Source organism: Alcaligenes sp. 1735tsa3, assembly GCF_024134565.1.
Lineage (GTDB): Bacteria > Pseudomonadota > Gammaproteobacteria > Burkholderiales > Burkholderiaceae_B > Alcaligenes > Alcaligenes phenolicus.
The window spans coordinates 3723682-3781352 of sequence record NZ_CP099862.1; the positions used below are offsets into that span (position 1 = coordinate 3723682).

Genomic DNA, 57671 nt, shown 5'->3' on the forward strand with positions numbered 1-57671 from the left:
GACAAAAAATACCGAACATCGTTTCATCACTGACACTTACAAAATAATGCGCACCTTCATAATATTCGTAGTAATGAACATCGCTACCATTCCTCTTCTCTACAGTGGCGACCAATAAATATTTACCTGGCGAAAGGTAGTTCTTTAAAGAAAAATCAACACGACGTTCAGAATATTTCCGGCTATCCTCAACAACCTGCTTAGAAACTGCTACTACAATATCATTACCCTTCAAATCTTTTATAGAAAAAGCGATCGTTAAGTTATCGTTCGATATTTCCTCGTTCAACTTGTATCTTATTGATATTTTTATATACATGCCCCAAGTAATAAGATCTGCTTTATTCCCCTGTATATCCTGCACAGCAGCGTATTTGATAGTCCCGGTATGAGAACCCCAATGCGAGGAAGGCCTGGTGTCCAACGACTCTATAAGGTCTACTTGCACTGGCTCAGTCGACGATTGATCTGAACTGACCTGTAATCCGTCACTATCTTTGAACATATACTCCATATATCGGCTTGTGATTGGAAACACGTCACCTACATCGATTTCTTTTCCACGGTCCAACCACAATACACGGTCGCATAGAGTCCGAATACTAGAGATATCATGACTTACGAAAATGATAGTAGCACCTGACTCTTTAATATCATTGATACGGCGCATACACTTGGCTACAAACCGCGCGTCCCCCACAGCAAGAGCTTCATCCACAATGAGTATTTCTGGTTCAACGTGAATAGCAACTGAAAATGCCAACCGTGCATACATCCCACTAGAATAAGTTTTAACTGGCTGATCTATAAACCCTTCTAACTCAGAAAACTGGATAATCTCATCTATTTTTTTCTCTATCTTATTTTTTGGATAGCCCAATATAGCGGCATTAAGAAATATATTCTCTCGCCCTGTAAATTCAGGGTTAAAACCAGCCCCTAATTCTAGAAGTGCCGCGATACGCCCACGGACTTGAATATGCCCTGTTGTCGGCATTACAGTTCCGCAGATCATTTGCAGCAACGTAGACTTTCCGCTCCCATTCCTGCCCACAATACCAAAGGTTTCCCCGCGGCGAACTGTCAAATTCATCTTATGCAGAGCAATAAATTCTCTGTAGTATTTTTTATTCTTACTAAAATACTGCCTTAACCTGTCGGAAGGTTTTTCATATATTTTATATATCTTGGAAACGCCTTCCACTACAATAAGATCAGAGCACATCCGCAAAACCCTTTTTCATTTTTTTAAAGAAAATAAATGAAAAAAATGCAAATAAGGAAGAAAAAACAAAAGAGAGGAGAATAAATAAACCTCCAGGAACCCTACCCCAGTAAACGATATCCCTAAAAGCCTCTATAAAATAAGCCAAAGGATTTATATAAATAAAATTCCTAAAATCAGCAGGAAGAGCCTCAACAGGATAAAATATAGGGGATAAAAACATCATAACGGTTGTTAATATCCCAACAAACTGATTAATATCCCTCAGATACACACCAAGCGCCGAAAGAAACCAAACGCATCCAAGAACAAAAAAACACAAAGGGATCAAGTAAACTGGCATAAGAACAATCGTCCATTTTGGCAATCCATAAAAAACAGAATAAACCAAAACCCAGACTAGAAAGCTAATAAAAAAATTAAAAAGGGCGGCACCAACAGTAACAACACCTAAAACCTCAACAGGAAAAACGACTTTTTTGACATAATTTACATTGCTGAGAACTACAGTAGGCGCACGATTGATACATTCCGAGAAAAAATTAAAAACGATTAATCCGGAAAAAAGTATTAGCGCAAACTCTAATTTCCCACCATCAGAATGCCCCCAGCGCGCTTGAAAAATAACGCTAAAAACAAATGTATAAACGACTAACAACACCATAGGAACCAACAAGGACCAAAGAAGCCCAAGTACAGATCCTTTATATTTTGTTTGAATATCTCTATATATCAATATTCTTATTAGATATCGATTTTCAATCAAATCGGAAATTATCATATATTTAAAAATCAAATATTACTGATTAGTTTCTTAAAAACCGTCTTGCCGAAAAAGGACTTTTAACGACTCACATTAACCGTAAAATCATTTTCAGGAAACAGAGACTCCATGCTTTTCGCTCTAGCTATCCAATCATTTTCATCGGCCAACTGACGCATACGCATCTTATAGTGCTCATCATCTTTCACGGCAAATGCGCGTTCAATTTGCACAACAAACTCGGATAACGAGCCGGCCGAAAATACTTCTTCGTAGCACGTGCACTCATCCATCGCAGAACTAACCACCACAGGAATTTCTAACGCAAAATACTCAAACAACTTCAAAGGAGATGTTGTTTTAGCTATTTCACCTGGAGCAAACGGTATTGTTGCTATATCGAAATGCTGTGCATAAGCTGGCAACACAGCATATTCTATTGGCCCAAGCCACAATACATTATCTAAATCCGGCAGCCTTAAGCTCCCTCCAAAGTAATCTGGCCCTATATAAACGAACCCATAATCAGGAAGCTTCTCAGCCAGCTCAGCAATGACCTCGTACCATAACCAAGGGGCTAACGCACCGAAGTAGCCAATAACCCTGTCATATTGCCCCAAAAAACTGGAGTACTTTTCTGGTAAAACCACATCGCCCCAATCTTGACGATAGTGGCGGGTGTCCACCCCATTAGCGACAAACCTAACCTTTGGCTCCCCGACTTCTGCAACCGACTCCTGGACCAGAGCCTTTGACGAGGCAACGATATAATCAGCATCGCCTCCAAACGCCAGATTTTTTAGCTGATTAAGAACCTCGACATTGTCACCGGAAATTGCAGGGTCAATATGGTCAATGTATTCATAGATAACAACATTACCCTCCAGCATGTGCGGGCCGTACTCCCTCAACACTCCATAAGCGGTGCTGTAAAAGGAGCGCAGAACCCCTTTCAGATGACGGGATTCTCTGGCATGCACCAACCAGACGTTGTCGCCCAAACACCGCGCGCCTGTCACGTCATCACAGGCCCAACAGTGGGTTTCATACAGGACCAGATAACCAAGACGGCCAAACGCTTTAGCCATATGCTGCGGACGCTGATACAAGGGGACATTCCAATCGATAACCGCGGACTGAACAAAAACACCTTTGTACTGATCTCGAAACGCCAAGATATTTGCTTCAAACTGCGACCAGCTCAAATCGTTTTTACCATCGCGGCGCCCCTCATTACTACGACGGACCTGCTGCCCAAGAACTCTGCGCTTTAAAGGCAATAGCTTCTGTTGTACTCGCCAAGGCAACCTGCGATATACAGCCCCTAAAAAAGGTTTCAATTTACTCAGCATATTTCCCCGATCCATTGTCTCTTACAGAGTTAGACGTCATTTAAACGCGCTTACACAGATAATCGACAATGCGCTTACAGGCCGCACCGTCCCCATAAGGATTATGGGCATAGCTCATAGCCTTATAAGCAGCAGAATCATTCAGCAAAACTGCCAGCTCATGGCAGATCACCTCAGAGCACGTACCTACCAACTTCACAGTACCGGCGCTCACCGCTTCAGGTCTTTCGGTGGTATCCCGCATAACAAGTACAGGCTTGCCTAACGCAGGGGCCTCCTCCTGAATCCCCCCAGAATCTGTCAAGATGACACTTGAACGACTCATTAGATAGACAAACGGTAGGTAGTCCTGCGGCTCCAACAGGTACACATTAGAAATTTTGCTCAACACGCGCGCGACTGGCTCTTGCACGTTCGGGTTCATATGGACTGGATACACGAAGTCCACTTGGGGAAACTCCTTTGCGCTGCGACATATACTTTGACAAATGCGCTCAAACCCGTCCCCAAAACTCTCACGCCTATGGCCAGTTATCAAAACCATCCGGCGTTTTTCATTCAGAAAATTAAAGCGTTCTGACATCTCTTTAGCTAAAGAGGGCTCAGTCTCGATTTTCTGTACTACTGACAACAAGGCGTCAATAACAGTGTTGCCTGTCACTACGATCTCTTCTGCTCCCACTCCCTCTCGCAACAAGTTCTGGCGAGCCTGAGCTGTAGGGGCAAAATGAATACAGGCCAACACGCCGGTCAAGCGCCTGTTTCCTTCCTCTGGCCACGGTGAATAAATGTTGCTCGTACGCAATCCTGCCTCAACATGACCGACTGGGATCTGATGATAGTAGGCAGCTAAAGTACTGGCGAAGGTTGTAGCTGTATCACCATGAACTAGTACCAAATCAGGTCTGAACTGCTCAAACACCCCTTTTAAACCCTGTAGAATCGCCCCTGTCACATCGTTCAAATTCTGGCCAGGCCTCATGACATTCAGATCAAAATCTGGCTGAAGATCAAAGAGAGACAGCACTTGGTCCAACATCTGGCGGTGCTGGGCAGTGACACAAACTTTAGTATCAAACTCCGTTCGTGTGGCTAGCTCTCGCACCAGAGGAGCCATTTTTATAGCCTCTGGTCGAGTACCAAAAACTGTTAAAACCCTCATTAAACACCTTTTCTTGAACAAACCAATGTGAGCAGTGCCGGATCGCCAATCAGCGCATCACGGGTGCAGTCAGACAGCTTACACGCTTAATAAGCCAATCGTACGACTGGCCGAGACAAGACGTATCTATTACTTGTCATATGGTGCAGTTAAGAAACAGAACCTGCATATAACCCAAACTAAGTTCCAGCTCCATACCTTCATGCAAATAATGATTTAGTCAACCGTCTTATCTAACACTCCGACAATAAAACTCAGAGCTCTGCATATTTATAAAATTAATGGACTTGTAAGTATGTCACCGCCTTTATGTCATCTAAAAAGGAGCATGTTGACAGACGCAATCAACTCTTAACGTTTTTAAAGCTAGATAAAATATCAGTACGAGCAACTCGCCCACTAACAGACCTTAACCTTAGATGCCCTTACCCCATCTAATTTCCCCATGAGCAATACTCACGCGACTTTAGTCAGCATTGTTATGCCAGCGTTTAATGCTGCTGACACATTACCAACCGCAGTAGCATCGGTGCAGCAGCAGGACCACCCGTCCTGGGAGCTATTTATTATTGATGATGGCTCAAATGACAATACTCCCGCCCTGATTCTGGAGTATGCAGCTAAAGACCCTCGCATCAAGTTCATTCAGCAACCATTTAATCAAGGAGTTGCGGCCGCACGTAATGCAGGCATCAAAGCTGCTCAAGGAAGATACCTGGCCTTTCTCGACTCCGATGACCTCTGGTTTCCTCACAAGCTGAGTAAGCAGTTAAAAACTATGCAGGAACACCAGGCCACGGTCTCGATGACAGCCTATTATCGTTTCCAGCAGCTCCCGCAGTGGCAAAGCACGAGCACTCCCCCACTCAGGGTGGATTACAAAAACTTGCTTAAAGGAAATGCTATTGGCAACCTGACCGGGATGTATGACTGCCAGGAATTAGGCAAGGTCTATCAAAAAGCAGTTCGTCATGAAGACTATTTAATGTGGCTGGAAATCGTACGTAGAGCAGGGATGGCCTATGGCTTACAAGAAGTCCTGGCCGCTTATCGTGTGAGCGCAGCTAGCTTGTCCGCCAACAAGCTCAAGTCCTTACAGTGGACATGGCAAATCTATAGACGTCATCTGAAACTGCCCGTTGTACAATCCAGCTATCTAATGTTTCACTACATCGTGAAAGCAATTCTGAAGCGGGCTTAGCTAACCATGGAAACTGTCGTTCAGTCTGCACCTTGGGTCGACTTCATCCTGGTTAACTACAATGGTGGCAAGAAGATTGTTGATACCATCAACAGCATCAAGCAATTCAGCACCAGACATGCCTACACCATTACCATTGTCGACAATGGCTCTACAGACCAAAGTTGTAGTCTGATTGCCCAGCAGTATCCTGACACCCAAATCATTCAGACACATGCCAATCTGGGCTTTGGTCGGGCTTGCAACATAGGGGTTGCCCATACCCAAGCCCCGAACATCCTCCTGATTAATCCCGACGCCAAACTGCAAACCGATGTTCTAAGTATTTTCGAACAATTTCTGAACATATATCCGGACTCTCCCAGGCCGATTCTAGGTGGTTCAGCATTGGGGATCAAAGGGCAACCTGATTTTGCCTTCGAACGCTTCCCGAACTGTTTTACGTTGTTGTTAAAGTCTGTAGGGCTAGGGCGTCTGCTTCGCAGTAGACAGCCGCTAACGACTCCCACACAGGTTGACCATGTGTCCGGTAGCCTGCTGTTTATCAGCCGCGAACAATATATGGCCCTGGAAGGCTTTGACGAACAGTTCTTTCTGTACTTTGAAGAGACAGATCTACAGTTCCGCGCCCGTGAAATGGGAATCCCATCTTTCCATATCCCTGCCGCTCAGTACTTCCACGAAGCTGGGGGTACCTTCACAGACAAGTCTTTCCGTGGCCAATGCTACAGCGCGGGCATGAAAGTCTATTTGAAGAAGCGCTACGGTGCAGCAGGCAAGTTGATTTTTACAGTTTACGATGTACTAGACAGGCTGACCCGCCCCGCACGGCACGTGGTCAAATGCCTGCTGCGCGAGCATAAATCTAACGCGCCCCAAAGCCAGTAAGCATCGTTTTTACTGTCAAAAATACAATATAAACATCAAGCATTACCGAACAATGCTTGATGTAATAGAAGTCGTGCTCGATCTTGACGCGAGTGTCGTCAGCGTTAGCCACATACCCTTGGCGCACCTGGGCCCAACCCGTGATACCGGGTTTCACGACATGGCGGTAGCTATAAAACGGGATTTTTTCATCAAACTCCCGCACGAAAGAGGGCTGCTCGGGCCTAGGGCCAATCAAACTCATTTCCCCTCGCAGCACGTTGTAAAACTGGGGTAACTCATCAATCCGTAATTTACGAATAATTCTGCCAACCCGAGTAATGCGGGGGTCATCCTCCCCTGCAAACTGTTCAACCTCACATTCCTGGTCAAAGCGCATGCTGCGCAGCTTATAAATAGTGAACTCGCGGTTTCCCAAGCCTATCCGCTGCTGGCAATAAATGACTTTACCTGGGCTTTCCAAACGGATGGCCACCATCGCTACCAGGCACACAGGGATCACAACCACGGCACTGGCAATGACCATTGAATAGTCAAAAATCAACTTCAAAATCTCGTAGCCCCTAGAGGGCAGCAAGGAACCGATCGTGTTCTCCGACATACGATCAATTTTGACGCGCCCGGTCAAAGACTCAAACACTTGTCGAGAGTTGTACACCGCGACCCGATCCAGCGCACAGCGTGTCAGAAAGCGCTCAGCATCAGGCTGTATACAAGAAAAATCCGCTACAACTCCATCGTAACGATACCCGGCAAGATCAAGGCTGCTCAGCATGCGACCATCCAAGCCTGGTAGATCCAGCAGGGTCTCGGCCTCCCCTCCGGGCACAATGGCCAGCTTCAGTACTCGGTAGCGAGTGGTTAATAGGCTTTCCAGCAAAAACCAGATCAAAGCCAGAAAACTGCTGCTCAACAGCAGCGCCCGTGAGGCGTCATAACGAAACACAAAACTGGTAATGTAGATGACAGCGTAAGTCACCCCCACCGTAGGGATAATCAGCCACGCGCTGCGGGCTCCAGGATAGCCTTGCTGGCTCTTGTCAATCAGCAGCTTGCAACTGACAAATGCGACTATGGCCAGAATCAGTGCTGTACGTTGACCATCATCCAGGCTCCATAACCGGTCCCATCCCCACAACAGCAAAACCGGGGCTAGCACCACGACAACAAACCCAATCAACCACGAGCTTGGCCCGGATAGTAGGAGTATCTCGTGCAAACGCTTAAACCGCCTGATTTTAATTTGATTCATCGAAGCACTAATAACCTAAAATAGCCCATTTACGCGCCAATTATACGTCGCTCCCGAGTAACGCTAGATAGCCCAAGCAGATTTACTTGATGGGTCTGACGGGTAAATACCGCAACCTTCGTGTGATCTGCTCACGCGCTTTTGCCCAAGCAAACTTTTTGCATCTTTTTTCTCATGTCCGAGCCCGTATCCAAGTCTACTTTCTCATTCAATGCGGCCGCTCATTTAGGCGTAAGTCTGTTCTTTATTAGTCTGCTTTCCACTCGTAATATCTATTCGGTGGGTGTCGCCATTTTGCTGTTGGCAACCGTTTCAGGGTATCTGGTGTGTTCTCAAACTCGTCGGTCCATGCAAAGCCAGAGCATCAGCCGGGGCTTGTATACGATACTGACACTAACCTTTGCCTACGGTCTGCTGATCTGGTTCTTGCACCAGAACCCTGGTAATCAGCTGGATCTGCTAAGCCGCTACCTGCTGCTTGTCCCCATTCTGTACATGCTCAGCTCAATTCGCATGCATAGCAACGTGATCTGGGTTTGTTTTGCTTTAGGCACGCTGTCCGCTTTGTGGATCATCCCAGCCCAATACGGTGGCTCTTTACACGACGGTCGCATCTACGGTTATACCGGCGCCATCCAGTTTGGCAATATTGCGTTAAGCCTTGCTTGCTTCTGCCTGACAGCCATACTGAGCCAGCTCAGCCAGCAGCATCGCTCTACAACGGTTCTTCTTCTATCTGTGCTGGGCTGTCTGGCGGGTTTTCTCCTATCGCTTCTATCAGGCAGCCGTGGCGGCTGGATTGCCCTTCCTGTCGTGTTTCTGATACTTGCCTACGCCTATTTACCCAAGCAACACTTTCGGCGAGGTGTAATGATCCTCTCCTTGGCCGCGCTCCTGAGCGCCAGTATCCTGTGGCAAACTGATACCATCCAGTCGCGGGTTGCTCTGGCGCAGCACGATATTGAACAATTTGAAGCAGGCAACGCCAACACCTCCATTGGCGCCCGCTTTGCCATCTGGCAAGCGAACTGGACCCTGATAAAGGAGCAGCCGTTTTCTGGTTGGTCCTACGCTCAACACCAACAGGCCCTCGAGGACCTGGTTAAAGACGGACAGGCAGATCCCGTAGTTTTGAAGTTGGCCAACTCACATAACAATTACATTGAGACCTGGGTAGACTGGGGCTTGGCAGGTCTGCTCTTGCAATGTTCACTTTTGCTTTACTGCTTTTATGGCTTTATTCGCCGGGTTCATTCCTCAGACACGCTCACTCGCGCGTACGCTACCTGCGGAAGTATTGTTGTTGCCGTATACATACTGGCCAACCTGACCCAGAACATGATGGAACGCAATAACACGCTCCTGTTTTTCCTGATTAGTGTAGCGATATTCTGGAGCCAGATTTACCCCAACCAAGCCAAGCGTCATTCTGCGACCTAGCTCATGTCTGCCAAGAAATTACTCGGTAATTCGTTCTGGAATCTGAGCTCCTATATGGTGCTCATGTTCGCGTTCCTGCCCTCCATGGGCTTGATGGCACGACTGCTGGGCCTGGAGCCTTTTGGCATTTACACACTACTCTTTGCCTTGGTCGGCTATGCCAGCCTGTTTGACCTGGGGATCAGCCGTGCCTTGATCAGAGCCATTGCCATGGCCAGCCAGTCCCCTCGGCAAATCCAGTCAATTCTAGGTACAGCAAGTTTACTGATCTTGCTCAGCAGCAGTGTTGCCGCTGCGCTGGTTTATCTGCTCAGCCCCTTTTTGGTGCAGTGGCTCAATATCAGCATGGAGTTACGCCCAGACAGCCTGTTCGCCTTTCGTCTCCTGGCACTAACTCTGCCTTTACTGCTGATGCAAGCAGTGTGGTTGTCCTACCTGGAGGGACTATCGGACTTCAAACGGGTCAACATACAACGAACCATCAGCGGCTTGCTGCTCGCTGTCTTGCCCTTGCTGACCATTCTTTATCAGGCCAGTCTCAGCTATGCCGTTCTCGGGCTGTTTGCCGGACGTTTACTCAGTTGCCTGCTCGCCTACTTCTGGGCTCTGCCTGCCCATGTCCGTCAAGGAATGTGGCGCTGGGACAAACAACAAGCGCAGGCCTTATTACGCTTTGGGGGCTGGCTGACAGTCAGCAATTTGATCAGCCCTTTAATGGTGTATTTTGATCGCTTCTTGCTATCTAACCTGAATGGGGCAAGCACAGTCAGTTTTTACACAGCACCATCAGAAGCTATTACTCGCTTACTAAACATTCCAGGGGCAGTTGTCCGAGTGATTTTCCCCTTACTCAGCGCACAAAAAGATGCACGCCAGGAAACCCGTCTGTCTTACCTGTTGCTACTGGCAGTATGCGGACTGATCAGCTTGATAGGCATTGTGGGAGCCAAGTGGATTATCTTGCTCTGGCTTGGTGAAACCTATGTAGAGCAGTCCGTACCGATTCTACAAGTTCTGTTGCTGGGTTTCTTTTTCAACGCCATTGCCCAGATTCCTTACACCGTGATCCAAGCCCAGGGATACGCCCACATTACCGCCTATGTACACTTGGCTGAGATCCTGCCCTATATCGCTTTGCTATACGTACTGATTTCTCAGTTCGGGCTGCTAGGCGCCGCAATTGCCTGGACCAGCCGGGTTATCGTAGACTGCCTTGCCCTATTAATACTGGCTAAACGCTATCGCTAAGCCATTCGGAACGCTACTTAATCGTCATGCATATTCTCGTTACCGGTGGCGCCGGCTTCATCGGTTCAGCCTTGATCCGTCATCTTATCCAGGAGACAGAGCACTTCGTCCTGAATGTGGACAAATTGACGTATGCAGGCAATCTGGAGTCGCTGGCTTCGGTCCAGGAACACCCTCGATATCAATTTGCGCAAAACGATATCCAGGATGGGCCAGCCATACAGGCTCTGCTGGAAAAATTCCAACCTGATGCCATCATGCACCTGGCGGCCGAGTCGCATGTGGATCGATCTCTAGATGGCCCGGCAGCGTTCATTCAGACCAATATTGTAGGCACCTGCACCTTGCTGGAGTGTGCGCGCCATTATTGGAACTCACTGCCAGCGCCCAAAAAATCCAATTTCCGCTTCCATCACATATCGACGGACGAAGTGTATGGCGATCTGCATAACACCACGGAGCTCTTTGTAGAAACCACGCCCTATGCGCCCAGCTCACCGTACTCAGCCAGCAAGGCCAGTTCAGACCACCTGGTACGAGCCTGGCAACGTAGCTATGGCCTGCCCACCTTGCTCAGCAACTGCTCCAATAACTACGGCCCCTACCATTTCCCTGAAAAACTTATTCCTCACATGATCTTGAATGCCCTCAAAGGGCAAGCGCTACCTGTGTATGGCGAGGGCAAGCAAATCCGTGACTGGCTGTATGTGGAAGATCACGTACGAGCTTTGCTGACGGTCCTGAAAAAAGGCCAGGTAGGTCAAACCTACAATATTGGTGGCCATAACGAGCAGCAGAATATCCATGTCGTTCAAGAGATCTGCGCACTGCTCGAAGAGCTGGCTCCGGTAAAACCCGCTGGTATCCAGCGTTACACAGACCTGATCACCTACGTGCAGGACAGACCTGGCCACGATCAGCGCTACGCTATTGATGCTAGCAAGATTGAACGGGAATTGGGCTGGAGACCCCAGGAAACCTTCGAGACGGGCTTGCGCAAAACTGTACAGTGGTATTTAGAAAACTCGGGCTGGTGGGAGCGTATCCTTAACGGTCAATATCAGCTACATCGCTTAGGCAAGACAGAATAATGAAAGGCATCATCCTCGCCGGTGGATCCGGTACCCGCTTGCACCCTATTACCTTGGGGGTATCCAAGCAACTACTGCCTATCTACGATAAGCCCATGATTTATTACCCCTTGTCAGTACTGATGCTGGCCGGGATACGTGAAATTCTGATCATTTCCACCCCTGCCGATCTACCCAGCTTTCGTGCTCTGCTGGGTGATGGCAGCAACTTTGGCATTCAGTTGAGCTATGCCGAGCAAGCCTCCCCAGATGGGTTAGCACAGGCTTTTCTGATCGGGGCCGATTTCATTGGCTCCGACCGGGTCAGCCTGATCCTGGGGGACAATATTTTTTATGGCTATGGTTTTAGCCAGATGCTGAAAGAGGCGGCACAACGCGAACAAGGAGCCACTATTTTTGGCTATCAAGTCAGCGATCCAGAACGCTTTGGCGTGGTGGAGTTCGATGCCCAGGGCAAAGCTGTCTCGATCGAAGAGAAACCCCAGCAGCCCAAATCCAATTTTGCCGTAACTGGCCTGTACTTCTACGACAATCACGTCGTAGATATCGCCCGCCAGGTACGCCCTTCTGCTCGTGGTGAGCTGGAAATTACCGACGTAAACAATGCCTACCTACAGCAAAGTAATTTACATGTCAGCCTGTTAGGCCGAGGCTTTGCATGGCTGGACACCGGCACTCACGAAAGTCTGCAAGAAGCCGGCAGCTTTGTACGCACGATTGAGCATCGCCAAGGACTGAAAATCGCCTGTCTGGAAGAAATTGGCTTTAAGCAAGGATGGCTTGAACGTAGCGCCTTGGAACGGCAAGCACAGGCTTTGGCAAAAACAGAATACGGCCAATATTTGCACAAGCTTCTCCAAGACCCAATTCTGCCTGGAAAAGCCCCTTAACTTTTACGCAAGGCCTGCACTTTTTGCAGGTATTGCCCAGCATAATGCTGGTCAAAATAGTCTGCATATTGGGCCTGCCATACTCCCCGTGCGCGTGCTGCCGCTTGTTGAACCTGCTGCATGTCCAGGTCTTTTAACCAGGCTTCAATCGCCTGCTGACCTTCCTCTACGGCCCAACCTGTTTGATGCTCAAGTACCTTCGTAGCAGTCGGAATGCCGGCTGTCGTCAACATGGCGCGCCCGAGCATCAAGTGCTCGTAATATTTGTTAGGCGCAGCAAATAAATGATTGGGAACTGTCTTGTAATACATCCCCACCACAATCTGGCATGACTGCATCAGCTGAAGCCCTTGAACCGAACTTTGTGCCCCATAGTAATGAATATGAGGATGTTTCTGTGCGGAGTGCGTAAACAAATCCGCCAACGGGCCGTATCCCGCCACGTGCAGCTCACAAGCGGGGGACTGCTCACACGCAGCCAGTAGGTCTTCCAGGCCACGATTCTTTGCTTCGAGCACTCCAAAATAAGCAATCTTCACAGGTTGCTCATCAGAGACCGGCACATAGTTCTGAATCTCGGATTTCTGTGGGACATTCTCCAGCACCATTAAAGAGGGGGTTGCGGGATCAATGCCTTGCTGCGCTATACGGCATGGATCAGCCAAAATTCCCACATCAGCCGTCTTCAGCAGATAGTTTTCGAGCTTGTCTACCCATCTGCCTAAAGCGCCCGGAAAATAGCGTAAGGAACTGTACTTGTCATAGACATCAAAAATCCAAGGCTTCCTACATAGCACCGCGTACACCTTCACAGCCATCGCGGTATCCAGATCGATAGCATGGACCAAATCGATCTTGCGATTATTTTTTAACAACCAGCGCAAGACAAATGCATTCCAGAAGGCAATACCAATCAGGCTACGCCACCCGGCACCCAGTGCGGCTGGACGCGTGTAATAGGTGTCGTTGCTGGTCCTCTGTGCAGGAACCGTTCCTCGCTCCCAGCCGACAAAATGGTAAGGGATCTGCGCCTCGTCCAAAACCTTGAGGTACTTGGCCAGCTTGCCATCCACATGGCGCAGGTACGAGCGTATAAAAACAACCATTCGCGCTTAATCCAGTGTTTTACTCAAGCCATCCACGATAGCTAAAAAAGGGTCAAATAGATACAATTTCAGGCTTGCTGTCGTGCCAGCCTTATACTGCATCAAGAGCTTTAGCAGGTTTGTAAATACCGCAGCTTGCGTCGCTTTTCCCGCCCGACACAGCCCCCCATACCCCAAACCAAATATTTGTAATGACCATTTATCCCACCCGCCTGCCTGGTGTTCTGATTATTGAACCAGCTGTTTTTGGTGATGAGCGTGGTTTCTTCAAGGAAACTTTTCACCAGCAACGCTATCAGGAACTGGCTGGGATCAATCTACCATTTGTGCAAGACAACTTTTCTCGCTCCGAGAAAGGGGTCTTGCGTGGTCTGCATTTTCAAAAAACTCGGCCTCAAGGAAAGCTGGTCAGTGTCAGCCGGGGAGCAGTATACGATGTAGCTGTAGATATACGGCCAGACTCACCCACTTTGGGCCAATATGTAGGCATTGAGCTCAGCGAATCCAACCATAAGCAGTTGTGGATTCCTCCAGGTTATGCCCATGGTTTTTGTGTTCTGTCTGACTTTGCCGACTTCAGCTACAAGTGCACCGACTTTTACTTTCCTGAAGATGAAGGTGGCTTGGCATGGAATTGCCCTGAAGTAGCGATTGCCTGGCCAATCCAGAACCCCCAGTTGTCCAAGAAGGATAAAAACTACCCTGTGCTGAGCCAGCTCATCGCACAAAGCAAAGCCTGAATCCATGTCACTCCCATCCTTCCTGATTACTGGAGCCCACGGTCAATTAGGCCAGTCTTTTGCCTGGCTCGATAAAAGTACAAAGATTGACGCCAGCCTAATCCTGCTTGGCCGTGCCGATCTGGATATCACACAAGCAAAGTCCATTACCCAGGCTCTGGATCAGTATCGTCCTGATATCGTGATCAATGCTGCAGCCTATACGGCAGTCGACAAAGCCGAGTCAGAACCTCAGGCTGCACGGCTAATCAACTGCACAGCCCCTGGCCTGCTCGCACTGGCATGTGCAGAGCGAGGCATAAGCATGTTGCAGGTCTCGACAGACTATGTCTTTGACGGCTCATCGACACAGCCTTACCCCGAGGACGCCCCTACCAATCCACTTAGCATTTACGGGCAAAGCAAGCAGGAGGGAGAACAGGCAGTCCTGACCGCCCTACCCTCTGCCATCATTCTGCGCACAAGCTGGGTGTTCAGCCAATTTGGCACTAACTTTCTGAAAACCATGCTTCGCTTGGGACAGGAACGCTCTGAGTTACGCATTGTGGCTGATCAGATTGGTGGCCCAAGCTACGCACCGCATATTGCCCAAGTGCTATTGGCGCTGGCAGAAAAACTATTTGAGTCCAAGCAGAACCCAGACAAGCATCGGCCGCCTTCAGGCATCTACCATTTCGCAGGGCAACCTAATGTCAGCTGGTATGAGTTTGCCCAGGAGATCTTCAGCCAGGCGGTCAAACTGGGATTATTGGCTCAAGCCCCCAGCCTGACACCTATCCCCACCAGCCACTACCCCACACCTGCAAAGCGACCAGCACAATCGCGCCTACTGCAAACCAGGCTTGATTCTTTATTAGGCCCGCAAAATAAGGAGCGAGACTGGCGTCAGGGTGTAGAGAAAAGCCTGCTATCGCTTAAAAGCACTCGCTAAGGCTGATCCTCCTCACGCTTGGGGAGCACTCCTGAGCCATTCAACTCACATTAATACGGCATCGGCCCACTCTTCTGCACAAGCTATGGCCGCTAGCACGATGCCCCGCCCCTTCTGCCCCCTTCTTTCTACTTCTAGCAGGATTATCGCCCTTACCCTGAAGTAGCCGTCACACGCAACAGCCGTGTTCCCCCCCTGCATTTCCTTGAAAAGCCAAACGCAAAAAAGCCACCCCTAAGGGTGGCTTTTTCACGGATGCTACCGACTTGAGCTTAGTGCTTGCGCGCGTTGCTCAAGCGACGTGCTGCGGCAGCTTGAGCGGCCAGCATGGCCAGCTCGGCTTCCACAACAGCGATATCGGCCTTGTCCTTGGTGTTACGCAGGGCTTCTTCCGCATGCTTGCGGGCTTCCAGCGCCTTTGCTTCATCCAGGTCTTGTGCGCGAATCGCGGTATCCGACAATACAGTGACTTTCCCAGGCTGAACCTCGAGTATGCCGCCAGCGACAAAGATATGCTCTTCGCTGCCATCGTCCATAACGATCTTCAGCGTGCCGGGACGAATCCGCGAGATCAGTGGAGTGTGACCGGGCAAAATACCCAGCTCCCCAGCCTCGCCGGGCAGTGCCACGAACTTTGCTTCACCAGCAAAGATCGATTCTTCAGCACTAACCACGTCAACATGAAGCTTAGCCATGAGTAATCCTTATTACTGAATAGTCTTGGCTTTTTCGAAAGCCTCGTCGATCGAACCGACCATGTAGAACGCCTGTTCTGGCAGTGCATCACACTCGCCGTCGACGATCATCTTGAAGCCGCGCAGGGTTTCAGCCAGTGGAACGTACTTACCAGGCGAGCCGGTAAACACTTCTGCCACGTGGAAAGGCTGAGACAGGAAGCGCTGGATCTTACGAGCGCGGGCAACAGCCTGCTTGTCTTCTGGAGACAGCTCGTCCATACCCAGAATCGCGATAATGTCACGCAATTCCTTGTAGCGCTGCAGCGTTTGCTGAACACCGCGAGCCACTGCGTAGTGCTCTTCGCCCACAATTTGTGGATCCAGCTGACGGCTGGTGGAGTCCAGAGGGTCCACAGCGGGGTAAATACCCAGAGCAGCAATGTCACGCGACAACACAACGGTGGAGTCCAAGTGCAAGAAGGTCGTAGCAGGCGATGGGTCAGTCAAGTCATCGGCTGGAACGTAAACGGCCTGGATGGACGTAATCGAACCGGTCTTGGTGGAGGTAATGCGCTCTTGCAGCTTACCCATTTCCTCGGCCAGCGTAGGCTGGTAACCCACTGCGGAAGGCATACGACCCAGCAAAGCGGACACTTCGGTACCGGCCAGCGTGTAGCGGTAGATGTTGTCCACAAAGAACAGGATGTCACGGCCTTCGTCACGGAACTTCTCGGCCATGGTCAGGCCGGACAGTGCCACACGCAGACGGTTGCCTGGAGGTTCGTTCATCTGACCGAACACCATGGCCACTTTGGACTCGCTCAGGTTGTCCATCTGGATAACGCCAGCATCGGCCATTTCGTGGTAGAAGTCGTTACCTTCACGGGTACGCTCACCCACACCGGCAAACACGGACAGACCGCTGTGTGCCTTGGCGATGTTGTTGATCAGCTCCAGCATGTTCACGGTCTTGCCCACACCGGCACCACCGAACAGACCAACCTTACCACCCTTGGCGAACGGGCAAACCAGGTCAATCACTTTAATACCGGTTTCCAGCAGCTCTACGGAAGGCGACAGTTCGTCGAAAGTAGGAGCGGCTTGGTGAATGGCGCGACGCTCGTCGGACTGGATAGGACCGACTTCGTCGATCGGGCGACCCAGAACGTCCATAATGCGGCCCAGAGTACCAACACCGACTGGCACGGAGATAGGAGCGCCCGAACCGGCCACTTCCATACCGCGGCGCAGGCCGTCGCTGGAACCCATGGCGATGGTGCGAACTACACCGTCACCCAATTGTTGCTGTACTTCAAAAGTCAGGCCTTTTTCTGCGAAAGCCGAACTTTCGTCAACGAGCGTCAATGCTTCGTAGACTTTAGGGATGCTGTCGCGGGGGAACTGAATATCCACCACGGCGCCGATGCACTGAACGATGGTACCGTTGCTCATGTTGAGTCCTTGCAATATAACTTTGATGGTGTGCCTTGCCGTGATTACACAGCAGCGGCACCCCCCACGATTTCAGAGATTTCTTTCGTAATCGCTGCCTGGCGGGTCTTGTTATAGACCAGCTGAAGATCACCGATAACGGTCTTGGCGTTGTCCGAAGCGGCTTTCATGGCCACCATACGGGCAGACTGCTCAGAGGCCATGTTCTCGGCAACGGCCTGATACACCAGACCCTCTACGTAACGCAGCAGCAAGTCGTCAATAACCGACTTGGCATCGGGTTCGTAGATGTAATCCCAACCGTATTCGGAAGAGTTAGCGCTTTCTTGAGCGACTACCTGATCACCAGCCTGGAAAGGATCTTTCAGACCGGAAGGCAGAGGCAGCAAGCGAATAAATGTTGGGTCCTGCTTCATCGTATTGACAAAGCGGCTGGTCGCCAGATAAACAGCATCAATGCGGCCTTCCACGAAGTCGTCGATCTGCACCTTGATAGCGCCAATCAGACGTTCCAGGTTAGGCGCGTCGCCCAAGCCCACTTCCTGAGAAACCAGATTGGCACCAACACGCGCCAATGTTCCAGCAGCTTTACCACCCAGAGCCGTTGTCTGAACCTTAATACCCTTGTCTTCAAACTCGCGAACACGCGCAAGTACCAGACGCAGAATATTGGTGTTCAGGCCGCCACACAGACCTTTGTCCGTGCTGACAACCACGATACCTACCGATTTGACTTCGGCAGGCTCAACCATGTAGGGGTGAGTGTAGTCGGGGTGCGCCTGCATCAGATGCGAAGCAATCTCGCGCACCTTGTCTGCATAGGGACGACCAGCACGCATCCGCTCTTGCGCTTTGCGCATCTTGGATGCCGCCACCATCTCCATGGCTTTGGTGATCTTGGACGTGTTTTGCACGCTCTTGATCTTAGTACGAATTTCCTTGATTCCGGCCATCACACTTTCCTGTAAGGGCATTATCGGGAGCCAGACTAGGCTGTCGACTCCCGCTAATCATGACGCCGGGGTTTCCGGCGCCTGCCAACAATGATTAGAAAGCGCCGTGCTTTTTGAAGTCCTGGATGGCTGTAACCAACTCAGCCTCGTCTTCTTTAACCAGTTCCTTCTTGCTTTCGATACGCTCAACCAGGGCAGCGAACTTGCTGCGCAGGTGATCTTTCAGGCCTTTCTCGAAAGGCAGAACCTGAGCGACTTCCAGATCGTCGAAGTAACCGTTGTTCACAGCGTACAGGCTCACGGCCAGTTCCCACACAGCCAGAGGCTGGTACTGGGGCTGCTTGAGCAGTTCGACCACGCGCTTACCACGTTCCAGCTGGCGACGGGTTGCGTCATCCAGGTCGGAAGCGAACTGAGCAAACGCAGCCAATTCACGGTACTGAGCCAAGTCGGTACGAATACCGCCGGACAGTTTCTTGATGACCTTGGTTTGAGCAGCGCCACCCACGCGGGACACCGAAATACCGGCGTTAATAGCGGGACGAACACCAGCGTTGAACAGGTCGGACTCCAGGAAGATCTGACCGTCAGTAATCGAAATCACGTTGGTTGGAACGAAAGCGGAAACGTCACCGGCTTGCGTTTCAATGATAGGCAGTGCGGTCAACGAACCGGTCTTGCCCTTCACTTCACCGTTAGTGAATTTTTCTACGTACTCGGCGTTCACACGAGCAGCGCGCTCGAGCAGACGGGAGTGCAGGTAGAACACGTCACCGGGGTAGGCTTCACGGCCTGGTGGGCGACGCAGCAACAGGGATACTTGACGGTAGGCCCAAGCTTGCTTGGTCAAGTCGTCATAAATGATCAGGGCGTCTTCGCCACGATCACGGAAGTATTCACCCATGGTGCAACCGGAGTAAGGAGCCAGGTATTGCATGGCAGCGGACTCGGAAGCCGAGGCGGCCACAACAATCGTGTACTCCAGAGCACCGTGCTCTTCGAGCTTGCGCACCACGTTGTTGATCGTGGAGGCTTTTTGGCCCACGGCAACGTAGATACATTTAACGCCATTGCCCTTTTGAGCAATGATGGTGTCCACAGCCACGGCAGTTTTACCGGTCTGACGGTCACCAATGATCAGTTCGCGCTGACCACGGCCGATTGGCACCATGGAGTCCACGGCTTTCGTGCCGGTCTGCATGGGCTGGGACACGGACTCACGGGCGATAACGCCAGGAGCCACTTTCTCGATGACGTCAGTCATCTTGGCGTTGATCGGGCCCTTGCCGTCGATAGGCATACCCAGAGTATCAACCACACGACCCAGCAGTTCGGGGCCAACGGGTACTTCCAGAATGCGGCCAGTTGTTTTAACTGCGTCGCCTTCGGAAACACCGGTGTATTCACCCAGAATCACGGCGCCGACAGAGTCGCGCTCGAGGTTAAGGGCCAGACCGAACGTGTTGTTCGGAAATTCGAGCATTTCGCCCTGCATCACATCGGACAAACCGTGGATGCGCGTAATACCGTCGGTCACGGATACGACCGTGCCTTGTGTACGAACGTCAGTCGACGCACCCAGGCCTTCGATGCGGCTCTTGAGCAGTTCGCTGATCTCGGACGGATTAAGTTGCATGTTCAGACTCCTGAAATCCTGTTTACTGACTCGCGCTATGCGGTCAGCGTATCGCGCATGCTGGCCAGCCGGGCCTGCACGGAAGTGTCGAGCACCTGGTCACCAACAATCACCCGAATACCGCCGATAAGGTCAGCGTCGACGGTCACAGTCGGTTTTAGCTTCAGGCCAAACTTTTTCTCCAGCCCAGCGGTCAGCTCAGCAACCTGAGCCTCAGCCATCGGGAAAGCACTGATAATCTGTGCCTGCGCCGTGCCTTCGAGTTGGTGTTTCAATAGATCAAACTGTTCTGCAATTTGTGGCAACAGCAAGATGCGCTGGTTATCCACCAACAATTGAAGAAAGTTGCGAGCCTTTTCGGTGACCTGTGACTTAACCAGGCCCGTAAAGAGTTCGAGTCGCTGCCCGTTATTCAGGCGCGGATCGTTCAGTGCCTCGCGCACATCGTGGAGACCGGCCACCTGAGCCATTTCGGACAACAGGGCCGACCACGATTCGAGACCCTGGCTGTCGTCGCGCACGGCGGCGAACAGGGCTTCGGCGTAAGGTCTGGCAATAGTCGATAGTTCAGCCATGGCCTGCCTTGATGTTAAAGTTCTGCCTTGAGCTGCTCGAGCAGCTGGGCGTGCGCATTAGCGTCAACTTCGCGTCGCAAGATTTGCTCGGCACCCTTGACGGCCAAGGCAGCCACTTCGCTACGCAGACCTTCACGTACGCGTTGCACTTCCTGGTTAGCGTCTTGCTGGGCCTGCGCAATAATGCGGGCTTTTTCGGCTTCGGCTTCACGACGAGCTTGCTCCAAAAGAGCAGTCGCTTGTTTTTCAGCGTCGACAATGCGTTGATGGTTTTCGGACTTGGCCGAAGCATCCATCAGGCTGATACGCGCTTGGGCCTGTGCCAGATCGGCCTTGCCTTTATCGGCAGCAGCCAAACCATCAGCGATTTTCTGACGACGATCATCGATTGCTTTCGTCAGTGGCGGCCATACGAATTTCATCGTAAACCAGGCCAAAACGAAAAACACGATCATCTGAAAAAAGAGAGTCGCGTTTAAATTCACGGTCGTATCCCTTCAATACCACGTGTGTAGGAAGCGGTATGCGTCCTGACACATGTATGTTCAAGTCGACAAGCGGTGCATGATCAAACCGAGCAACACACCGCTAACGACGACTGCCTGCCCGTCTGCCAAAAGCGGCAACGGACTCGCCTTATTACCCAACGAATGGGTTGGCGAATGCAAACAACATGGCGATACCGACACCGATCAGGAAAGCAGCATCGATCAGACCGGCCAACAGGAACATCTTGGTTTGCAGAGCGTTCATCAGTTCAGGCTGACGAGCCGATGCTTCCAGATATTTACCACCCATCAGGGCGATACCAATGCAAGCGCCAAAAGCGCCCAGACCGATGATGATACCGCAAGCAAGAGCAACGAGAGCTACGTTGGTCATGACAACTCCTTGGTTAAAAATCAGGTGTAATTCAAAAAAATCAAAGCGTTAGCAGGCCAGGCCTGCTCCCCCCAACCAGACACCATTGTCCAGTCGGAATCGGATTAATGGCCTTCGTGTGCTTGTCCAATATAGACAAGGGTGAGCATCATGAAGATGAACGCCTGGAGCAACACAATCAGAATGTGGAAGATTGCCCACACAGAACCGGCCAGAATGTGACCGATACCCAGTCCCAGGCTGGCGCCATTAAACCCTGTCCATGCGCCACCCAGCAGAGCGATCAACATGAAAACCAGTTCACCGGCAAACATATTGCCGAACAACCGCATGCCCAAGGACACGGACTTGGCCGCGTATTCGATGCAGTTCAGCAAGAAGTTGAAAGGTGCCAGCACAACAGCCATCAGGCCTGTGGCAGTGAACGGTGCAGTAAACAGCTCTTTGACGAAGCCGCCGGGGTGCTTGATCTTGATGCCGTAGTAGAACATCAGCAGCAGCACGCCCATGGACATGCCCATAGGCACGTTCAAGTCAGCGGTTGGCAAAATACGGTGGTAGTACAGAGGGTCGCCATGTTCGGCGGCCAGACCGGTCTGGATGAAGATCCAGCCCAGACCATCAACGGGCAGCAAGTCCAGCACGTTCATCATGATGATCCACAGGAACACGGTCAGCGCCAGGGGCGAGACAAATTTCCGGGACTCAGCGTTAGGAACAATGGATTTGGCCTGGTCTTCAACCCAATCGACCAGCATTTCTACAAAAGACTGCAAGCGGCCTGGTACGCCGGCTGTTGCGGCCGAAGCGGCGCGCCACAGAAAGAAAACCACAACCAGACCCATCAGCAGGGACCAGAACATGGAGTCGTAGTTAATGACACCGAAGTTGGCCAGAACATCCTGTTTTTCACCCAAGTTGTTCAAGTGAACCAAGTGATGCTGGATGTACCCTGACTGAGGCGAAATATCACTAGCAGCAGCCATCTGTATTTACCCTGTGATGTATACGTTATGGGACGAGCCCGTGAAACAAAAATTCGTTATGGCAGCTTGCGGAAAAACAGCAGCAGCACATATCCCTTCAAGACACACAGCAGGCCAAAGAGCAAGGCAGGCCAAACTAACCAGCCCGTGTTTGCCATGGCAGCCGTTGCCAGTGTCAATACCGCAAAACCGAGTTTGAATGCCTCCCCCCAGAAGAAGGAAAGCGCTCCGGCGTTGCCGCCGCCCATCAAACCCAGCAAAAGACGCAATGCGAACAATGCGTTAGGCACAAAATAAGCAGCCGCACCAATCAGTGCTGAGGCTGCTGCATATGCGCCGGAAATCCATGCCGACAGGCCAATTGCCACCAGACCCATAAAAGCCTGGGCAACAAGTGTGCGCACAATTCCTTGCCCTGCCCGGCGAGCCATGCGGCTACGTTGCTCGGGCGTAAGTACTACGGGTTCCGGAAATGGTGGCTTGTCCCCTGCTGCCTGCACCGTGGCTGTGGTGCCTGTCTGCTGATAAATCGGCTGATTCATAGTAGGAAACAATCAGATAACGTTGTGTGGGTGGATGTACTGCAAAGGCCTTGGCCAATCCATCCGCGCAATATTATCGGCCCCTTTCAAAAGCCGGTGTCGTCAAACCCATAAAGTATAGCGTCTTTTTTTTGTTGTAAGCAAATTCAGCCTTGCTTGTTTGATACTTAATGCAAGGCTGATTTACGCAATCTCAATGGCATCAAGGGGTAAGCTTATTTTGTAACATTGCAGTGCAGCAATTTTACAACACACCCCTTGTTTTATCAGCGATTGAGAAACTTAGCGGTGCTTGAACTCGGGCTTGCGCTTCTCGACAAAAGCACGCATGCCTTCCTTCTGATCCTCTGTGGCAAACAAGCCATGGAAGTTGCGGCGCTCGAACAGCAGACCTTCTTCCAGCGACGATTCAAAAGCACGGTTCACGCACTCCTTGGCCATCAGGACAGACGGCAGGGACATGCTGGAAATAACCGTGGCAGCGTCCAATGCCTCTTCAATCAGCTTGTCGGCAGGCACCACGCGCGACACCAGACCGGAGCGCTCGGCCTCTTCGGCATTCATCATGCGCGAAGTCAGAATCAGATCCATGGCCTTGGCCTTGCCCACGGCACGGGGCAGACGCTGCGTACCACCAAAACCGGGAATCACGCCCAGCTTGATTTCTGGCTGACCAAAACGAGCGGAGTCAGCGGCAATGATGAAGTCACACAACATGGCCAGTTCGCAGCCACCGCCCAAGGCATAGCCAGCGACGGCGGCAATGATGGGCTTGCGGAAACGGCGCAGTTCTTCCCACTGGCCACCCAGATAGTCCTGGGAGCTGACATCGTGGTAATTCCAGTCTTTCATGGCGCCGATATCGGCACCGGCGGCAAAGGCTTTTTCATTACCGGTCAGCACGATACAACCGATTTCGTTGTCGGCATCGTATTTCTTTAACAGGGCATACAACTCGGCGATCAGCTCGTTATTGAGCGCATTCAAAGCCTTGGGCCGATTTAATGTCAATAAAGCAACACGACCATGCACCTCTGCTTTGACTAAGGGTTCGTTCATGCTGACTCCCAGAAAAATTAAATAGAATAGGGGAATGGAACCTACACCCGTACTTTACCGTGCCGAGCCGACAGATCTCGCCGGCCACCGCCTGACTGTCCAGATACAGATCACTTCCCCCCAAACAGATGGCCAGATCTTGAGCCTTCCGGCCTGGATCCCTGGCAGCTACCTGATCCGCGACTTCTCGCGTCAGATCGAAAGCATAGCCGCCTTCTCCGGCGAAAAGCCGGTTTCCATCCGCAAGCTGGACAACCATCGCTGGCAGTGCGAACCCTGCGAGGGCCCCTTGAGCATTCAGTACCAGGTCTATGCCTGGGACCTGTCCGTACGAGGCGCGCATATTGATCAGACCCATGCTTTCTTTAATGGCACCAGCGCCCTGCTGGCCGTTGAGGGCCAGACTGAACAGCCGTGCCTGCTGGAACTGGTGTCCAGCGAGGACATGGAAGATTGGCAGGTTTACACCAGCCTGCCCGAGGCCACCGGCATGCCAGGCGCGGCAGAGCGCTATGGTTTTGGCCTGTACCGCGCCAGCAATTACGATGAGTTGATCGACCACCCCATTGAGATGGGTACTCCCCAGGTCATCAGCTTCTTTGCCCACGGCGCTGAACACGAACTGGTCTTTACTGGCGTCATCCCGAACCTGGACCTGCCCCGCATTGCCCGTGACGTAGAGAAAATCTGTGCCGAGCAAATCGCCTTTTTCGAACCTGAAACCCGTCGCGCGCCCTTCCTGGATTGCAGCTCGCGCTACGTGTTCATGACCATGGTGACCGATGACGGTTACGGCGGGCTGGAGCATCGCGCCTCGACCGCCCTGATGGCTTCGCGTCGAGACCTGCCTACCCAGGGCCAGGACAAATCGGTGAAAAGCGCGGGCTACCAGACCTTTTTGGGTCTGGTCAGCCATGAGTACTTCCATACCTGGAACGTCAAACGCATCAAGCCCGCCGTCTTCGCACCCTACGACCTGAGCCGTGAAAACCACACCCGCTTGCTATGGGTGTTTGAAGGCTTCACCTCGTACTACGACGATTTAATGCTGCTACGCTCTGGCGTGCTGAGCGAGGCCGATTACCTCAAGCTGCTGGCCAAGAACATCAATGCGGTTGAACGAGGCCCCGGGCGCTTCAAGCAGTCCGCCGCACAAAGCTCTTTTGACGCCTGGACGCGCTATTACAAGCAGGACGAGAACTCCCCCAACGCACTGGTCAGCTATTACAGCAAGGGCGCACTGATCGCCCTGGGCCTGGACCTGTGCATTCGCAGCCATACCCAGCAAGCCAAGAGTCTGGACGATGTGATGCTGCTGATGTGGGAGCGCTATGGTCGTGACTTCTATCAAGGCAAGCCAGAAGGCATTCCTGAAAATGCCATGCCCGCCCTGATTCTGGAAGCGACTGGCTACGACGCCACGGATTTCATTGCTCGCTACGTTGAAGGCTGCGAGGACCTGCCCTTGAAACCCTGGCTGGCCGAACAAGGCTTGAAGCTGGAATGGCAAGCCTCCTCCAAGCTGCCCAGCCTGAACGCTCGCTTGCGCCAAAGCGCAGGCCAATGCCAGCTGGCTACCGTCTTCACTGATGGTGCAGCGCATCAAGCCGGGCTGTCTGCCGGTGATGCCCTGGTCGCTATTGACGGCTTGCGTGTCAGTGACACCGCCAGCCTAGAGCGCCTGCTGGCAGCCTATGAACCCGGCCAGACCGTACAAGTTCACGCCTTCCGCCGCGATGAACTACACTGCTTCACGCTACAACTGACGCGCCCTGCTCTGGACGAATGCGTCCTGAGCCGCCAGTCCTGATCTTCTTTCCAGGCCCGCCAACCATGGCGGGCCTGACACTTTTTTTTGCCATGACCACACGCCGTATATTCATCAACAACCTGGTGGTGCAAGCCTCTATCGGCATGCTGGACCACGAACTGGTTCACCGCCAGCCCCTGCATATTGATGCCGAATTCGACACCACCATTACGCAGGACGTTCAGGACGAGGACATCGGGACCGTGTTGGACTACCGTCAGCTACGCGAGGCACTGATCGACGTCAGCACCACGGAACACACCAATCTGCTGGAAACACTGGTAGAGCGCCTGGCTGATCGCATCCAGAATGATTTCCCGACCGTGGAACGCGTTAAAATCCGCGCCAGCAAACCCGAGGCCTTTGCCGACTGTGATGCCGTCGGCATCGAGATTGAACGCAGCCGCTAAAGCCCCCTGCCCCGCCTGTGGCCGGGGCTACGACGACACTTCTTTCCGCTTTTCCTTATGTCCCAAGACACCAGCACCCTCCCTCCTTCCGAAACCGATACTCCCGTGTTTGCCAGCAAGGCTGAACGCAAGCAGCGCGTCAACGACAACAAGCTGAGCAAACGCATCATGCGTGAAGTGGGCCGCGCTATCGGGGACTTCAACATGATCGAGGAAGGCGACAAGATCATGGTCTGCCTGTCCGGCGGCAAGGACTCCTACGGCCTGCTGGACGTGCTGATGACATTGCAAAAGCGCGCGCCAATCAAGTTCGACATCGTGGCCGTGAACCTGGACCAGAAGCAGCCCGGTTTCCCTGACCACATCCTGCCCGAGTATCTGGAAAAGCTGGGCGTGCCCTATCACATCGAAACTCAGGACACGTACTCGGTGGTGACGCGCGTGATTGCCGAAGGCAAGACCATGTGCTCGCTGTGCTCGCGTTTGCGTCGCGGCATCTTGTACCGTGTCGCCAAGGAACTGGGTGCCACCAAGATCGCCCTGGGCCATCATCGTGATGACATTCTGGCTACCTTCTTCCTGAACCTGTTTTACGGTGGCCGTATGAAGGGCATGCCGCCCAAGCTGATGTCGGACAATGGCGAGCACATCGTGATCCGCCCTCTGGCCTATGTGCCCGAGAAGGACCTGATCGCCTACGCCAAGCTCAAGGAGTTCCCCATCATCCCCTGTAATTTGTGCGGTTCGCAGGAAAACCTGAAGCGCCAGGAAATCAACCGCATGATTGCGGACTGGGACAAGAAATTCCCGCACCGTTCCTGGAACGTGTTTGGTGCCCTGACTCGCGTGGTGCCTTCTCACTTGATGGACCCCAAGCTGCATAACTTTGCAGACTTGAAGGTGACAGGCCAGGCCGATCCGGAAGGCGATAAAGGCTTTGATCAGGATTATTTTGACGATCACCTGCCCGAGAACTTGCTGGCCGCAGGCTTTGAGGAAGATAACGACGAAGCTACTCCGGGCGTGCGTCAGGATGCCTTCACACCTGCTCAGCCTGCCGCTTCCGGTGAACAGCAGATTGTGTTCATGAGCAAGCGTCGTTCCGGCCAATAAACATGACACAAGGCTTAGCGTAGCGCTTGCCGCCTGCCAATACACAAGCGACAGACAATAAAAAGCCCCGATATAAACCGCTAGTGTCTGGAATGACATCCAGATTGTGGAGGTTTATATCGGGGCTTTTTTTGCGCCCGCTGAAAGATTATCAGGCCTTAGCTCGGTTTTTGCGAACCATCCCAGCGTTCACCGGGCACCTGAATATCGAACAATTCCAACACCCGCATCACCGTGTGATCGACAATATCGTCGATGCTTTTGGGTCGCAGGTAAAACGCGGGCATAGGCGGGAAGATGATCCCGCCCATTTCCGTTACGGCCGTCATATTACGCAAATGCGCCAGATTGAATGGCGTTTCGCGCACCATCATCACCAAACGACGACGCTCTTTCAAGGTAACGTCGGCAGCCCGGGTAATCAGGTTATCGGACAGGCCATGTGCCACGGCGGCCAGCGTATGCATCGAGCACGGCACAATCACCATACCCGCCGTAGGAAAACTGCCACTGGCCAAGGTTGCACCCACATCGCGGAAGCTGTGCACCTGATCGGCCAGAGCCTGAATCTCGTGCCTGCCGATATCCAGCTCATATTTGATGTTCAGCACCCCGGAGGGCGAGATCACCAAATGGGTTTCCACATCCGGACAGGACTGCAGCACTTGCAGCAGGCGCACGGTGTAGACCGCCCCGGTGGCCCCGGTCATGCCTATGACCAGGCGTCGCTTGGTGCTCACTCCAGAGCCCCAGCCTCGCGCAGCATGGTTTCCAGTTCGCCGTTTTCGTACATTTCAGACACGATGTCCGAACCGCCGACGAATTCGCCCTTGATGTACAGCTGGGGGATGGTGGGCCAGTTGGAGAAGTCCTTGATGCCCTGACGCACTTCGGCGTCGTCCAGCACGTTGACCACAACCACCTGGCTCAGGCCAACAGCGCGCAGAATCTGCACGGTGCGTGCGGAGAAACCACACTGAGGAGCTTGAGCTGTGCCCTTCATAAACAGCACAACGGGGTTTTCCGTTACGGTTTCGCGGATGAAATCTTGAACTTCACTCATGATGTTCTCTTAAGAAAAGAATTAACACTGTCCACCTGTGACCCGCCGGATTCCTGCCAGATCTTCATAACTGATGACCTGTTTGAACCCTGCCTGCCGCAGCATATTTTGCACATGGTCGGCCTGATCCCAGCCGTGCTCCATGAGAAGACTAGCACCAGGACGCAGATACGGCCCGGCTCCCTGAACTATTGTACGCAAATCCGTCAAGCCGTCAGAGCCATCTGTCAGTGCCTGACGCGGCTCGAACCGCACATCGCCCTGCGCCAGATGTTCATCATCCACTGCAATGTATGGAGGGTTGGACACGATCAGGTCAAAAGGTTCCTGGCCTGCCACGGCATCGTACCAACTCCCCAGGCAAAACTCGACTTTCCCACACAAACGCTGAGCATTTAAGCCCGCCTGCGCCAATACCAGTGTGCTGATGTCACTGGCGACCACATGGGCATCGGGACGTGCCAGCGCCAGAGAAACCGCAATGGCACCGCTGCCACAGCCCATATCCAGAATGCGGGGAGATTGGATATGCTGCACGCGCTCCAGTGCGCGCTCGACCAGGGTTTCGGTATCCGGGCGAGGAATCAGCACCGAGGGCGACACCAGAAACTCGTGACCCATGAATTCACGCACACCGACGATATACGCCATGGGCTCGCCCGCCACACGGCGGGCTTCCAGAGCTTGATAGGCTTGGATCTTGTCCAGCGGCAACTCGTCCGTGTCGTGCGCAATCAGCCAGGAACGACCGACGCCCAGCACCTGCATCCACAGCATGTCGCGCTCCAAGCGCGGCAAGGGACTTAACGGCTGCAAGGCTCGCAAGGTACGGGGAGAATCGGCAGGCGTGGCCATTGAGGACACGGCCTGCTCACCGGATAGGTTCATGCTCACGCCTGCGCCAGATCAGCCAGCAAACCGGCCTGATGCTCGGACAGCAAGGCCTTGATCAGCTCGTCCAGATCGCCGTCCATGATGTAGCCCAGCTTGTACAAGGTCAGATTAATACGGTGATCCGTCATGCGGCCTTGCGGGAAGTTGTAGGTACGGATGCGCTCGGAGCGGTCACCCGTGCCGACCAGGCTTTTACGCTCGGCGGCTTCTTTGTCAGATTGCTCACGCTGCTGCTTGTCTTTCAGACGCGCGGCCAGCACCTGCAAGGCCTTTTCGCGGTTACGGTGCTGGGAACGGTCGTCCTGACACTCCACCACCAAACCTGTAGGCAAGTGAGTCAAACGGACAGCTGAGTCCGTCTTGTTCACGTGCTGACCACCAGCACCACTGGCGCGGAAGGTGTCCACACGCAAGTCAGCGGGGTTAATGGTGATTTCTGCCAAGCCTTCGGCTTCGGGCAACACGGCCACGGTACACGTAGAGGTATGGATGCGGCCCTGAGCTTCAGTCTCAGGCACACGCTGCACACGGTGCGCACCGGACTCGAACTTCAGACGCCCGTACACATCCTGGCCTTCAATTCGAACGATCACTTCCTTGTAACCACCCACTTCCGAATCGCTGGCAGACATGATCTCCGTACGCCAGCCGCAGTTTTCGGCATAGCGCATGTACATGCGCAACAAATCCCCGGCAAACAAGGCGCTTTCGTCCCCACCGGCACCGGCGCGGATTTCAATGAACACGTTACGGGTGTCGTCCGGGTCGCGCGGCAGGAGCAGGATTTGCAATTCATCTTCCAGTTGAGCGATACGTTCCTTGCCCAACTTGTATTCTTCCTCGCCCATTTCCTTCAATTCAGGGTCGGACATCATGTCCTGGGCCGCTTGCAGATCGCCTTCGGCAGCCTCATAGCTTTTGAAGGCTGCTACAACAGGGTCCAGCTCGGAACGTTCGCGCGACAGTTTGCGAAACTCGTCCATATTGCTGGCAATTTCAGGCTCGGCAAGCATGGCATCAACTTCATGCAGACGGCGAGCCAATTGCTCAAGCCGACTGCGCATAGAGTCTTTCATAGGGAACAGCCTAAAGGGAAAATCAGAGGGTCTGGGCGCAGTTCAAAGCTATCGGGCTGCACCGCAGGAAAGTCGGTGAACAGACAACAGCCCAAACGCTAACGTCGACGGGTGGTCGAGGGCAACAGACGAGGCAGCAAATTCAACAATTGCTCGCGCTCGGAACCCTCACTGCGCGTCAATTCAGCCATCGGGCCGTGCATGTACTTTTGAGTCAGGCCATGCGCCAGCATTTCAATGACTTCTGCTGGATCATCGCCACGGGCCAACATGCGGCGCGCGCGCTCCAGCTCGTGTTGACGTACTTTTTCGACCGACTGCTGCACATCCAGAATGGCCGGCACAATCGCACGGGTACTCAGCCAGTGCATGTAATGCTGCACCTGGGTGTCAATAATGGCTTCAGCCTGCACCACAGCGGCCTGACGGGCATCGGCACCCCGTTGTACAAAGCGGCCCAGATCATCGACGGTATACAGGTACACGTCGTCCAGGCGACCTACTTCGGTTTCAATATCGCGTGGCACGGCCAGATCAACCATGACCACAGGGCGGTGACGACGCGAACGCACGGCTCGTTCCACCATACCCAGGCCCAGAATGGGCAAGGTACTGGCCGTACAGGACACCACCACGTCAAAATCTGCCAGACGATCAGGCACATCGGCCAGCTTCATGGTGCTGGCCATGAAGCGCGAGGCCAGGCTTTCAGCCCGTTCCTGAGTACGGTTAGCGACCACGATGCTACAGGGGTTCACTGCCGCAAAGTGCGTGGCACACAGCTCGATCATTTCCCCAGCACCAATAAACAGCACTTTGGCCTGGCTCAGGTCACCAAACACACGCTCGGCCAAACGAACAGCCGCGGCAGCCATGGACACCGAATGGGCACCAATAGCCGTTTGCGTACGGACTTCCTTGGCCACCGAGAAGGTGCGCTGGAACAATTGATGCAGCAAGGTGCCCAGCGAGCCGGCTTCATTGGCGGCACGCACGGCATCTTTCATCTGACCCAGAATCTGGGGCTCGCCCAAGACCATGGAATCCAGTCCGCTGGCAACACGGAACGCATGGCGCACGGCCTCGTTCTGGTTGTAGCGGTACAGATGGGGGGTCAGCTCGGCAGAGCGCAGACTGTTGAAGTCTGCCATCCATTCGGGCAGACGCTCAGCCACATGGGGCTCGGCCGCACAGTAGATCTCGGTACGATTACAGGTAGACAGAATGGCTGCTTCACGGACACCGGTGCCGAACGTGGCACGCAAGGTATCAAGCGCAGGCTTTAACACATCGATCGGAAACGCAACGCGCTCGCGCACGGCAACGGGCGCGGACACATGATTCAGACCGAAGGTTAGAACATCTACAGACATGAGCAGTACAGGCTATAGCCCTGAAAAGACCAAGACTGGCAATTTTGCAAAGGCAAAACGCATGAAATTTAAGTGATTTTACGCCGCAAGCCGCAGTTTTGCCAAAAATGTTACTTGAATTGCCTTTTTGTGATTACAATTGCACTCCTTTATGCAGCCCTCTTTTTGCTGAAAAGGGCCTCTCCCTAGGGATACGGCAAATTTGAAGTCGAAAAGATGCATAAATTTTTTGTTGTACTATGCGCACAAATTAAAAAACGTGGTATAGTTCTATTTTTACCGAGCAGTACACGTTGGCCTGGTAGCTCAGTCGGTAGAGCAGAGGATTGAAAATCCTTGTGTCGGTGGTTCGATTCCGCCCCAGGCCACCAAGAATTCAAGCAAAAAGCCCAGTCATCTGACTGGGCTTTTTATTTTTCTACTTGCCAGATGCGCAGACTCTAGCCCATACACACGACGTGAAAGCATTTTCATTTCAGTATGGAAATCTGCCCTACCTGCCTCGGACACCTCGTCTATCGATCATCAGACAGCATGCTTTGCCTACAGCAGTGTCGCTGGCATCGCCTCCAAGCGCTTGGCGGACTCACGCATTCCCAGTTCAATTGCCTCAAACACTTCCATAGGAAACTCAGCAGGCAGCTGCTGGGCGACCACCTCCAACACGTGCGGGACTCGTCCTAAGCAATCCTTGATCAGGCCCTCCATGCTCTCTCCCCACCCGCACAGTCGGGCCATGTGGTTGAAATGCCGGCGCTGAATATCACGCAATCGGTAGTGGGTATTTTTCCCGCGAACGGCCATGGCCAGCTTGAGACGATTCACATCCAACTTGTTCGGTCCAGTACCCGTGACTGGCCAAGCCGACAAAACATCGTACAAAGGCGTCAAGCGGTAACGGCCACCAGGCAATAGAAAAATCGAAAAATTCTTCGCATGCCCATCAGTCGCTGCCAACATCCAAAACACTAATTGTGCTGTCAGCAAAGTACGCAAGTCCTGCTCCCTCGCTTCAGACAGCTGCAAAATACGCGCGATATCAACAACGCCCGGCCCGCCATCGGCCTCGTATTTAGCATCAGGAGACTTGCCTGTTGCCTGACAAAAGTCCTCCTGTGGCAGCCTCAGCCAATAAGACTGTACAGCCAACTTCCGGTCAAAACGCTCAACGATCAATACCTTTTGCTCTTCAAACCTGGCCATCTCGCAGTTAGCGACAGGTAAATCAAAGGCGCGCAAAATCTGTGCACACAGCCATTCATTTTCTACAGAACTGCGCATATCCGCTTGGCGGCCCCCCACCAAGCCCAATGGTAGTTTGAAGATATGCGTTGTCGGAGTAGATCCAACAGGTCGACACCATTGTCCGTGATGCCATAAAAAGGCTGTTTTTTCCTGGGCTCCTGCCAAGGATATTCTGAAGTCTTCATCAGACGCTTGCTGTTGCCCCAAGACCAACGGTGCAGCAGTAGCCGCCCTCAAAGCGTTAGCGATTTCAGCCTCGTTTAAAGGACAAGCCTGAATATCAAAGACATCATCGGGCTCCTCACCTTCGGGAAGCAGCTGAATAGCTCCAACACAATCACGCCCGATAGCCGTTAGCAAATCAAAAGCATCTGTGCTGGATGTTCTGAATCGTGTCTGCAGGCGACGGCGGATTACATCACTGTCTGGTAGCAGGTTGTCAAAATAATTTCGTACTTGAGGACCACGCAAAGGCGCGTTATCAATAGTGAACGGCAAAGAAAGCGATAAGGGACGCCCTTGTGATGATACGAGCCAAACAGGGTCGTAAGTCAGTCTATCCTCGCCATTGGCGGCTACTTGCCAAGTCCCTACCCGAAGGCCATTCGCCCATAAACCCAATAGGCGTTGCTGTGAACGGTGCGCCATGGCTACCATTCACTTGTACTTAAAGGGGCTTGAGAGCGCTGTTGTACGGCTAGCTCCAGCCCCAAAATACCAGTCAAGGCTAACAATCGCTCAACGGTTAACTGGCTCGGCTGACTTTCCAGTTCGGACAAACGATTTTGGCTGATCCCCAAACGAGATGCGACTTCCTGCTGCGTCAGACCTAAAGCCTTGCGTCGAGCAACAAGCTGATAACCAAGCTGATCACTAGTAGAAAGTATGTACATATCTATTTATCGCTAATGTCGATAATTTGAGTATATCGATTATCTCGATAAACAACAAATATCGACAATATCGATAAAATTAAATTATCGATATTAGCGATAAAAGCCTCAAAATCCCACCGGCTCCGCCATCCAGCCAAACCCGGCCGTCATGGTCGGTGGTGGTTTCAGACAGGAATTGCGCCCCTGCCGCAGTTCCGTCCAGTTTCCCAGCAAGGCCTGTTCGCAATGCGCCTCAGCCCGGCGCAGCTCGTTGCGTGCTTTGCTGGTGGTGACGCCGAAGCGTTCGGCCACCACACTCAGGCTCTGTTCTTCCAGCCGGGCCGCCAGAAAGATGGCGCGACGTTGGCGGGGCAACAGCTCGATGGCGTAGATCAGGACGGACAGCAAAGATCTGCCGATCAGGCTGGACTCTGGCCCCGGCATGGGGGAAATCTGCTGATGCTCTTCCAGTTCCTCCAGGGGCACCAGCGTCCCTCTGCCGGACTCGGCACGCCATTCATCAATCGCCAGATTGCTGGCCATACGCAGTAAATACAGGCGGGGGTTGGCGACCGGCCCGATCTCACGGCTGCCATGCAGACGCAGCCAGGTGTCGTGCAAGGCATCCGCTGCGCGGTCGCGGCAGCGCAGGCGGATGGTCAATTGACGCAGCAACTCTTCGTAGTGCACCTTCAGATACAAGCACAGTGAATACTGCGGCGTCACACACTCTTCATTACGCTTGCGTGTAGGCAAGGGCAGGCAAGTGGACAGCATGATCAGATCTCCCAGGCTCAAGCTACAGTGTCATCCGCCGCCGCTCCTCGGGCGTCAACCGATCCAGAGCGGATTGCGGATTGGCGCCCAGTCCCAGGACCTGCACCGTACTGTCTTGGCGATACGCAGAGGCATCTATCCTGGAAGTCGCTGGGCCTGCTCCTGATGATGTGGCCCCGCCCCCCGACTGCCCTGCATCCCCAAATCCCAGAATCTGCACAGTAATGACCGAAGGCAGATTCTGACGAGCCTGTGCACGAGCGCGGTTGACCGTATCCTGCGCCGCCGATGCGGCCGACGATGCTGTCGCGCTGGCGTTACTCAAGGCTCCCGTGTTGACAGTCGCCACCACCGGAATTCCCTTGGACTCGCCCTGTACCTGAATATTGTCTGCATTGACCACACGCAAGGCGGCAATATTGATGTCGCCCGACACGCGAATCCCTGCCTCGCCCGCGTCCACCGTTCCCAATGGCGCAATCAGATCGATATAACCTGGCGGGACCTCGGGAACCGGGTTCAAGGTAGCGATACCCGCACCGGTATTCGGTGTTGATGGTGACAAGGCCACATTGCCAAACAGATCGTAAACACGACGCTGCGGTGTGTAGACCACCGTGGTCTTGCTACCCCGACCCGCGTTAATGTCCCCTGCTGCCGACCAGGCCAGAATATTGCCGCCAAAGGTCGTAAAGACCCGGCTCTGCCCCATCAGAATGTCGCTTTGCGAGAAGAAGTTAATGTCCCCTTCCCCTTGCGTGATCACACCCGATCCCGGACCAGGGTTAAAACCACCATCAATCCCCACCAGGGCACGCCCGCCGGGAGTCAGAATGCTGATGTCCCCACCAAAGTTGGTGTGAATACCTGCATCCAGCACGTCGTAGAACGACACGTTGTAACCCGGACTGCCCAAGGCCTCCCACTCGGCCTTGGTGATGTAATCCAGCTTGGGATTAGGCCGGCTCTTGCCCGTCGTGTTGTTCACGTAATCCGCGTCGTAATACAGCGCACTGCTGTACATCGTCAAATCACCCGTGTAGCTCAAGGCCTTGCCTTGAGCATCCTGTTCGGGGAACAAGGTGGCAATCGCTTCACGGCCACGCAAATAGCTGCCTGCGCGCTTGCTGTCACTATCGTTGTACTCACGGCCCGATGCCTTCAGCTCTGCGTAGTACACATTGCGCAGATAGCTGCGTTGCTGCTCGGGCGGCAAGGCCTCGAAGAAGCTGCGGGCGTCCATGCTGGCCGCATCAAAATGCAGGCCCAGGCCGTTCTTGTCGCCAAAGCGGGTGCTCAACCAATTGACCAGGTGCAGCTGGCTCTCCAGCTTGTACTCGCGTGCCAAGGGACGACTGGAGGCATTGCGGCCTTCAGCCCTGGCCTGATCGCGTACCTGGTCCAGCTCTCCCTGCTTCTCCTGCAAGAAGGCTTGTGCGCCGGCTTCATCACCTGTGTAGCCAAACTCGCGTTGCAGCCATTGCCCCAGCGTCAGGCCACCGCTGTAGATATACAGCGCCTTGCCCTGTTGATCTGCAAACGGCAGCTCCAGATCAGCCTGATTCTCGGGGTTCAGATAGCGCGCCGCAAAGTCGTTCCAATGCGCTCCTTCGCCCATTCCGGCCGAGACCGAAATACTGGCGCCGCCACCACGACTATCGGACAAGGCACTGCTCAAGGGTCCCAGACTCTTGATCTCGCCTTTGTCAGCCAGATACACATGACGCCCGGCCGACACGTCCAGCAAACCTGGCCCCAAGATGTAGAAGCTGCTGTTACGGACATCCCGACCCGCTTCAACAATGGAAATATCGTCTGCCCAGGCATGGGTAATCAAATTACCGCGTGTCGTCGCAGTGGCGCTCTTGGCCCCTGCCACCGCATCTTTCTGCCCCAGGCGTGTGCCCGAGTCGGTAATGTCACGCCCGGCCCGAATCGCCACAGGAACCGAGCCTTCCATACGTGAGCCCTGCGAGCCTGGAGGGTACCCCAACAACACTTCCTGACCGACGCGCAAGCCAACAATGTCGCCGTTGACAGCGTAGTAACGAGCAGGCTGACGTTGAGCTGCGGCAGTACCGATATTGACCGGCGTACCAAACACAAACAAGGAACCTGTATTTTGACGGCCTCCGTACAGCGAAGTGACCGCCTTGCTGCTGACGGTGAACCAGTCGTTGAGCTTGACGGCCTCGCCATCCACGTTATGAATAATGCGAGGGTTATAGCCGTACTCGCCGCCCCCTGTCTGCGATAGCAAGCCTACAAAGGCAGGACGGAAAGGGCTGGACATGGCCGCTGCGTCTGCCGCCGAGGCCGAGAAAACATAGCCGGCCGCCTGAATGGAGCCCCCCGCCAGGAACTGCAGTTCACCACGCCCTGTTGCGTTGACAAACTGCTCGCCCATTGGCGAAGGGGCCAGTACCGTACCAAAGCCATAACGCAATATCGAATTGCTGGATACAGTGGCATCGCTGGCACTGGCTCCATACTGAATATTGCCGTTGGCGGCCGCCGCACGCAGGATAGAAGGATAAAAATGACCATCTGCGTTATGAGACTGGTTGCGGCCTGGGTCGCCCCAACGCGTATCCTCATACGCATTGCGCTCATCCCAGGACGTGGTGGGCGTCAGGTTGCCCCCCACACTCAACAAATCAATCGCCGTCGCTGGTGTCCACAAGGAGAACCAGGACCAGCCATTGCCGTCATAGTGCTGGCCATCTACGGAGAAAGGCGTTGAGCTTAAGGACAAGGTACGCCCAGGGTCTACCGTACTGCCCAGCACCAGATCGCCCCGCGTTTGCATGCGTACTGCGGAATCACCCAAGACCAGAATCGGACCACCGGTTGCGGCCCCTCCGCCGCTGGCATAAATATTGCCAGGACGCGTATCCATTTGATCTGTTCCACCAAAGCCCAGCTTTACCCCACCAACCGCGCCGGCATCCAGAGCAATGGCTCCTCGCAAATTCACCAAAGTGCTGTTCAGATCATGCTCGTTCAAGCGCACATCGGGGTTCGGGTTCAGTGTGCCGCCCAGGCGCAGGACCAGGTCCCCGCCACCTGTCTGTACCAGTTCGCCCCCCGGGGTGATTCGGCCTGTGCTGCCCACCACCAGATGCAAGCCCTGGCTGCGCGGCGTATGCGTCTGCTGATTCCAGCTGCTGCGAATACCGCGCTGGTTCAACATGCCGGCATCCGCCCCGGCCTCCACGGTCAAGTTGCCACCACCCAAAGTACCCACACCGGTAAAGCCGGCCAGGAAAGGATCGTTGGCAAACAACCAGGTGTCGTACTCGCTATACCCGCCATTTGCGGTACCCGCCACATATGTCCCGAAGTTGACCCACCAGGCACTGGGAGTCCCTTCCGAGGCTGACACTGCACTACCCGTTCCCTGGCGCCACAACCAGTTACCCACTGCCGTAGAAGCAATCTGCTGACGCGTGTTGTAGAAGGTGTAGCTCAGATCATTCTTGCCGTCGTTATTGCCGACCAGATCCCCCTTCACACTGCCTTGAGCACGCAGCAACACATTGCCGCCCTTTTCGGGATACCAAGCCTGATACAGGCTGTCCGCACCACCGTCGACCAGCGACTCGAAACGCTTGCCTTCCGCACGCAAGATCGTGCCATCGAACAACTTACCACGCGCCTGGTTATAGGCAGCCCCCATCGACGCCGACGGCGTGCCTGCGGTGTAGACCCCATACAGCGAATTCATCTCGATGTCGCCACCGGACACCAAATCCAGGTCACCCACGCCCGTACGCAGGACACTGAACAGTTGCTCACGGGTGGGCTGTTTCACGTCTTGCATCTCGGGCGGTGTAGCGGGCGAGAGCTCGGCGGCCATATCGCCCATGCCAAAAATATTCAATTCAGTGACATCGGCGCCGATAATGCCGTACGCTTGCAGCTCTTCGATCTGCGCCTGTGTCACCTGCTCACCAGAGACAGGCACAAAGCTCAACCAATAGCCCCCCGCCAGCAATTCAATCAGCTCTTCAAAGCGGCTGACCTCTCCCCAGCCATACACCGCTGGTTTACCCGTTCCTGGAATTTCGATTGATTTCACGCCAAGGCCAAAGTGTGTATCCGCCAGCATCAAGCGACGCTCGGTATCAATCAACGTCAAGCGATTATCCGCTGCCGAGATATCCGCCCCGGCAACCAGACGCAAATCCCAGGACTGCGAGCCAGCGGCCAACATGGGGGCCAGAGCCAGCATGCGACCTTGCGTGTCATCCCCATCTCGAGGACGAAGATCGACCATCACGGCCCCGCCCGGCAATACCACGTCCGTCTCGGAAGGCACCAGCGCCCCTTTCTTCAAGGCAACCTGCTGGTTCAATTTCATAAGCACCGGCAAGGGCACGCCTTTGGGCCACAGAGTGGCCGCCATTTGCGCATCCTCCGGCAAACGGAAGCCCGCTGCCAACTGCATATTGGCTTGTAGTGTCACAGCCTCTTTCAAGACCGTGCCAGCGGCATAAACCACTTGCCCGGACGCATCCAGCACGGCCGCTGACAGCACCGTTCCTGCCTGCAAGGACAGGCCTTGCGCCAGACTCATCAGGCTGGGGATTACGGTGCCGCGTGGCAAACTCATGCCCTCCACGGGCAGATCATAGTTAACGGTGCGACCGGCCGCGAACTGGGTCCCCACGTCCAGCGTGGCCATGCCGCCATGGGGGATGATGAGATCACCGCCAAAAGGCATACGACCTGCGGGCAGAACCCAGCCACCATCATCAGCCGTGACACCCAGCACGGAGGTATTGAAGCCATCCGTCAAACTGCCAAAAATCGTCAGATCTCCAGCGGCGCGCAATACCAGGGCCCCGGCCTCGCCCGAGCCATATACCGAGCTTTTCTGAGCATGAGGATTTACGCTGGCATAGCGGTAGCCCGACAGATCAATATCCCCATCCACATGCAGATCACCATCTGGATTCGTGACGGCATTGCTGACAATCTCCACACCAGGGCGCAGGTGGAATTGATCACCATAAGCACGCAGCCCGGCCAGCTTGCCTTGCATCAAGGCCTGATTCGCCAGAGCCTTGTTGATGAAGGTTTCACTATCCAGATGCTTCTGACGCAAGTAGTCCTGATCGATACGCTGGTAGCTGCGACCATCTACCGTTTCATCGAGGCCGAGCTGCGCATCGTCGTATTGCTGGAAAGCATTGACGGCAATCGACCTGGCCCCGGTAATGTTGAGTGCACCGCGTGCATCAATATCGACATCGTTGCCCGTCGCGCCACCCAGGCGCGGTGCGTTCAGAGCGACAGTGCCGTAATTCGCATGGGAACCAGCCACACTCAGATTCATGCGCATGCCATCGGCCAGAACCAGACGACCCTGGCCCGAATCAATTTCAATGACAGCCCGGTTAGGTGCTTCAATCACTTGGCCGTAACTGTCCCGACGCAGCACACTGGCACTGGCATCCAGCACGGCGCTGCCAGTCAGGGTCACCCCTCGCTTGGCAGCCAGGCGAATGCTGCCCGCCTGCTCACCGCTGGCATCAATGGTGCCGTTGACTGTCAGGCTGCCATTGTCCACGGAGACATTGATTTCACGCGCTTTAAGCTCGTTGCCAATGAGCAGATCTCCCTGGCGCAGCTGGAAGCTGCGACCACCCCACACCGATCCTTCATTCAGACGGGCGTTAAGTCCCGCAAAGTCCGCAATCTGCTGTCCACGCAGCTCAATAAAGCCGGAGGCAAAAGGCACCAAGGTACCGCCCGCATCGTAATGCCCTGTTCCAGCTCCCGACATACGGCCACGCAAGTCCACCAAGCCGTTCAAGGCCAGGGCCGTCAGTTTGCCTGCACGATTGTGCTGGGCCGATACATCAATCAGGGACTCCGCCGCTTGGGTCACATTGCCGCCGCGACTCTCCAGCACAACCTCGCCACCCCAGCTGTACTTGTTCACATCAAAAAAGCCGATCGGACGCCCTGCCAGATCCAGTTGCGCACCCTCTTGCAGAACCACATCGTCCTGAGCAGACAGCTTCAGCTTTCCGCTAGGCAGCAAGGCCGCACTGTCCCAGACCAGGGACCTGGCAGCATCCAGGCTCAACTCGGCTCCCAAGGCGTGCACTGCTGTGGCCAGATCAGGCTGCACCGTGCTGCTCCCCTGCGGACGAGTCACCGCAATGTTGCCACCTGCACGGATGTTGTTGACCGAACCGGCCTGTCCGGTAAACAAGGGGGTGCTGATGTTCAGATTGCCGCCCTGATAGGTCCAGCCATTGCTGGCTGCATCCCAGGCACCACGACTGTGGTACACGGACAAGCTGCCCTTGTGATTGGCTGTAATGCGCTCGGAGGCATTCAGGTTCACGCTGCTAAAGCCCAAGGCCAGACGGTCGTGCATACCCACGGTATCGGGCTGGCTTTTCGGGCCGTAACCAAACTCAATCTGCTGAGCATCAAATACCAGACGGCCATTCCCCGTGCCCGCGCCGCCTTCCACGATGCTGCCCGCCGGTGTCGTGGCTCCGTTCCAGACCAGAATTCCGGTTTCGATACGTGCTTCACTATTTGCGTCGCCATAGCCATAAATGGCAGCTGCGCTTAACACCAGGCGCTCCAGTGCCGACTTGCCTGTCACCGGGTCCAGCGTGCTCAAATTGACATCACCATAGAAGTTGACGGAGTCACGCGCCGTCAACACCAGGTTCTCCAATGCAGGCGCCCCCATCTGGGTATCGCCGCGCAGCAAGCGCTCCAGCACACGTTGATTCAGCGTCAGACCGGAGGACAAGATACCCGCAGCAGACGCGTCGGACAGGGCCTGCGCTCCGCCCACATTGATGCCACCCATAGCCAGCACCAGATTGCGTGTGCCATAGCGCACCGACTCATCCAGCTCAAAGGTTTTATTGGTGGCAGCAGTAATCGTGCCTTCAGAATACAAACGGGTTTCACCCGAACAACTGCTACCGACGGCACAAGTCCCAATATGCAGAAAGCCCGCCCCTACCGTGCCCCAACTATCGTCGTTGCTGGGTGCAGTGACATCCAGCCAGCCATTGCTCAAGGCCAGAACCCCTTTCTGACCGGGCTGCAGCACATAGCCCTCACTGGAGTCCCAGGGCGCGGCGCCTTTGCCCAAGGTGTTGATCGTGGCGCCCTGCTCAACCGTCAGGCCCTTTTCACGATTACCCACTACTAGAAACACCTGGGCGGCTTCCAGCACGGCGCCGCCGCGAATATAGATTTCATCTGTGCGCGTGTTGCCCAGACTGACACGCCAGGCATCGCGGGTCGAACCATAACCTTGCAAGGCAAACGTGGAGGTAGGTGAACCCCCGATACTGATGCCTGCCGCCCCCAGGCGATTGAGCACACCGGACTCTACCGACATACCATCAAAACCTGCGGTCGGCGCTGCCCCATCAGCCAGCACTTCAATGCGCTGACCAGTCAGCACCACATTGCCCCCACGGCCATTCTGGGCCGGTTCAAACTTGGCAACACCGGACGCCACCTGCAAACGGTTCGCCTCCAACTGCAGTTGGCGGGCATCCCGCTCCAGTTGAGGGCGCGGGACGCTATCACGCATGGCCCAGTCCAACCCAAACTGCGAGTAAGACGTTTCGTTGTACTGGGAATACTGGCGCAGAGTGTCTGCCGAGGTCAGCACCACGCGCGAGGGCATGGCATCCATGACATGGGTATTGGCGATCCCCAAACGGGCGGCCACATTGTAGGAACCATTACGCATGGCAATGGTGCCACCCATAGCCGCACTGGCACTGCCCGAACCACTGATTTCAACGCGGTAAGCACCAGGCAACAAGGCGTAGGTAGAGGGCAGCAAGGTATACGTCCCTGCGGCTAGGCCCGGTACGCCCTCTCCGATATGAATCTGGCGTCCCACCATAGGATCGCCTGCACCATTGTCGGCCGCCAATGGCGCCACCACTTGCTGTACACCTGGCACGACGGCATAGACCGGGTTGCCAGAAAGCTCGGGCAGCATGAAGCCGTTATTGGTGCTCTGAATCAGGGGGTGCAGACGGGCATCCGTAGAACCACCCCGCCCAGGCAGGAAACCTGCTCCTGTCAGTTCCCCACCACCCGACAGATCCAGCAAGGCACCTTCTTGCACGTCCACGCTGGTGGCTTTCAGGCTGAGATTACCCAGCAGACCGCCCAGGCCCACATAAGGCGCATCGCTACCTGCATAGTTATAGGTCAGCCCATCCACCGTCCCGCCGTAGGGCATGATCAAACCCGCGGCACTGACCGAGGTAATACTGCCAGGGCGCATCACCATGGAGGTTGGGGCTTGCGAGGCACCACCTACACCCACGCCCAATTCCAACTGCCCCAAGGGAGCCAGCAACACACCGCCCTGATCAATATTGCCCGACATCAGGCGCAAGACACCCAAGGCAGAATAAGGCTGGGCGACAGGGCCACTGCCAATGCGCTCGATACGCAAGCTGCGCTGCGGGTCATACTGTGTCAGCGGGTTATTCCACTGATCGCGCTGGATATAACGGCCGGAAATCACCTCCGCCGTCACGCCAGTTCCCGGATAGATGCGGCCAGCCGCCAGCACCAGATCCCCTTCGGTCAGCAGCTGTGTACGATCACCGACCGTATGCTTCAAGAAACGAAGATCGTTCTGCGCGCGCAGGTCCACCGTATCAAAGCCGGCACGCGATACCTCGGCCTTGCCACTTTGCAAGGACCGGCCCAACGCACCGAAGGCGATCTGGTTGGCAATGTCCAGCACATTGGCATCGATACGCAGATAGGAGTCTGGCAACAGCTCGGGCAATCGGCCTTCATTACTGTTCAGAGCCTGAATCAGCGGAGTCACATACTTGTCGCGGGTGGGATGCGTTGCCCCTGCCAAACGGACGTGAGGCGCGGCCAGCTTGACCGTAGCACCGGGCATAGAGCCAGGGGCCAAGGCAATCTTGGGGGTGGCCAGATGCAGGCTTTGGCCCATCTGCAAATCCACACCGTTTTCAATCGACAAAATGCCGTTGGACAGCAGGGCCAGATTATCAAAGCCCCCCGCCTGAATGCGGTCCACACCCACACGAGCATGGCCATAGACCAAACCCGCATCAGCACGACCAGCTTGCAGATCAAACGGCAGATTTTCCAGTTGCTGCTCTTGCACCAAGGTCATTTCGCGGTGTGCCAACACGCGATCACCCGGCCCACCTGACATTTCATAGTTCGGCGACTCCAAGGCGACCGACAAAGTTCCGCCCGCCGCATTGACACCACCGGCCCAAGCCTGCATATCGCCATCCAGATAGAGCCCGTTGAAGCTGGCCAGATGAATCACACCGCCATTGGAAGCGATGGTTTGCGCGCCCTGACCAGGCATGTCCAAAGTCGCTGCGGCTCCGGATGCCAGCAGGCGCGCGCCTTCGCGCACAATGACAAAGCTGTCGATAGCCTTGACCTGCGTCGCAGCCTGCTGGTACTTGCTGCCAATTTCGATACGGCCACCATTGAGCACTTTGCCGTAGCGTTGACCCTGGGCATCGACAGCCGTCATGGCTTTGCCCGACACATCCAGCACGGCATTGCTGCCCAACCAGATCGAACCGTCGTGTCCTTTGAGGTGGCGCACGTCCTCGCTACCAGCACTCAGACCATAGATACCGATCTTGCCGCCCGAGGCTCGCAAAGAGCCATCCACCGTAATCTGCCCGCTGCCTTGCAAGACAATATTGCGACCATCATCTACGCTAATATGCGCCGCCTTGCCCACGGACAAGGTGGGGCCACTGGGGTCCACATCTTGCTGCTTGTACTCAAAACCTGCCGTCAAGCTCAGATCGGCACCGCCGCGCTGGCTGATCGAGCCTTTTTCGGGCGATTCGCTGAACTCGGGTGGCAACCACAGGGAGGCAACCTGACTCAGATCCCCACCGTTGGCCAGTTGACGTGCAGCGGGCAGATCCAGCTGCATGACGGGCATGTTCAGCGCCAGATTGGCCCCTTCTGCCACGGCCACGCCGTAGCCGCCTATCACGTCGTAATTCGCAAACCCTTTCTGGAACAGGCTGCTGTCCAAATGCAGCATGGCCCCCACGGCCACATCCTGCGTCAAGCGCGTTCCGGCACGCAGCAAGGTGCCTGCGCTATAGCTCAAATCGGCATGAGCGACCGTGCCAGCTTTGTAAACGCCGGGTGATGGCGCAATGGCGATGCCATCAGGCAGGATATCTGCCGGCACCACATAGTTGGTCGGGAAGCTGGCGGGATTCATGATCTCCATGATCACCGTTCCCGCTGGCAAGGTTGGCGCCACGCTCCAGCTATAACCGTCTACCCGCAACTGCTGGCCATTGGACAGCCAAACCGAATAACTGGAGTTCTCGTTGCTTGGCTTGGGCAAGGTCCAGGGGGTTGTCAAATGAATCCAGCTGGACTGATTGGCCTGCTCAACCTTAGGCGCCCCGCCAATAACCTCGCCAGCGGCGGCATGGGTACGCGTGTAGTGAAAATCCACCGGCAAAATCGCACCGGCAGCAATGGTAAAGGCCTCGGTCGTCAGCAAATCGGCCAGAGAGCTTTGGCCCGCTTGCAGGACACCATCACTGCCCTGCACCGTGCCACCCAACACGACAGTCTCCCCGGTCTGCAAGCGCAAGGTGCCGCCTCCAGCCACACCATGACCACGGATTTCACCTTCGAAGACCAGTCGTCCACCTATGCCGGATACGCCGGACATATACGCATCAGCGGCCAGAGTGATATTGCCACCCTTGCCACCTAGCACCGAGCCATCGGCCATATAGGCCGCCGCCGAGGAGACGTCCAGCAGCGCGTGTTCGGCCACAGTCACATCACCGCTGCTGCGCAAAATGATTTCACCACCATTACGCCACGGCAGATAGCGCATCGCGCGGCTATCCAGCTCCTGATTGCTCCAGAAGCCTCTGGTATCCAGGGTGACACCTGAGTCAATTCGTGTGGCAGCGATAGCGCCGGCTGCCACATCGGCAATCTTGCTGGATTGCCAGCCCAAACTGGCGCTGGTCCATTTATCCACCAGATCACCCAGCACAATACGGCCACCGCGCGCCGTCAGGTCAGCCTTCACATCGACTTGATTGGCATGCAGCGCGATCTCGCCCCCCAGAGCAAGCTCCAGCGCGTCATTGACTTCCACACTTTGGCTGGCATAGGCACGTAGAGCCCCCAGACCCATTTGCGTCAACCAATCGGAATCCAGGCTGATGCGAGAAGGACCGGCCGTCGCGTCGGACTGCTCACCCCCCTCTTGCGCCTGAGCCTTGCCAATCACAATCTGCTCAACCACTGCACTGGGGCTATAGCGCAGATTCTGCGTGTCCTTGTCATAAACCGGTGTCCAACCACCCAGAATCAGCTCGGCCCGACGCGCTACAGCCGTTTGTGACTGCTGATAGCCATCCAGCTTGGGGACCGGTGCCTGAATCTGGCGCGGACCCTGGTACACCTCGGACTCGATATGTCCTTGCAGGTCCGCCGCCTTGGTCGAGATGATCAAGCGGCCCGCATCACGTCCTACCGTATAGCCTTCTTCGTAACGCTGGGTAGGAGCCAGAATCGGGTTGTAGAAGCTGCGGGTTTGGCCCCAGCGCGCGCTGGTCTGCTCGTACCCTTTGTACAAGCCGGTGTAGAGCAAATCGCCCGGCGCACTATCGACCGTATACAGACGGCCATCCACTCCCCGCAGCCAGCTTTGACGCAGATAGCCGCTTTGTACATCCAGCGTGCCGCCCGACAAATTGATCAAGGAACCGGGACGTGTCACCACGCTGGCACCGCTGAACTGCACGGTTCCGCCCTGGGCGGCCCACTCGCCAATACTATGGCTGGCGACGCCCAGATAACCACCCACTTCCAGTAGCCCACCCGCGGTGTACCAACGGTCCTTTTCATAGCCATTGGTGCCAGCAGGAACAAACACCAGGTTGCGGCGATCCAGCCAGACATCGCTGCTGCGCAGATTGTCGCCCTCGCGGTTGACCGGAGCATCGCGCTGCTCATTACCCTGAATGTTGATCATCAGGTTGTTGGCTTCCATCGCCACGCGAACACCCACATGGCCGGACACATCAATCACGGCGTCCTGACGTACCTCGCTGTTCCTGGCCGCGTCCACAAAGACCTGACCACCCGTCGCCAGCGTCAGGCTATCGGCGTCGAAAACCACATCGCCACCGCTGGCAATCTGCACCAGCGACTGATCACGGCGATGACGCAGGCCGTCGCCTTCCTTGTCCGATTCCTTGATCAGGGCTTCGCGTTGTACATCCAGGGCGGTGGCGGCGCTTTCGTCCAGCACAATCGCTGTGACGCTATCCTTGCCCAAGGTCACGCTGGATTGAGCATCCGTCTTGTTGTTCTGCAGATGAATCGTGCCTCGGTTGTGAACCGAGGTGCTGGCCACCAGCACGCCGTCCTGGCTGATCGTGCGCCCGGCCAAGGTGATGTCGCCCGTTGCGGCTTGAATCACGCCCGTATTGCGAACCAGGCCCGCCTTGTCGGATGCCCCTGCCTGAGCTACCACCGTGTTGCCACGGGTGGTGGAATTGACGTTTTCCTCTGTCCCCATCCCCTTGCGGATGATGAAGTTCTCGCCAGCGGCCAAAGCAGCCTGCCCGCCCGGGGTCGAGATACTGCCTGCATTGTGCACTTCCTGCCCCAGCAAAAGCACATAGCCCCCGCCCTGGTTCACGGTCTCGGACGCGTGTGTGCCGATACGTGCACCGGCGTGTATCTCGATCTTGCCTTGCGCATTAGTGAAGGACGCCGTGTTGGCATCCTTGCCATACAAACCTTCCTTGAATTGCTGGTCCGTGATCTTGGCGGCGGCTGTCACCAGATTGCGCACGTTCACTTGAGACGTGCCGCTGAACACCACCCCGTTCTGGTTCACCACCATCACGGTGCCATCACCCTTGATGGCGCCTTGAATCTGGCTCGGGGCGGTATCCGCTCCCACAACACGGTTCAACACCGCATCGGACGCTTTTTGCTGGAACTGCACCGTGGTGTTGCGGCCCACGTTAAAGCTTTCCCAATTCAGTACGGCTTTGCTTTCGGTCTGCTTGATGGCAACGGTGTGCTGACCATTGTCTTGTGTGTGCACCGGACGCTCTGCGCCGGTCCAGACGTGCAGATTGCCTGCAGCATCACGATCCCACACCCCGCCTTGCACATAACCGTCCGGCACACCGGCTTCTTTGGCAGCGGCCTCGCGCGCAGCTTTTTGTGCAGCTTGCTGAGCAGCAATCGCACTGGCGGTACGACCCAGGTTCTCGACCGAACGGGCCAATTGCTGACGTGCTTCGGCATGTTGGCGTGCCGCCGAGTTCAGCACGCCACTGCTGGGGTCCACCATCCCCCCTTGTGCGCCCGAAACATTGCGCTCTACCGCGCCGCGAGCCGCAAACCAGGCTCCGGACACCGGCTGACTCTGAGCATAGACCTGCCCCCCCAAACCACCGCTTACCAGCAAAGCGGCTATCGCGCGGGCAAGCGGCGTAAGACGATTCCGGGACGTGTCGCGAGAAGCTCTATCGACAGGGTTTCTAGGATCAGATGACTTGGAAGACAAACTGCGTAGGCGTGGCGACATTGCTTGAGTTTCCCGACTTAAGACTGGAGGGATTTCGTATCCATATCTACAAGACTGGTTCTGGCGAGAAATCAATCATGCCTATTTTGTTACTTTATGTAATTACGCCTGCCTTACCAGAGCAATACCACCCGCCAACTCTTGCACCCGTATGCCGGACATGGCGCGCAGCATATCCAGGGCCAAATCCATATCGCTGATGGACAAGCTCAAGTACACCGGGCGGCTCTTCAAACTATCGCTGTAAATCACGATTTTTCCGGGCCGATAACGGTTCAATTCTTCCACTACATCGGCCAGGGGCTGACCTTCAAAAGCCAGATAACCACGTCGCCAGGAACTGACCTGGTCCAGGTTAGGGCGCTGCACCGCATGGATGCGCTCATAGTCGTAAACCGTTTGCTGGCCCGCCTGCAAAGTAACGGTTTGATTCGCCTGCACCTGGACCTGCCCTTGCAGGCACGTCACCGTTACGTTCTTCCCCGTGTAGCGCACGTTGAACTGCGCCTGTTGTGCTTGCATACGTCCTGGCCCAGCCTGGACGTGGAGGTGGCTGGCCGCTCCATCCAGCACCCGGATTTCGACTTCACCTTCAACAAGCTCAATACCTGCTCCCTGGGCGGTATCACGGCGGTTGATGCAAGTTTGCGTGTTCATCTGAATGGCAACGGCCTGTCCCAGTTGAATCTCGCGCTGCTCGCCCACCCCTGTTCGAAAATCCGATGTCAATTCCGTGAACGATGGCCACAAGCCCCAGGGCGGATGTACCACTCCCACCACCGCCAGGGCCGAGGCTGCAAAAGCTCCCCCCATGAAGGCGCGCCGGGCCGTAAATACGGGTGGGGCAGCGGGAGCTTTCCATTCCGGCAACAAGTCTCTGGCGGCCTGCAAGCCCGGCGTTACCGTGTCCATCGTTACCGTCAGCTCCTGCCAGGCCACACGATGTTCGGGACTTTGCTCCAGCCATTGCTGAAAGCTCTGCGCATCGGACTGCCGGGCACTGCCCGAATGCAGCCGCACCCACCATTGATTGGCTTGGGTACGCACGGCGTCAGACGGGGAGGAGGACGAAGGACTCATGGGGCAAAACTTAAGCGTCGGTAAGGCTGTCAGAGACGCTGACACCCACAGCATCATTGAATTGTTCCGCGCAACGCAGTCGCAGATAGTCCAGCGCGCGCATCATTTCCTTGTTCACCAGGGAAACCGAAATATTGTACTGTTTGGCGATCTGGGCATAGGTCAGACCATCTACCCGCGAAGCCATCAAAATCGTGCGCTGACGAATAGGCATGTCCTGCAGCACAGCCAGCAATTGCGCCGTCGTGATGCGCGCCCAGGCACAACGCTGGGTATCGTAGGTGTCATCGGCAATATGGCTCAAGGCGTCCAGATCCATGGCAGTCAGCAAGCTGTTGCGCTGTTTGTAGGAATCAATGGCGATATGGGTGGCCATGCGCAGCAAGTAGGCTTCGTCATTGTTCACCGATACTCCATTGCCTACCCCCCCTATCCGTATCCAGGTTTCCTGCAAGGCATCCGCCGCATCTTCACGCGAACCTATCGTGCGCTCCAGCCGCCGACGCAAATGCGTGTAACGGGCGATCAGACTTTGGCGCAAACGACTACGCAGAGCTTCGGACATGATCTACTTCCCGGCCTGCACAGGGCAGTCGTCACGCACATGGCCCGAAACGGGGGCCAGCAACAGGACCAAGGGTTGCGGCAGACTGGCATCCGGGGCCACGCCCATTGCCAGTGAGTCCAGCACCTGACTGATCGCCTGATCGCGGCTGGCCTGCCCGGTCGAGCCCAACAGGTGCACGCGTTCCACCTGCCCCTGCGGGTTCAGCCACAGCTGCATGGCCAGCCGGTACGCGCCGGGACGGGTCTGGGGCGATCGGCACAAGGCATTACGCACAGTCTGCTGGACTCGGGTGACATAGGCACTGTAATCATGGGCACCATCACGCACGCCCGAGATGTGATTCAGATTCAAGGGGCGCTGGCCGGTGGCCACTTTGCCCGGCCTGCTATCGGGCAAGCGGATCACAATCGAGCGGTTATCCACGTAATAGGCTTGCAAGCCCGAACCATGCAGCAAGGAGGACAGGGCTTGCTTGCGCGTCATTTCGCCGCGCACGGCTGGCATGGGTCGCTGCGGATCGGCACCGTCCAGCAGCACAGAGAGATCAGAACGTTGACCATACGCTTTCAAGGCCTGAGCCAAAGGCTGAGCCTGAATGTCGAAAGACAAACGTTCGGAAGAATTTAGCAGGGTGTCAGCATCAGACCGGGCAACTGCGAGACTTGCACAGGCAAATAACAAGAAAGCGCCGAGTAACACCGCCACACTGATCGCCACCTGAGTCATGGTCATGCGCACGTTAATAGGTCTAGCCGCGGCGTCGGACAGTGAAACGAAAAGGGGTGAGGCGAGGCGATTGTAGAAGTCCCCAATGACAACATAGTGACAGTTCCCGCCCGCTTTACGTGCCAAGCCACCTTAGCGCAGCACCAGCCAGGGCGTAGAGCCCTGCAGGTGTTCACGCATCTGTTCCAGGCTGCGCTCCAGCGCCTGAGCATCCTGGCGGTACAGATGAATCAAGGAAATCAGCGGCGAGCGGGTATCAATCAAATATTGATTCGCCCCGTTCAAGGCAGGCACACACAGCACAGGCCGGTCGGCCAGCAAGCGCCAGCGAAAGGTCAGGTCGCGCGTTTCTTTCAGGTTGAAATGCCAGTGGCGCGAGACCTGCGCACGGCGTATCAAATTCTGGCTGACACCGACTGAGTGCAGGGTCTGGTGGCTGGGGATCAGGTCTGGATGAGGCAGGCAGTGGCGCAATAAATACGCGCACACTGCCGCCAGAGGGGAGGCATGGTAGATGGAGATGGAAGAAGTTCTGGCACTGAACCACGGCGTGGCTTCATGCTGCTTTTCCCAATGCGTACTGCTGATCCGCCACAATCGCATGCCATTCTCCTTCACCCGCCCTGCCCCTGGGCCTGCTGCCCGCTGCCTGCTGCCTGCTGCCTGCTGCCTGCAACATTTTTCCCGGTACAAACAGCCAGCATCACCCCCAGGGTTCAAGACTATGGGGTCTGCTGCAACAACTGACTCAACACCTTGCCATCCACGCTTACCGTATCGGCATCCAGCATGCCAGCCACATAGGCCTGCGTTGCTTCCTGCTGTCGCTGACGACGCAAGGCATCACGTAGCGCCGGCTTTACTTCCTCCAGCGAACGCACGCTGGCCGGGCGCAGATCAGTCAACTGCAGAATATGCACACCATCGGCCTGCACAATCGGATCACTCAGTTGGCCCGGTTCCAGCTTGGCAACCGTGGCACGCATGGCAGGCACCAACTGGCTCATCGGTAAAAAGCCATTGTCGCCACCCCGCTCGGCACTGATTTTCTCGTCCGAATGCTCTTTGGCCAGTGCCGCAAAATCCGCCTTGCCTTCGCGCATTTGCTTGACCCAGGCATCGGCCCGTTTCTTCGCTTGCGCCAAAGCCTGTTCGTCCTTGTCCGGCACGCTTAAAAAGATCTGGCTCAAGCGATACATGGCCGGCAACTGGAACTGATCCTGATTGGCCTGATAAGCCGTTTGCAGATCCTGCTCGGACGGGTAATCCGCTGCAGGTTCAGACACGGATTGCAGATAGCTGCGCAGGATCACCTGATTCTGCGCTTCTTCAATGGCACTGCGTATCTCGGCCTTCTTGTCCCATTCCTGAGCCTTGGCCTGCTCTACCACGGCTTTCTCGGCCAGGCGGCTGCGTAGCCACTGCTCCAGCACCACGCGATCATTGCGCATGGCTTCACGCTGGGCAGCGGGCAAAACCTGCAGGAACTGCTGTAGCTCGTCCTGGCTGACCACCACCTGTCCCAGCGTGGCGACCGCCGGCGTCGCAGCACTGCTTTTTGCCCTCGATGCCGGAGCGCTGCTTTGTTGCCCGGCAGCTTGCGGCTGCTGGGCTTGAGCATCGCCACTTTTCCCACAACCCACCAACAGGGCCGACAGGCTCAGAGCCAGCACACTTTGCAGCAGAAATTTGGGGTGTGTCATCGTGCTCACCTGATTCAAGCTTGTGCCGCTTCAGTTTGTTCAGCGTCGACAGGCGCAGTAGTCTCTTGGGCTACTTCTGGCTGAACAGCAACCGCTTCACCCTGGTCGGCACTCTGGGCTTCATTATTCGCCGCCGCATGCTGACGCAAAAACAGCAGGAATTCCTGCAACAAGCGGTCCCACAATTCAGCGGTAGCTTGCAGGTAGCTTGGTGCAACGCCACCGGCCACAATCACATCCATTTCCAGCACCAGAAACTCGCCTTGTACCGCCAGGCGAGCAAAACGCTTGCCAATATTCCAGGCCGATTCAATACCGGCAGGCATCTCGCCTTGAACGCGCAAAGCGCAGCTCAAGGTGTAGTCCAGTGCCTGGTCCGCCTCATGCGCAGGATTACCCAGGCGCAACGCAAAACCAATGCCTTGCGAAGCCGACAAAAGCTGGCGATTACCAACCTGCTCGGACTCGGTCACGCGATAGCCCATCTGTTGCAACAACTCCTGCAATTGCTTCAAGGAGACGGATTGGATGGTTTGAGAGTCAGTCATACATATTCCTTGTGGGTATCAATCAATAAGGCTCAGGGCGCGACGGGCGGCTGTTCCGACGACGTGGCACCGGGCGTGTACAAGCCGTCGTAAAGCTTGTCGCCCAGCGCCTGAGCGTGTTCGTCAAACTTCACCCGTGCCGAACCGGCCAGCGGCTGCCGGATCTTGAGCAAATCGCCCGTGCTGAACTGTTCGTAAGCCGCCAGGATTTCTTTCCCGGCTGCATACAGTTCCTTGTTTTTTGCTGTACACAGCGCCAATTCCTCTTCGCGCTGAGCCAGACTGGTGGCCAGGCTGGCACGTTGCGTTTCAGTGGCACGAGCTTGCACCTGCAAGGTTTCAAACTCGTTACGCGCACGGCCTAATTGCGATTGCGCTGCCGCCACTTGCTGACGCGCAGAGGTCTTGATGCCCTCCTGCTCGTCTTGCAAGCTTTGCGCCTGCTTGCTGGCCTTGTCCAAACGGGCCTTGAGCTGTTCGACCTCCTTGCGGGCCGCATCACGTTCGGTTTCTGCGGCCGTCTTGGCAGCCGTCAGCTGCGCTTGCTGGCTTTGCAACTGCTGCAATTGCTGCGTGCTGGAGCGCAACTGCGTGCGCAGCCGCTCCTCCATATCCGATTTTTGTGCCATGGCTGGGCCAGCCCATTGGCCCAGGCCCGCCAGCAACAGCGCACACAGCGTCATGGCAAACGGCTTGCGTCCACTTGCGCGGCCACGCTGATTCCAGGATGAATTCAATATCTTCATGGCTTAGAACCTGGCGTTAAGTTCAAGCTGGATGATGTCGATAGACAGCGGTGCGCCATAGACTTCCTTGGAGCTGCTCCAGCGCAGATGGCCGGTTACGTTCTTCTCGAAGGCATAACCTGCACCCAGGAAGTAGCCACGTGCATTGGTGCCACCCAAGTGGAAGGAAGAATCGTTATAGCCATCGGGCATGGCATCCGGTTCGATGTACTTGTAGCCCGCAAAAGCCAGCCAATCGCCCTTGTCCTTCAAGCCCAGGCTGCTGCCCAAGGTCGCTTGAACCATCCAGGCATTGCCGCCGCTTTCGATACCAATCGGGTTACCGGAAGCATCGTAAGTACCGTTGGAGGCGATGTTGTGCAGACCACCAGCACGATCCGCCATCTTGTTGCTGTCGTAAGCCAGGTTACGCACGTAATTACCGGCCAAACGCAGGTTCAAGCCATTCATGACTTCGGTATCCCAGCGCATGTTCACGTCCAGCAAGTTGAACTTGGAGGCCAGGCCCACGTATTGCCATTCGTTCCAGTTCTTGGGATCTGCCGACCACTGACGGATGTCACGCAAGAGGAAGACGGTATTGCCCTTTTGCATGAAGGCCGGACGCGACCAGTCTGTGTCACACACATCGCTGGACGAGTACAAAGTACACGCGCTGGAGCGCTGGCCGGCGATATTGTCAAAGTGGTAGTACGCTACGCTGCCGCGCAGATTGTTGCGCTGGTTGATCTTCCATTCAGCACCGATCTGCGCACCCAGCAGCCATTTGTTTTCGCTGGAGCCTTCGGAGAGGCTGTTGCGATCCCATGGCGTGTTGGCGTACTCCAGCGCGTAAGCACCCAGATTGCCAAAGACGGTCACTGGACGATCCGACATCGCGTGCTTGAAGGCAGCAGAAATCCCATCGACATTCAAGTCAGACGACCACAGCAGATCCGTGGAGTCAAAGGGGCTGGAGGCACGGCCCGCCACAATGGTGGCCCAATCGGTAGGACGGTAAGACAAGTAGGCCTGATCCAGCCACAGGTGTTTCTTGCCCATGCCGTTGCCCAACGTATCGGAAGTGGACACCGGATTGTCATCGCTGCCCGTGGCCAGGCGGATACCGGCCTCCCAACGCTCGGACAGCGTCGCTTTCACACCCAGACGAGCACGGATACGCCACAGGTTGCGGCGATCCTGGCGACTGTTCAGATAAGGAATCTTCAAACCATAGGGCTTGTTTTCGACCACGGTAGGAATGGGGCCGTTGTCGTTCCACTTCGCAAAGTTGATCAACTCGTTACTGTTCGCGCCATCCATCAGGCGCGACTCGTTACGCACGCGTACATCGCCTTCAACCGTGATGCGCGACACCCAGTCCGGGAAGGTGTTGGGCTGGGCCCAGTTCTCGGCCTTGGCTTGCGACATCACTTCATTCTTCACTTCTTCGCGGATCTGCTCACGCACAGTCTCCGGGATGTACGTGACACGCACATCCCCTGGCCGGGCCTGGGCGGCACCTGCTGCACCAATATCGGCTTTACGAGCCTGGGCCGCTTCCGCCTCGGCCTGAGCCACCAGGGCATCGGCCTGAGCCTGGGGCAAGACGCCTTGCTGCACCAGCAGACGAATCAGGTTAACGGTGGCGTTCTGGGATGGCGCCTGAGCCAGCACAGGGCCAGCGGTGCAGGTCAAGGCCAGCGCCACCGCGCAAGCCAGCCGACTAGGATGGGTTTTCATGAAAAGCGCACTCCAAATCATTCGGTCAAAAAAGGCAGACAATCAACTGGGCCTACGACCCGTTACCTGGGCTCGGATAGGCATGCTTACCGACGCCGGTGGCCGCTCGCTCAAGCGCCCGACTTCACGCAAGGCAGCTACCAAGGCCTCATCAATCTCGGTATCGCCCGAGGACTGCGCCAGGGCGACACGGGTAATGGACCCGTCTTCGGTCAACCACAACTGCACCTGAACGCGGTAGACCAAGTTGCGGGTGCGGCTGTCCTCACGCAGGATTTTTTGCAGCGCATAGGCTAGGTACTGGCTGTAGGTGGCATTGCCTGCACGGCCACCGCCACTGCCGCCCATGCCTCGTCCCTGTCCGGCACTGATGTTGAAACTGTCAGTACCGGCCTGGGCGTCGCTGTCCATCTGCATCGGGTCTGACAAATCGTCCGATGGCGTAGGTGGCGCTTCATCCTGCGGTTGGGGCTCTTCAACCGGCGTAGGCTCGGGTTCAGGCTCCGGCTCGACCACTTCCTCTTCTTTGGGCTCTTCAGGCTCCGGTGGCGGCTCGGGTTCGGGCGGCGGAGGAGGCGGTGGCGGCAAAGGAATCAACATGGGCTCTTTGGGCACCTGGCGCTTGATCCCTGCCATGTCGTTGGCCCATTTCCAGACCCACCAGCCCAGCAGCGCCACCAGCACCACAACCAGCACCCTGATGGCCAGCCGACGCCAGCGTGCGCCTTGGTTGGCTTGCGGTTTGGATGAGTTTGGCAACATCGTTAGAACACCAATTAACTTACTGAGGTTTGCCGGTCACCAGACCGACCTGGGACAGTTCCAAGCGCCGCAACACATCCAGCACTTCCACCACTTTCTGGTACTGCACAATGCTGTCGCCGCGCACAATGACCGGGAAATCCGGGTTCAGGGCTTTCTCGGTACGCAAGCGGTCTTCCAGCTCGGGCAGGGTCACCGGATAGGCATCCAGAAACACCTGGCCCGCTTCGTTCACGGAGATGGCTTTGGTTTTGGGTTGAACCAGGGACACGGTGGAACTGGCCTTGGGCAAATTCACCTGAATGCCGGAAATTTGTGCGGTGGCGGTCAGGATGAACATGACCAGCACCACCATCAGCACATCAACCAGCGGGGTAATGTTGATGCCGTCAACGGCTGCGCCGTCATCGTCGTCGTCTCGTAGGGCTGCCATGTCCGTTCCTTATGCCGAGCCAGCAGCCTGGGCGTGGGCCAGATCAAGGTCAGCGCCTTGAGCCAATGCCGCCTCGTGCTTGTCGTGTTTGGTTTTGCCGGGCGCGCTGTTCTGGCCATGGATTTCAGCCAGGCGAGTCACAAACTCGTCCACAAACACACGCATATCCGCGCTGACGTCTTTATTGCGGCCAATCAGGCGGTTGTAGCCAAACAGGGCCGGAATCGCGACGAACAGACCCATTGCAGTCGCCAGCAAGGCAGCAGCCATACCGGGAGCAATTGCATTGATGTTCACATCACCTGCCATCGCGGTTCCCAGGAACACCACCATGATCCCCAGCACCGTGCCAAGTAGACCGATATAAGGGCCACCGGCAATCGCGTTGGACAAAATGCCCAGACGTGCACCCAGTGCCTGATTTTCCTGTGTGCGAACACCGTCCATGGAAGCGCGGATGGCTTCGATGGTGTTGGGAGACAAGGCCTTCATGCCTTGGGCCTGACGGTTGTGCAGCTCTTTCACCCCCATGCGGTACAGGCGCCACAAAGAGGAATGAGCAAAGTTCTGTTCAGCCTTGGCGTCGGTCTGTACCGCATCCAGCTTGCCGCCGGACTCACCAAATGCAGCACGGAACTGACGGTTGGCTTCTTGTACAAGGCCCACCTGACGGCTCTTGCGGTACATGATGACCCAGGACTGGAACATCATGAATACCAGCACGGCGATCACAATCCAGGCGTCCATCGGGACGGCTTTCAGCAGAAAGCCCAGAGCACCGAAACCGAAGCCGGACTGCTCTTCATCCGCACCGTACGCAATCAGGCGAGACTCGGCTCCTTGTGCCAGTGCATCGGCGTAAATCAGGGCAGCAGGTCGGGCAACCTTGGACAAGCGCAGCTCGTCAATCGCACCAACAAAGGGCGCATAGTTAGCGACTGGAGCGGTGACAGGCGCTGTGGCCTCGGCACCGGCAGAGGCAGTTGCACCGGGCGTGGCACCTTCAGCGCCAACTACTTCAGCCGCCACAGGAGCAGGCGCGGCCAGCAAGGTGCCGGGGACATCA

47 protein-coding genes and 1 tRNA gene (2 of these 48 only partly in view) are annotated in these 57671 nt (G+C 55.2%); 12 read left to right on the plus strand and 36 right to left on the minus strand.

Going from position 1 to position 57671, the window contains the following annotated elements; translation table 11 throughout:
* The 4 genes from NIZ92_RS17225 to wecB all read right to left on the minus strand — a co-directional run.
* Positions 1-1225: the 5' portion of an ABC transporter ATP-binding protein gene (locus NIZ92_RS17225; protein WP_254002322.1), read on the minus strand. It extends 32 nt beyond the left edge of the window; the window shows 1225 of its 1257 coding nt (coding positions 1-1225); it begins with the start codon at positions 1223-1225; the stop codon falls past the left edge of the window.
* The gene (locus tag NIZ92_RS17230; RefSeq protein ID WP_254002323.1) at positions 1215-2006 is read right to left on the minus strand and encodes an ABC transporter permease; all 792 of its coding nucleotides are present in this window, start codon (positions 2004-2006) and stop codon (positions 1215-1217) included. The genes NIZ92_RS17225 and NIZ92_RS17230 overlap by 11 nt, the downstream gene beginning before the upstream one ends.
* Positions 2007-2068: 62 nt before the next feature.
* The gene (locus NIZ92_RS17235) at positions 2069-3340 is read right to left on the minus strand and encodes a glycosyltransferase (RefSeq protein WP_254002324.1); all 1272 of its coding nucleotides are present in this window, start codon (positions 3338-3340) and stop codon (positions 2069-2071) included.
* A gap of 40 nt (positions 3341-3380) precedes the next feature.
* Positions 3381-4502 carry a non-hydrolyzing UDP-N-acetylglucosamine 2-epimerase gene (wecB, locus tag NIZ92_RS17240; protein WP_254002325.1) on the minus strand — a complete coding sequence of 374 codons (1122 nt, stop codon included), beginning with the start codon at positions 4500-4502 and terminating at the stop codon, positions 3381-3383.
* 445 nt (positions 4503-4947) lie between these two features.
* On the opposite strand from wecB, the gene NIZ92_RS17245 reads away from it, so the two are divergent.
* Positions 4948-5703: a glycosyltransferase family 2 protein gene (locus NIZ92_RS17245; RefSeq protein WP_254002326.1), complete on the plus strand. Its 756-nt coding sequence runs from the start codon at positions 4948-4950 to the stop codon at positions 5701-5703.
* A 6-nt stretch (positions 5704-5709) separates the two neighbouring features.
* Positions 5710-6591, plus strand: a complete 882-nt coding sequence (locus NIZ92_RS17250; protein ID WP_254002327.1) for a glycosyltransferase family 2 protein — start codon at positions 5710-5712, stop codon at positions 6589-6591.
* Here the strand turns inward: NIZ92_RS17250 and NIZ92_RS17255 are convergent.
* On the minus strand, positions 6569-7843 hold the full coding sequence (locus NIZ92_RS17255) for an exopolysaccharide biosynthesis polyprenyl glycosylphosphotransferase (RefSeq protein WP_254002328.1): 1275 nt from the start codon (positions 7841-7843) through the stop codon (positions 6569-6571). The two genes, NIZ92_RS17250 and NIZ92_RS17255, sit on opposite strands and share 23 nt — an antisense overlap.
* A 141-nt stretch (positions 7844-7984) precedes the next feature.
* Between NIZ92_RS17255 and NIZ92_RS17260 the strand changes: the two genes are divergently transcribed.
* The 4 genes from NIZ92_RS17260 to rfbA are packed head-to-tail and all read left to right on the plus strand — an operon-like array spanning position 7985 to position 12512.
* Positions 7985-9283, plus strand: coding sequence for an O-antigen ligase (locus NIZ92_RS17260; protein WP_254002329.1), 1299 nt, complete (start codon positions 7985-7987; stop codon positions 9281-9283).
* Between the two features lie 3 nt (positions 9284-9286).
* Positions 9287-10531, plus strand: a complete 1245-nt coding sequence (locus NIZ92_RS17265) for a flippase (protein WP_254002330.1) — start codon at positions 9287-9289, stop codon at positions 10529-10531.
* A gap of 26 nt (positions 10532-10557) precedes the next feature.
* On the plus strand, positions 10558-11622 hold the full coding sequence (rfbB, locus tag NIZ92_RS17270; protein ID WP_254002331.1) for a dTDP-glucose 4,6-dehydratase: 1065 nt from the start codon (positions 10558-10560) through the stop codon (positions 11620-11622).
* The gene (rfbA, locus tag NIZ92_RS17275; RefSeq protein WP_254002332.1) at positions 11622-12512 is read left to right on the plus strand and encodes a glucose-1-phosphate thymidylyltransferase RfbA; all 891 of its coding nucleotides are present in this window, start codon (positions 11622-11624) and stop codon (positions 12510-12512) included. The genes rfbB and rfbA overlap by 1 nt, the downstream gene beginning before the upstream one ends.
* Here the strand turns inward: rfbA and NIZ92_RS17280 are convergent.
* Complete coding sequence (locus NIZ92_RS17280; protein WP_254002333.1) at positions 12509-13618, minus strand: hypothetical protein; 1110 nt, start codon at positions 13616-13618, stop codon at positions 12509-12511. The two genes, rfbA and NIZ92_RS17280, sit on opposite strands and share 4 nt — an antisense overlap.
* A gap of 191 nt (positions 13619-13809) precedes the next feature.
* Between NIZ92_RS17280 and rfbC the strand changes: the two genes are divergently transcribed.
* Together rfbC and rfbD are read left to right on the plus strand one after the other, a co-directional pair.
* Positions 13810-14358, plus strand: a complete 549-nt coding sequence (rfbC, locus tag NIZ92_RS17285; protein WP_254002334.1) for a dTDP-4-dehydrorhamnose 3,5-epimerase — start codon at positions 13810-13812, stop codon at positions 14356-14358.
* 4 nt (positions 14359-14362) lie between these two features.
* Positions 14363-15289 carry a dTDP-4-dehydrorhamnose reductase gene (gene rfbD / locus NIZ92_RS17290; RefSeq protein ID WP_254002335.1) on the plus strand — a complete coding sequence of 309 codons (927 nt, stop codon included), beginning with the start codon at positions 14363-14365 and terminating at the stop codon, positions 15287-15289.
* A 272-nt stretch (positions 15290-15561) separates the two neighbouring features.
* Here the strand turns inward: rfbD and NIZ92_RS17295 are convergent, their stop codons facing one another.
* The 10 genes from NIZ92_RS17295 to NIZ92_RS17340 all read right to left on the minus strand — a co-directional run bounded on the left by NIZ92_RS17295 (position 15562) and on the right by NIZ92_RS17340 (position 24051).
* The gene (locus tag NIZ92_RS17295) at positions 15562-15984 is read right to left on the minus strand and encodes a F0F1 ATP synthase subunit epsilon (RefSeq protein WP_009464130.1); all 423 of its coding nucleotides are present in this window, start codon (positions 15982-15984) and stop codon (positions 15562-15564) included.
* A 12-nt stretch (positions 15985-15996) separates the two neighbouring features.
* Complete coding sequence (gene atpD, locus NIZ92_RS17300) at positions 15997-17418, minus strand: F0F1 ATP synthase subunit beta (RefSeq protein ID WP_035270229.1); 1422 nt, start codon at positions 17416-17418, stop codon at positions 15997-15999.
* Positions 17419-17462: 44 nt separating this feature from the next.
* Entirely contained in the window at positions 17463-18371 is a 909-nt protein-coding gene (gene atpG, locus NIZ92_RS17305; protein WP_035270228.1) for a F0F1 ATP synthase subunit gamma, read from the minus strand.
* Positions 18372-18465: 94 nt separating this feature from the next.
* On the minus strand, positions 18466-20007 hold the full coding sequence (atpA, locus tag NIZ92_RS17310) for a F0F1 ATP synthase subunit alpha (protein WP_003805007.1): 1542 nt from the start codon (positions 20005-20007) through the stop codon (positions 18466-18468).
* Positions 20008-20042: 35 nt separating this feature from the next.
* On the minus strand, positions 20043-20582 hold the full coding sequence (locus NIZ92_RS17315; RefSeq protein WP_003805005.1) for a F0F1 ATP synthase subunit delta: 540 nt from the start codon (positions 20580-20582) through the stop codon (positions 20043-20045).
* A gap of 14 nt (positions 20583-20596) precedes the next feature.
* Complete coding sequence (locus tag NIZ92_RS17320) at positions 20597-21067, minus strand: F0F1 ATP synthase subunit B (RefSeq protein ID WP_009464119.1); 471 nt, start codon at positions 21065-21067, stop codon at positions 20597-20599.
* A 154-nt stretch (positions 21068-21221) separates the two neighbouring features.
* Complete coding sequence (gene atpE / locus NIZ92_RS17325) at positions 21222-21464, minus strand: F0F1 ATP synthase subunit C (RefSeq protein WP_009464117.1); 243 nt, start codon at positions 21462-21464, stop codon at positions 21222-21224.
* A gap of 104 nt (positions 21465-21568) precedes the next feature.
* Positions 21569-22450, minus strand: coding sequence for a F0F1 ATP synthase subunit A (gene atpB / locus NIZ92_RS17330; protein WP_035270224.1), 882 nt, complete (start codon positions 22448-22450; stop codon positions 21569-21571).
* A gap of 56 nt (positions 22451-22506) precedes the next feature.
* Positions 22507-22992, minus strand: a complete 486-nt coding sequence (locus NIZ92_RS17335; protein WP_226349147.1) for an ATP synthase subunit I — start codon at positions 22990-22992, stop codon at positions 22507-22509.
* A gap of 282 nt (positions 22993-23274) precedes the next feature.
* A complete protein-coding gene (locus NIZ92_RS17340) occupies positions 23275-24051 on the minus strand; it encodes an enoyl-CoA hydratase (protein WP_009464111.1) in 777 nt (258 codons plus the stop codon).
* A gap of 34 nt (positions 24052-24085) precedes the next feature.
* Here NIZ92_RS17340 and NIZ92_RS17345 point away from each other — a divergent pair, with 34 nt between their 5' ends.
* Genes NIZ92_RS17345 through ttcA form a run of 3 tightly spaced genes read left to right on the plus strand, consistent with a single transcriptional unit; the run spans position 24086 to position 27384 of the window.
* Positions 24086-25861 carry a M61 family metallopeptidase gene (locus tag NIZ92_RS17345; protein ID WP_254002336.1) on the plus strand — a complete coding sequence of 592 codons (1776 nt, stop codon included), beginning with the start codon at positions 24086-24088 and terminating at the stop codon, positions 25859-25861.
* Between the two features lie 50 nt (positions 25862-25911).
* Positions 25912-26271, plus strand: a complete 360-nt coding sequence (gene folB / locus NIZ92_RS17350; protein ID WP_026483715.1) for a dihydroneopterin aldolase — start codon at positions 25912-25914, stop codon at positions 26269-26271.
* Between the two features lie 57 nt (positions 26272-26328).
* Positions 26329-27384 (plus strand): tRNA 2-thiocytidine(32) synthetase TtcA, encoded by a 1056-nt coding sequence (gene ttcA / locus NIZ92_RS17355; RefSeq protein WP_254002337.1) that lies wholly within the window; start codon positions 26329-26331, stop codon positions 27382-27384.
* 158 nt (positions 27385-27542) lie between these two features.
* Here ttcA and NIZ92_RS17360 read toward each other — a convergent pair whose 3' ends face one another.
* The 5 genes from NIZ92_RS17360 to hemA form a co-directional block, all read right to left on the minus strand.
* Positions 27543-28124, minus strand: a complete 582-nt coding sequence (locus NIZ92_RS17360) for a UbiX family flavin prenyltransferase (protein WP_301555090.1) — start codon at positions 28122-28124, stop codon at positions 27543-27545.
* Positions 28121-28447 carry a Grx4 family monothiol glutaredoxin gene (grxD, locus tag NIZ92_RS17365; protein ID WP_003804985.1) on the minus strand — a complete coding sequence of 109 codons (327 nt, stop codon included), beginning with the start codon at positions 28445-28447 and terminating at the stop codon, positions 28121-28123. Before grxD ends, NIZ92_RS17360 begins: the two co-directional genes overlap by 4 nt.
* A 21-nt stretch (positions 28448-28468) precedes the next feature.
* Positions 28469-29335, minus strand: coding sequence for a peptide chain release factor N(5)-glutamine methyltransferase (gene prmC / locus NIZ92_RS17370; RefSeq protein ID WP_083054779.1), 867 nt, complete (start codon positions 29333-29335; stop codon positions 28469-28471).
* A 2-nt stretch (positions 29336-29337) separates the two neighbouring features.
* Complete coding sequence (gene prfA / locus NIZ92_RS17375) at positions 29338-30417, minus strand: peptide chain release factor 1 (RefSeq protein WP_009464100.1); 1080 nt, start codon at positions 30415-30417, stop codon at positions 29338-29340.
* 98 nt (positions 30418-30515) lie between these two features.
* On the minus strand, positions 30516-31790 hold the full coding sequence (hemA, locus tag NIZ92_RS17380) for a glutamyl-tRNA reductase (protein ID WP_021447198.1): 1275 nt from the start codon (positions 31788-31790) through the stop codon (positions 30516-30518).
* A gap of 295 nt (positions 31791-32085) precedes the next feature.
* Here hemA and NIZ92_RS17385 point away from each other — a divergent pair.
* Positions 32086-32161: transfer RNA gene (locus tag NIZ92_RS17385), tRNA-Phe, on the plus strand.
* A 172-nt stretch (positions 32162-32333) separates the two neighbouring features.
* Here NIZ92_RS17385 and NIZ92_RS17390 read toward each other — a convergent pair.
* From NIZ92_RS17390 to NIZ92_RS17460, 15 genes are all read right to left on the minus strand, one after another.
* Positions 32334-33683: a type II toxin-antitoxin system HipA family toxin gene (locus tag NIZ92_RS17390; protein WP_254002338.1), complete on the minus strand. Its 1350-nt coding sequence runs from the start codon at positions 33681-33683 to the stop codon at positions 32334-32336.
* Positions 33684-33685: 2 nt separating this feature from the next.
* Positions 33686-33928, minus strand: a complete 243-nt coding sequence (locus NIZ92_RS17395) for a helix-turn-helix domain-containing protein (protein WP_080655514.1) — start codon at positions 33926-33928, stop codon at positions 33686-33688.
* A gap of 108 nt (positions 33929-34036) precedes the next feature.
* Complete coding sequence (locus NIZ92_RS17400; RefSeq protein WP_128831698.1) at positions 34037-34687, minus strand: RNA polymerase sigma factor; 651 nt, start codon at positions 34685-34687, stop codon at positions 34037-34039.
* Between the two features lie 22 nt (positions 34688-34709).
* Complete coding sequence (locus NIZ92_RS17405; RefSeq protein ID WP_254002339.1) at positions 34710-48197, minus strand: filamentous haemagglutinin family protein; 13488 nt, start codon at positions 48195-48197, stop codon at positions 34710-34712.
* A gap of 222 nt (positions 48198-48419) precedes the next feature.
* Positions 48420-49397 carry a FecR domain-containing protein gene (locus tag NIZ92_RS17410; RefSeq protein WP_179136476.1) on the minus strand — a complete coding sequence of 326 codons (978 nt, stop codon included), beginning with the start codon at positions 49395-49397 and terminating at the stop codon, positions 48420-48422.
* A gap of 10 nt (positions 49398-49407) precedes the next feature.
* Positions 49408-49962 carry an RNA polymerase sigma factor gene (locus NIZ92_RS17415; protein WP_009461859.1) on the minus strand — a complete coding sequence of 185 codons (555 nt, stop codon included), beginning with the start codon at positions 49960-49962 and terminating at the stop codon, positions 49408-49410.
* A gap of 3 nt (positions 49963-49965) precedes the next feature.
* Positions 49966-50697 carry an STN domain-containing protein gene (locus NIZ92_RS17420; protein WP_026483708.1) on the minus strand — a complete coding sequence of 244 codons (732 nt, stop codon included), beginning with the start codon at positions 50695-50697 and terminating at the stop codon, positions 49966-49968.
* Between the two features lie 126 nt (positions 50698-50823).
* The gene (locus NIZ92_RS17425; protein ID WP_254002340.1) at positions 50824-51294 is read right to left on the minus strand and encodes a hypothetical protein; all 471 of its coding nucleotides are present in this window, start codon (positions 51292-51294) and stop codon (positions 50824-50826) included.
* A 119-nt stretch (positions 51295-51413) separates the two neighbouring features.
* Positions 51414-52394 carry a peptidylprolyl isomerase gene (locus NIZ92_RS17430; RefSeq protein ID WP_254002341.1) on the minus strand — a complete coding sequence of 327 codons (981 nt, stop codon included), beginning with the start codon at positions 52392-52394 and terminating at the stop codon, positions 51414-51416.
* Positions 52395-52408: 14 nt separating this feature from the next.
* Positions 52409-52942: a YbjN domain-containing protein gene (locus NIZ92_RS17435; protein ID WP_035270209.1), complete on the minus strand. Its 534-nt coding sequence runs from the start codon at positions 52940-52942 to the stop codon at positions 52409-52411.
* Between the two features lie 32 nt (positions 52943-52974).
* On the minus strand, positions 52975-53688 hold the full coding sequence (locus NIZ92_RS17440) for a DNA repair protein (RefSeq protein ID WP_254002342.1): 714 nt from the start codon (positions 53686-53688) through the stop codon (positions 52975-52977).
* 3 nt (positions 53689-53691) lie between these two features.
* The gene (locus NIZ92_RS17445; RefSeq protein ID WP_254002343.1) at positions 53692-55410 is read right to left on the minus strand and encodes a putative porin; all 1719 of its coding nucleotides are present in this window, start codon (positions 55408-55410) and stop codon (positions 53692-53694) included.
* A 42-nt stretch (positions 55411-55452) separates the two neighbouring features.
* Positions 55453-56172 carry a TonB family protein gene (locus NIZ92_RS17450; RefSeq protein ID WP_254002344.1) on the minus strand — a complete coding sequence of 240 codons (720 nt, stop codon included), beginning with the start codon at positions 56170-56172 and terminating at the stop codon, positions 55453-55455.
* 19 nt (positions 56173-56191) lie between these two features.
* Positions 56192-56605, minus strand: a complete 414-nt coding sequence (locus NIZ92_RS17455; protein ID WP_009461843.1) for a biopolymer transporter ExbD — start codon at positions 56603-56605, stop codon at positions 56192-56194.
* A 9-nt stretch (positions 56606-56614) separates the two neighbouring features.
* Positions 56615-57671, minus strand: partial view of a DUF2341 domain-containing protein gene (locus tag NIZ92_RS17460; protein ID WP_254002345.1) — the 3' portion only. 896 nt of this gene lie beyond the right edge of the window; only the last 1057 of its 1953 coding nucleotides appear in the window; the start codon falls outside the window, past its right edge; its stop codon occupies positions 56615-56617.

Coding starts and splice junctions, on each gene's coding strand:
- grxD (WP_003804985.1), bottom strand. CDS start 28,447: ATGAGTGAAGTTCAAGATTTCATCCGCGAAACCGTAACGGAAAACCCC.
- NIZ92_RS17430 (WP_254002341.1), bottom strand. CDS start 52,394: ATGACACACCCCAAATTTCTGCTGCAAAGTGTGCTGGCTCTGAGCCTG.
- rfbD (WP_254002335.1), top strand. CDS start 14,363: ATGTCACTCCCATCCTTCCTGATTACTGGAGCCCACGGTCAATTAGGC.
- wecB (WP_254002325.1), bottom strand. CDS start 4,502: ATGAGGGTTTTAACAGTTTTTGGTACTCGACCAGAGGCTATAAAAATG.
- NIZ92_RS17235 (WP_254002324.1), bottom strand. CDS start 3,340: ATGCTGAGTAAATTGAAACCTTTTTTAGGGGCTGTATATCGCAGGTTG.
- NIZ92_RS17340 (WP_009464111.1), bottom strand. CDS start 24,051: ATGAACGAACCCTTAGTCAAAGCAGAGGTGCATGGTCGTGTTGCTTTA.
- NIZ92_RS17335 (WP_226349147.1), bottom strand. CDS start 22,992: ATGAATCAGCCGATTTATCAGCAGACAGGCACCACAGCCACGGTGCAG.
- atpG (WP_035270228.1), bottom strand. CDS start 18,371: ATGGCCGGAATCAAGGAAATTCGTACTAAGATCAAGAGCGTGCAAAAC.
- NIZ92_RS17230 (WP_254002323.1), bottom strand. CDS start 2,006: ATGATAATTTCCGATTTGATTGAAAATCGATATCTAATAAGAATATTG.
- NIZ92_RS17295 (WP_009464130.1), bottom strand. CDS start 15,984: ATGGCTAAGCTTCATGTTGACGTGGTTAGTGCTGAAGAATCGATCTTT.
- NIZ92_RS17390 (WP_254002338.1), bottom strand. CDS start 33,683: ATGGCGCACCGTTCACAGCAACGCCTATTGGGTTTATGGGCGAATGGC.
- NIZ92_RS17395 (WP_080655514.1), bottom strand. CDS start 33,928: ATGTACATACTTTCTACTAGTGATCAGCTTGGTTATCAGCTTGTTGCT.
- folB (WP_026483715.1), top strand. CDS start 25,912: ATGACCACACGCCGTATATTCATCAACAACCTGGTGGTGCAAGCCTCT.
- atpB (WP_035270224.1), bottom strand. CDS start 22,450: ATGGCTGCTGCTAGTGATATTTCGCCTCAGTCAGGGTACATCCAGCAT.
- atpE (WP_009464117.1), bottom strand. CDS start 21,464: ATGACCAACGTAGCTCTCGTTGCTCTTGCTTGCGGTATCATCATCGGT.
- NIZ92_RS17435 (WP_035270209.1), bottom strand. CDS start 52,942: ATGACTGACTCTCAAACCATCCAATCCGTCTCCTTGAAGCAATTGCAG.
- NIZ92_RS17345 (WP_254002336.1), top strand. CDS start 24,086: ATGGAACCTACACCCGTACTTTACCGTGCCGAGCCGACAGATCTCGCC.
- NIZ92_RS17250 (WP_254002327.1), top strand. CDS start 5,710: ATGGAAACTGTCGTTCAGTCTGCACCTTGGGTCGACTTCATCCTGGTT.
- NIZ92_RS17445 (WP_254002343.1), bottom strand. CDS start 55,410: ATGAAAACCCATCCTAGTCGGCTGGCTTGCGCGGTGGCGCTGGCCTTG.
- NIZ92_RS17420 (WP_026483708.1), bottom strand. CDS start 50,697: ATGACCATGACTCAGGTGGCGATCAGTGTGGCGGTGTTACTCGGCGCT.
- NIZ92_RS17315 (WP_003805005.1), bottom strand. CDS start 20,582: ATGGCTGAACTATCGACTATTGCCAGACCTTACGCCGAAGCCCTGTTC.
- rfbC (WP_254002334.1), top strand. CDS start 13,810: ATGACCATTTATCCCACCCGCCTGCCTGGTGTTCTGATTATTGAACCA.
- NIZ92_RS17425 (WP_254002340.1), bottom strand. CDS start 51,294: ATGCGATTGTGGCGGATCAGCAGTACGCATTGGGAAAAGCAGCATGAA.
- NIZ92_RS17265 (WP_254002330.1), top strand. CDS start 9,287: ATGTCTGCCAAGAAATTACTCGGTAATTCGTTCTGGAATCTGAGCTCC.
- prmC (WP_083054779.1), bottom strand. CDS start 29,335: ATGAACCTATCCGGTGAGCAGGCCGTGTCCTCAATGGCCACGCCTGCC.
- prfA (WP_009464100.1), bottom strand. CDS start 30,417: ATGAAAGACTCTATGCGCAGTCGGCTTGAGCAATTGGCTCGCCGTCTG.
- atpD (WP_035270229.1), bottom strand. CDS start 17,418: ATGAGCAACGGTACCATCGTTCAGTGCATCGGCGCCGTGGTGGATATT.
- NIZ92_RS17415 (WP_009461859.1), bottom strand. CDS start 49,962: ATGTCCGAAGCTCTGCGTAGTCGTTTGCGCCAAAGTCTGATCGCCCGT.
- NIZ92_RS17410 (WP_179136476.1), bottom strand. CDS start 49,397: ATGAGTCCTTCGTCCTCCTCCCCGTCTGACGCCGTGCGTACCCAAGCC.
- NIZ92_RS17450 (WP_254002344.1), bottom strand. CDS start 56,172: ATGTTGCCAAACTCATCCAAACCGCAAGCCAACCAAGGCGCACGCTGG.
- ttcA (WP_254002337.1), top strand. CDS start 26,329: ATGTCCCAAGACACCAGCACCCTCCCTCCTTCCGAAACCGATACTCCC.
- hemA (WP_021447198.1), bottom strand. CDS start 31,790: ATGTCTGTAGATGTTCTAACCTTCGGTCTGAATCATGTGTCCGCGCCC.
- NIZ92_RS17255 (WP_254002328.1), bottom strand. CDS start 7,843: ATGAATCAAATTAAAATCAGGCGGTTTAAGCGTTTGCACGAGATACTC.
- atpA (WP_003805007.1), bottom strand. CDS start 20,007: ATGCAACTTAATCCGTCCGAGATCAGCGAACTGCTCAAGAGCCGCATC.
- rfbA (WP_254002332.1), top strand. CDS start 11,622: ATGAAAGGCATCATCCTCGCCGGTGGATCCGGTACCCGCTTGCACCCT.
- NIZ92_RS17400 (WP_128831698.1), bottom strand. CDS start 34,687: ATGCTGTCCACTTGCCTGCCCTTGCCTACACGCAAGCGTAATGAAGAG.
- NIZ92_RS17280 (WP_254002333.1), bottom strand. CDS start 13,618: ATGGTTGTTTTTATACGCTCGTACCTGCGCCATGTGGATGGCAAGCTG.
- NIZ92_RS17245 (WP_254002326.1), top strand. CDS start 4,948: ATGAGCAATACTCACGCGACTTTAGTCAGCATTGTTATGCCAGCGTTT.
- rfbB (WP_254002331.1), top strand. CDS start 10,558: ATGCATATTCTCGTTACCGGTGGCGCCGGCTTCATCGGTTCAGCCTTG.
- NIZ92_RS17455 (WP_009461843.1), bottom strand. CDS start 56,605: ATGGCAGCCCTACGAGACGACGACGATGACGGCGCAGCCGTTGACGGC.
- NIZ92_RS17440 (WP_254002342.1), bottom strand. CDS start 53,688: ATGAAGATATTGAATTCATCCTGGAATCAGCGTGGCCGCGCAAGTGGA.